Annotated in this window: 56 protein-coding genes (1 of these 56 running past the window's edge); 19 read left to right on the top strand and 37 right to left on the bottom strand. The window is 48.8% G+C overall.

Annotated elements, in window-relative coordinates; genetic code table 11:
• From lpxB to rpsB, 13 genes are all read right to left on the bottom strand, one after another.
• Positions 1–524, bottom strand: partial view of a lipid-A-disaccharide synthase gene (lpxB, locus tag XMD564_RS05845; RefSeq protein WP_217362078.1) — the 5' end (the start) only. Its footprint begins 670 nt before the window's first position; 524 of the gene's 1,194 nt are visible here — the first part of the coding sequence; its start codon is at positions 522–524; its stop codon lies off the left edge, out of view.
• On the bottom strand, positions 484–1,254 hold the full coding sequence (gene lpxA, locus XMD564_RS05840) for an acyl-ACP--UDP-N-acetylglucosamine O-acyltransferase (RefSeq protein WP_173484531.1): 771 nt from the start codon (positions 1,252–1,254) through the stop codon (positions 484–486). Before lpxA ends, lpxB begins: the two co-directional genes overlap by 41 nt.
• Positions 1,255–1,256: 2 nt before the next feature.
• Positions 1,257–1,694 carry a 3-hydroxyacyl-ACP dehydratase FabZ gene (gene fabZ, locus XMD564_RS05835; protein ID WP_173506335.1) on the bottom strand — a complete coding sequence of 146 codons (438 nt, stop codon included), beginning with the start codon at positions 1,692–1,694 and terminating at the stop codon, positions 1,257–1,259.
• 15 nt (positions 1,695–1,709) lie between these two features.
• Positions 1,710–2,741 (bottom strand): UDP-3-O-(3-hydroxymyristoyl)glucosamine N-acyltransferase, encoded by a 1,032-nt coding sequence (gene lpxD, locus XMD564_RS05830; RefSeq protein WP_254443786.1) that lies wholly within the window; start codon positions 2,739–2,741, stop codon positions 1,710–1,712.
• 7 nt (positions 2,742–2,748) lie between these two features.
• Positions 2,749–3,243: an OmpH family outer membrane protein gene (locus XMD564_RS05825; RefSeq protein WP_173506337.1), complete on the bottom strand. Its 495-nt coding sequence runs from the start codon at positions 3,241–3,243 to the stop codon at positions 2,749–2,751.
• Positions 3,243–5,510: an outer membrane protein assembly factor BamA gene (gene bamA / locus XMD564_RS05820; RefSeq protein WP_173507983.1), complete on the bottom strand. Its 2,268-nt coding sequence runs from the start codon at positions 5,508–5,510 to the stop codon at positions 3,243–3,245. Before bamA ends, XMD564_RS05825 begins: the two co-directional genes overlap by 1 nt.
• A gap of 21 nt (positions 5,511–5,531) precedes the next feature.
• Positions 5,532–6,884 (bottom strand): RIP metalloprotease RseP, encoded by a 1,353-nt coding sequence (gene rseP / locus XMD564_RS05815; RefSeq protein ID WP_173507982.1) that lies wholly within the window; start codon positions 6,882–6,884, stop codon positions 5,532–5,534.
• A 9-nt stretch (positions 6,885–6,893) separates the two neighbouring features.
• Positions 6,894–7,700: a phosphatidate cytidylyltransferase gene (locus tag XMD564_RS05810; RefSeq protein ID WP_173481451.1), complete on the bottom strand. Its 807-nt coding sequence runs from the start codon at positions 7,698–7,700 to the stop codon at positions 6,894–6,896.
• Positions 7,693–8,454 (bottom strand): isoprenyl transferase, encoded by a 762-nt coding sequence (locus XMD564_RS05805; RefSeq protein WP_173507981.1) that lies wholly within the window; start codon positions 8,452–8,454, stop codon positions 7,693–7,695. The genes XMD564_RS05810 and XMD564_RS05805 overlap by 8 nt, the downstream gene beginning before the upstream one ends.
• Positions 8,455–8,495: 41 nt before the next feature.
• Positions 8,496–9,053 (bottom strand): ribosome recycling factor, encoded by a 558-nt coding sequence (gene frr / locus XMD564_RS05800; RefSeq protein WP_173481453.1) that lies wholly within the window; start codon positions 9,051–9,053, stop codon positions 8,496–8,498.
• Complete coding sequence (gene pyrH / locus XMD564_RS05795) at positions 9,053–9,802, bottom strand: UMP kinase (protein ID WP_173481454.1); 750 nt, start codon at positions 9,800–9,802, stop codon at positions 9,053–9,055. The genes frr and pyrH overlap by 1 nt, the downstream gene beginning before the upstream one ends.
• A 92-nt stretch (positions 9,803–9,894) precedes the next feature.
• A complete protein-coding gene (gene tsf, locus XMD564_RS05790) occupies positions 9,895–10,755 on the bottom strand; it encodes a translation elongation factor Ts (RefSeq protein WP_173481455.1) in 861 nt (286 codons plus the stop codon).
• A 105-nt stretch (positions 10,756–10,860) separates the two neighbouring features.
• Positions 10,861–11,595, bottom strand: coding sequence for a 30S ribosomal protein S2 (gene rpsB, locus XMD564_RS05785; RefSeq protein WP_173481456.1), 735 nt, complete (start codon positions 11,593–11,595; stop codon positions 10,861–10,863).
• A 387-nt stretch (positions 11,596–11,982) separates the two neighbouring features.
• Between rpsB and map the strand changes: the two genes are divergently transcribed.
• The 3 genes from map to XMD564_RS05770 are packed head-to-tail and all read left to right on the top strand — an operon-like array spanning position 11,983 to position 15,764.
• Entirely contained in the window at positions 11,983–12,753 is a 771-nt protein-coding gene (map, locus tag XMD564_RS05780) for a type I methionyl aminopeptidase (protein ID WP_173481457.1), read from the top strand.
• A 5-nt stretch (positions 12,754–12,758) separates the two neighbouring features.
• On the top strand, positions 12,759–15,458 hold the full coding sequence (locus tag XMD564_RS05775) for a [protein-PII] uridylyltransferase (RefSeq protein WP_173481458.1): 2,700 nt from the start codon (positions 12,759–12,761) through the stop codon (positions 15,456–15,458).
• Positions 15,459–15,467: 9 nt separating this feature from the next.
• Positions 15,468–15,764 (top strand): DUF1244 domain-containing protein, encoded by a 297-nt coding sequence (locus XMD564_RS05770; protein WP_173481459.1) that lies wholly within the window; start codon positions 15,468–15,470, stop codon positions 15,762–15,764.
• 42 nt (positions 15,765–15,806) lie between these two features.
• Here the strand turns inward: XMD564_RS05770 and XMD564_RS05765 are convergent, their stop codons facing one another.
• Positions 15,807–16,460, bottom strand: a complete 654-nt coding sequence (locus tag XMD564_RS05765) for an OmpA family protein (protein WP_173506340.1) — start codon at positions 16,458–16,460, stop codon at positions 15,807–15,809.
• A 178-nt stretch (positions 16,461–16,638) separates the two neighbouring features.
• Here XMD564_RS05765 and XMD564_RS05760 point away from each other — a divergent pair, with 178 nt between their 5' ends.
• The gene (locus XMD564_RS05760) at positions 16,639–18,486 is read left to right on the top strand and encodes a beta-ketoacyl synthase (protein WP_173507980.1); all 1,848 of its coding nucleotides are present in this window, start codon (positions 16,639–16,641) and stop codon (positions 18,484–18,486) included.
• Here XMD564_RS05760 and XMD564_RS05755 read toward each other — a convergent pair.
• The 15 genes from XMD564_RS05755 to XMD564_RS05685 all read right to left on the bottom strand — a co-directional run bounded on the left by XMD564_RS05755 (position 18,483) and on the right by XMD564_RS05685 (position 32,230).
• Positions 18,483–19,256: a TatD family hydrolase gene (locus XMD564_RS05755; RefSeq protein ID WP_173494805.1), complete on the bottom strand. Its 774-nt coding sequence runs from the start codon at positions 19,254–19,256 to the stop codon at positions 18,483–18,485. The genes XMD564_RS05760 and XMD564_RS05755 overlap by 4 nt on opposite strands.
• A 1-nt stretch (position 19,257) precedes the next feature.
• Positions 19,258–20,841, bottom strand: a complete 1,584-nt coding sequence (locus XMD564_RS05750) for a peptide chain release factor 3 (protein WP_173483428.1) — start codon at positions 20,839–20,841, stop codon at positions 19,258–19,260.
• Between the two features lie 108 nt (positions 20,842–20,949).
• Positions 20,950–21,900 (bottom strand): dTDP-4-dehydrorhamnose reductase, encoded by a 951-nt coding sequence (rfbD, locus tag XMD564_RS05745; RefSeq protein ID WP_173483429.1) that lies wholly within the window; start codon positions 21,898–21,900, stop codon positions 20,950–20,952.
• Between the two features lie 78 nt (positions 21,901–21,978).
• Complete coding sequence (locus tag XMD564_RS05740) at positions 21,979–22,368, bottom strand: hypothetical protein (RefSeq protein WP_173489269.1); 390 nt, start codon at positions 22,366–22,368, stop codon at positions 21,979–21,981.
• Between the two features lie 6 nt (positions 22,369–22,374).
• Complete coding sequence (locus XMD564_RS05735; protein ID WP_173483431.1) at positions 22,375–23,100, bottom strand: lysophospholipid acyltransferase family protein; 726 nt, start codon at positions 23,098–23,100, stop codon at positions 22,375–22,377.
• Between the two features lie 4 nt (positions 23,101–23,104).
• A complete protein-coding gene (moaD, locus tag XMD564_RS05730; RefSeq protein ID WP_173483432.1) occupies positions 23,105–23,359 on the bottom strand; it encodes a molybdopterin converting factor subunit 1 in 255 nt (84 codons plus the stop codon).
• 20 nt (positions 23,360–23,379) lie between these two features.
• Positions 23,380–23,856 carry a cyclic pyranopterin monophosphate synthase MoaC gene (gene moaC, locus XMD564_RS05725; RefSeq protein ID WP_173507979.1) on the bottom strand — a complete coding sequence of 159 codons (477 nt, stop codon included), beginning with the start codon at positions 23,854–23,856 and terminating at the stop codon, positions 23,380–23,382.
• A complete protein-coding gene (locus tag XMD564_RS05720) occupies positions 23,856–24,977 on the bottom strand; it encodes a 1-acyl-sn-glycerol-3-phosphate acyltransferase (protein WP_173482230.1) in 1,122 nt (373 codons plus the stop codon). Before XMD564_RS05720 ends, moaC begins: the two co-directional genes overlap by 1 nt.
• A 133-nt stretch (positions 24,978–25,110) precedes the next feature.
• Positions 25,111–26,730, bottom strand: coding sequence for a TRAP transporter large permease (locus tag XMD564_RS05715; protein ID WP_173489270.1), 1,620 nt, complete (start codon positions 26,728–26,730; stop codon positions 25,111–25,113).
• A 12-nt stretch (positions 26,731–26,742) separates the two neighbouring features.
• A complete protein-coding gene (locus XMD564_RS05710) occupies positions 26,743–27,417 on the bottom strand; it encodes a TRAP transporter small permease (protein ID WP_371731479.1) in 675 nt (224 codons plus the stop codon).
• Positions 27,418–27,506: 89 nt separating this feature from the next.
• Positions 27,507–28,496, bottom strand: a complete 990-nt coding sequence (locus XMD564_RS05705; RefSeq protein WP_217362123.1) for a DctP family TRAP transporter solute-binding subunit — start codon at positions 28,494–28,496, stop codon at positions 27,507–27,509.
• A gap of 219 nt (positions 28,497–28,715) precedes the next feature.
• Complete coding sequence (locus tag XMD564_RS05700; RefSeq protein WP_173482228.1) at positions 28,716–29,384, bottom strand: energy-coupling factor ABC transporter permease; 669 nt, start codon at positions 29,382–29,384, stop codon at positions 28,716–28,718.
• A gap of 9 nt (positions 29,385–29,393) precedes the next feature.
• Positions 29,394–29,831 carry a ribosomal protein S18-alanine N-acetyltransferase gene (gene rimI / locus XMD564_RS05695; RefSeq protein ID WP_173489271.1) on the bottom strand — a complete coding sequence of 146 codons (438 nt, stop codon included), beginning with the start codon at positions 29,829–29,831 and terminating at the stop codon, positions 29,394–29,396.
• Between the two features lie 15 nt (positions 29,832–29,846).
• On the bottom strand, positions 29,847–30,689 hold the full coding sequence (locus tag XMD564_RS05690) for a hypothetical protein (RefSeq protein ID WP_173482226.1): 843 nt from the start codon (positions 30,687–30,689) through the stop codon (positions 29,847–29,849).
• Between the two features lie 2 nt (positions 30,690–30,691).
• Positions 30,692–32,230 (bottom strand): 2-isopropylmalate synthase, encoded by a 1,539-nt coding sequence (locus tag XMD564_RS05685; protein ID WP_173482225.1) that lies wholly within the window; start codon positions 32,228–32,230, stop codon positions 30,692–30,694.
• Between the two features lie 108 nt (positions 32,231–32,338).
• On the opposite strand from XMD564_RS05685, the gene XMD564_RS05680 reads away from it, so the two are divergent.
• Positions 32,339–33,484: a MalY/PatB family protein gene (locus XMD564_RS05680; protein ID WP_371731480.1), complete on the top strand. Its 1,146-nt coding sequence runs from the start codon at positions 32,339–32,341 to the stop codon at positions 33,482–33,484.
• On the opposite strand, the gene epmA is transcribed toward XMD564_RS05680, so the two are convergent.
• Positions 33,481–34,449 carry an EF-P lysine aminoacylase EpmA gene (gene epmA / locus XMD564_RS05675; protein ID WP_173482224.1) on the bottom strand — a complete coding sequence of 323 codons (969 nt, stop codon included), beginning with the start codon at positions 34,447–34,449 and terminating at the stop codon, positions 33,481–33,483. The genes XMD564_RS05680 and epmA overlap by 4 nt on opposite strands.
• Positions 34,450–34,512: 63 nt before the next feature.
• Positions 34,513–35,076 (bottom strand): elongation factor P, encoded by a 564-nt coding sequence (efp, locus tag XMD564_RS05670; RefSeq protein ID WP_173482223.1) that lies wholly within the window; start codon positions 35,074–35,076, stop codon positions 34,513–34,515.
• A 103-nt stretch (positions 35,077–35,179) separates the two neighbouring features.
• Here efp and epmB point away from each other — a divergent pair, with 103 nt between their 5' ends.
• Together epmB and XMD564_RS05660 are read left to right on the top strand one after the other, a co-directional pair.
• The gene (epmB, locus tag XMD564_RS05665) at positions 35,180–36,187 is read left to right on the top strand and encodes an EF-P beta-lysylation protein EpmB (RefSeq protein ID WP_254443665.1); all 1,008 of its coding nucleotides are present in this window, start codon (positions 35,180–35,182) and stop codon (positions 36,185–36,187) included.
• A gap of 40 nt (positions 36,188–36,227) precedes the next feature.
• Entirely contained in the window at positions 36,228–36,749 is a 522-nt protein-coding gene (locus XMD564_RS05660; protein WP_173507978.1) for a hypothetical protein, read from the top strand.
• Between the two features lie 17 nt (positions 36,750–36,766).
• Here the strand turns inward: XMD564_RS05660 and XMD564_RS05655 are convergent, their stop codons facing one another.
• Positions 36,767–37,087, bottom strand: coding sequence for a DUF1820 family protein (locus XMD564_RS05655; RefSeq protein ID WP_173482221.1), 321 nt, complete (start codon positions 37,085–37,087; stop codon positions 36,767–36,769).
• Positions 37,088–37,242: 155 nt separating this feature from the next.
• On the opposite strand from XMD564_RS05655, the gene miaB reads away from it, so the two are divergent.
• The 5 genes from miaB to lnt are packed head-to-tail and all read left to right on the top strand — an operon-like array spanning position 37,243 to position 42,353.
• Entirely contained in the window at positions 37,243–38,586 is a 1,344-nt protein-coding gene (miaB, locus tag XMD564_RS05650; RefSeq protein ID WP_173483436.1) for a tRNA (N6-isopentenyl adenosine(37)-C2)-methylthiotransferase MiaB, read from the top strand.
• Complete coding sequence (locus XMD564_RS05645; RefSeq protein WP_173482219.1) at positions 38,586–39,569, top strand: PhoH family protein; 984 nt, start codon at positions 38,586–38,588, stop codon at positions 39,567–39,569. Before miaB ends, XMD564_RS05645 begins: the two co-directional genes overlap by 1 nt.
• Complete coding sequence (gene ybeY, locus XMD564_RS05640; RefSeq protein WP_371731481.1) at positions 39,569–40,015, top strand: rRNA maturation RNase YbeY; 447 nt, start codon at positions 39,569–39,571, stop codon at positions 40,013–40,015. The genes XMD564_RS05645 and ybeY overlap by 1 nt, the downstream gene beginning before the upstream one ends.
• A 14-nt stretch (positions 40,016–40,029) precedes the next feature.
• Entirely contained in the window at positions 40,030–40,872 is an 843-nt protein-coding gene (locus XMD564_RS05635) for an HlyC/CorC family transporter (RefSeq protein ID WP_173482218.1), read from the top strand.
• A 2-nt stretch (positions 40,873–40,874) separates the two neighbouring features.
• On the top strand, positions 40,875–42,353 hold the full coding sequence (lnt, locus tag XMD564_RS05630; protein ID WP_173498694.1) for an apolipoprotein N-acyltransferase: 1,479 nt from the start codon (positions 40,875–40,877) through the stop codon (positions 42,351–42,353).
• On the opposite strand, the gene XMD564_RS05625 is transcribed toward lnt, so the two are convergent.
• Complete coding sequence (locus tag XMD564_RS05625; protein ID WP_173484514.1) at positions 42,318–42,836, bottom strand: metalloendopeptidase; 519 nt, start codon at positions 42,834–42,836, stop codon at positions 42,318–42,320. The two genes, lnt and XMD564_RS05625, sit on opposite strands and share 36 nt — an antisense overlap.
• 185 nt (positions 42,837–43,021) lie before the next feature.
• Here XMD564_RS05625 and leuS point away from each other — a divergent pair, with 185 nt between their 5' ends.
• Genes leuS through holA form a run of 3 tightly spaced genes read left to right on the top strand, consistent with a single transcriptional unit; the run spans position 43,022 to position 47,155 of the window.
• Positions 43,022–45,607, top strand: coding sequence for a leucine--tRNA ligase (leuS, locus tag XMD564_RS05620; protein WP_173482215.1), 2,586 nt, complete (start codon positions 43,022–43,024; stop codon positions 45,605–45,607).
• Between the two features lie 9 nt (positions 45,608–45,616).
• Positions 45,617–46,105, top strand: coding sequence for an LPS assembly lipoprotein LptE (gene lptE / locus XMD564_RS05615; protein WP_173483440.1), 489 nt, complete (start codon positions 45,617–45,619; stop codon positions 46,103–46,105).
• A 3-nt stretch (positions 46,106–46,108) separates the two neighbouring features.
• On the top strand, positions 46,109–47,155 hold the full coding sequence (gene holA / locus XMD564_RS05610; protein WP_173482213.1) for a DNA polymerase III subunit delta: 1,047 nt from the start codon (positions 46,109–46,111) through the stop codon (positions 47,153–47,155).
• A 26-nt stretch (positions 47,156–47,181) separates the two neighbouring features.
• Here the strand turns inward: holA and trmL are convergent, their stop codons facing one another.
• The 4 genes from trmL to glnA all read right to left on the bottom strand — a co-directional run bounded on the left by trmL (position 47,182) and on the right by glnA (position 51,880).
• On the bottom strand, positions 47,182–47,637 hold the full coding sequence (gene trmL, locus XMD564_RS05605) for a tRNA (uridine(34)/cytosine(34)/5-carboxymethylaminomethyluridine(34)-2'-O)-methyltransferase TrmL (RefSeq protein ID WP_173482245.1): 456 nt from the start codon (positions 47,635–47,637) through the stop codon (positions 47,182–47,184).
• 45 nt (positions 47,638–47,682) lie between these two features.
• Positions 47,683–49,092 carry a nitrogen regulation protein NR(I) gene (gene glnG, locus XMD564_RS05600; protein WP_173482212.1) on the bottom strand — a complete coding sequence of 470 codons (1,410 nt, stop codon included), beginning with the start codon at positions 49,090–49,092 and terminating at the stop codon, positions 47,683–47,685.
• Between the two features lies 1 nt (position 49,093).
• Complete coding sequence (glnL, locus tag XMD564_RS05595) at positions 49,094–50,149, bottom strand: nitrogen regulation protein NR(II) (RefSeq protein WP_173482211.1); 1,056 nt, start codon at positions 50,147–50,149, stop codon at positions 49,094–49,096.
• 324 nt (positions 50,150–50,473) lie between these two features.
• Positions 50,474–51,880: a glutamate--ammonia ligase gene (glnA, locus tag XMD564_RS05590; RefSeq protein WP_173482210.1), complete on the bottom strand. Its 1,407-nt coding sequence runs from the start codon at positions 51,878–51,880 to the stop codon at positions 50,474–50,476.
• A gap of 389 nt (positions 51,881–52,269) precedes the next feature.
• On the opposite strand from glnA, the gene typA reads away from it, so the two are divergent.
• The 4 genes from typA (at position 52,270) to dtd (ending at position 57,199) form a co-directional block, all read left to right on the top strand.
• The gene (typA, locus tag XMD564_RS05585) at positions 52,270–54,078 is read left to right on the top strand and encodes a translational GTPase TypA (RefSeq protein WP_173482209.1); all 1,809 of its coding nucleotides are present in this window, start codon (positions 52,270–52,272) and stop codon (positions 54,076–54,078) included.
• 132 nt (positions 54,079–54,210) lie between these two features.
• Complete coding sequence (locus XMD564_RS05580) at positions 54,211–55,815, top strand: MFS transporter (protein ID WP_173482208.1); 1,605 nt, start codon at positions 54,211–54,213, stop codon at positions 55,813–55,815.
• The gene (gene pip / locus XMD564_RS05575; RefSeq protein WP_173507977.1) at positions 55,812–56,762 is read left to right on the top strand and encodes a prolyl aminopeptidase; all 951 of its coding nucleotides are present in this window, start codon (positions 55,812–55,814) and stop codon (positions 56,760–56,762) included. Before XMD564_RS05580 ends, pip begins: the two co-directional genes overlap by 4 nt.
• Complete coding sequence (gene dtd, locus XMD564_RS05570; RefSeq protein ID WP_173489279.1) at positions 56,762–57,199, top strand: D-aminoacyl-tRNA deacylase; 438 nt, start codon at positions 56,762–56,764, stop codon at positions 57,197–57,199. The genes pip and dtd overlap by 1 nt, the downstream gene beginning before the upstream one ends.
• Positions 57,200–57,671: the final 472 nt, after the last annotated feature.

The following is a 57,671-nucleotide window of genomic DNA, read 5'->3' as shown; positions in this document are numbered from 1 at the left end:
AACTGAGCATTAACCTGAGTATCTTTGTAATACTTCGCTTCAAAAGGGAGAAAGCAGAGCATCAAATCAACCGACTGTTCAATCTTTTTTAGACGTTTCTCTCGCCAGGCCCAAACCGAGGGGCTGACATAGTGAACCGTTGGGATGGCACGCTCTTTTAGGACTCTCTCAAGACCTAAATTAAAGTCGGGAGCATCAATGCCAATAAAAAGATCGGGGGGTGTTTGCAACCACTTTTCTATTAACTTCTTGCGCCGTTTTAAAAGTTCGCGAAGCCGTTTTAAGACCTCCACCAGACCCATAACCGACAGACGCTCCATAGGAAACTCTGAATTAAGGCCCTGAGCAATCATTCGACGGCCTCCTACCCCCTCAAATGTGGCATTGGGATAGCGCTTCTTTAACGAACTGATCAACCCAGCGCCAAGAATGTCACCGGACTCTTCTCCAGCAACAATAGCAATCTTAATGGGTCTAGTTGAATTAACGGATGATTCCACGAGAGGAGTTACGTAGCGACTCAATCAATGGGGTCAATGCTGACTCGCCAGCTTCAAGCGACTCTAGTTGAGCGATCGCATCCGCAAGAGTAAGGTTTTTACGGTAGATCGTTTTATAGGCATTCTTAAGCGCACGGATCGACTCAGATGAGAAGCCTCGACGTTTTAGACCTTCAGCATTAATGCCGTGTGGTGATGCGGGATTACCGGTTGCAAGGGTGTAAGAGGGGATATCCTGGAGCACAACAGTACCGGCACCACACATAACATGTGCACCAATGTGACAGAACTGATGAACAGCTGTAAAACCGCCCAATATCGTATGATCACCAACATGAACATGCCCAGCTAAGGCTGCATTATTGGCCAAAATCGTATGATCACCGACAACACAGTCATGGGCCACATGGACATAGGCCATCAGAAGGTTATGACTGCCAATCTGCGTCAGGCTTTTATCCTGAACTGTTCCGCGGTGAATCGTTACGCCTTCTCGAATAACGTTGTTATCACCGATGATCAATTCAGTGGGTTCACCGGCATACTTTTTATCTTGGCAATCTTCGCCCACAGATGCGAATTGAAATATATGATTTCCGCTACCGATTTTGGTCGGGCCTTTGACGACAACATGTGATTCGATACGAGTATTTGCACCGATCTCGACATCAGGTCCGATGTAACTCCAAGGTCCAACCTCAACACCCTCTGCCAACTTAGCAGAGGGATCGATAATAGCTTGCGGGTGAATCAAAATCAGACCTTCCTATCAGCACACAGAATGGTTGCCGAGCTAACCGTTTCACCTTCAACCGTCGCTTTAACTTGGAACTTCCAGATACCGCGTTTTTCAGACAATACCAACGCTTCAAGCTGAAGGCGGTCGCCAGGCACTACTGGGCGTTTAAAACGCAGATTATCGGCACCCACAAAGTAGTAGATCGAACCATCCTGAGGTGTTTTATCCATGGTTTTAAAACCAAGAATACCGGCCGCTTGAGCCATCGCTTCAACAATCAAGACACCCGGCATGACGGGATTATCAGGGAAGTGGCCGTTAAAGAAAGGTTCGTTAACGGTCACATTCTTGTAAGCGACAATGGATTCACCGGGTGTTAGTTCTACAACGCGGTCAACCAATAGAAAAGGGTAGCGGTGCGGAAGGTATTTACGGATCTCATTTACATCCATCATATTCAGTTTTTAGCCTTATTCAGCAAGCTTTTTTACAAGCTTTTCTAGATTTTTAACGCGTTGGGACAACTCATCAAGTTGCTTAAACCGGACCACATTTCGCTTCCATTGAGCGTGAGGTTCAACCCCAGTACCCGATGAGTAAGCACCCGACTCTTTGATTGATTTACTGACCAAAGTCATCGCCGTGATGTGGGTTCGGTCGGCAATCTCTAAATGCCCCGTGACACCGCTCATACCTGCAATAGTACAATGAGAGCCGATACGAGTGCTACCCGCAATTGCAGTACAACCAGCTATGGCCGTTGACTCTCCGATCTCAACATTGTGTGCAATCTGAATTTGATTATCCAATTTCACACCATTAGCAATCAAAGTATCCGACAGAGCACCGCGATCGATCGTTGTGTTTGCACCGACCTCAACATCATCACCTAAAATCACACCACCGGCTTGGGCGATTTTTACCCAGCCTTGACCGTCATGAGCAAAACCGAACCCATCGGCTCCAATCACAGCACCAGAATGAATAATGCATCGCTTACCGATGGAAACTCCAGGATAGAGGGTTACATTCGCTTCAAGCCGTGTTGACTCACCGAGCAATACACCCTCACCTATGACCACGTTGGGACCCACATAGGCATGGGCAGCCACCTTAACTTGAGCGCCAACAATTGCACCCTCCGCAATCTGAGCAGAGGGGTCGATCTCGGCAGAAGGGTCTACTGTTGCAGTCGGCGCAATTCCAGCGACTAAAGGACCACGCCAATCAAACAGCTGCGATAACTTTGCAAAGGCTAGGTAGGGATTAGCAACGACAATAGCGCTATTGGGGACCAGATCAACGAACTCTGCACTGACTAGAACGACTTCAGCCTGAGTGTCTGGAAGCTGTTTTTGGTATTTGGCGTTGGATAGAAAAGAGAGCTGACCGATACCCGCTTTATCAAGGGTAGACATCCCAGAGATTAGACAATCACTACCAACCAACTCTCCACCAACGCGAAGAGCTAAATCGGACGCTTTTTCGGAAAAATCAGTCAAACCCCAGTCACTCCTGGGCATTCAGGCGTTTAATAATCTCACCTGTAATGTCGATTCTAGGCTCAACATAGATAGCCGACTGACGATTGATAATCAGCGAAATATCGCCTTCATCAATAAGCGCTTTGATGACCTGATCCAACTTGGGACGCATACCCTCTAAAAACTCTTTCTCCATAGCCGCTCGCTGCTGCTGAAGCGCTTGCAGCTGTCGCTGATACTCGCCATACACTTTCTTAAACTGGAGATCTTTTTGCTGAATCTGTTCTTGAGTCAGCAGCCCCTTATTCAACTCAAAATCAGACTGCATCTTTTTAGCCTGATTTTCTAAATCACGAACCTGAGACTCTTGCTGGGAAGTGCTTTTAACTAAATCTGCGCGAAAGGCTTCTGCAGCATTACTCGACTGAAGCGCCGCTTGGACATCCAATACAACAGCCTGACCCGCATTCGCTACGGAGGTAGTAAAGATTGCCAGAGAAACTAAAAGTTTTTTCAACATCAGAACATACGCCCAATCGCAAACTGAACCTGCTCTTCTGTATCATCAGAAGAAGCATTCAGGGCTTTAGCACTTGAGATAGAGAGCGGACCGATCGGCGTGATCCATGATATGCCTATACCTGCTGAGTATCTCATATCATCAAAACTAGGATCATCCTGATATACAGAACCACCATCTAAGAAGAAAAGAGTACGCCAAGAGTCTTTATCTTCAACAAATGGCATTGGGAAGATGAACTCAGCAGAACCCGAAAATAGTCCATTACCGCCAATCACGCTAGTACCCTCTTTAGGCCCAATCGTATTAGCTGCATAACCACGGACACTGGTCAAACCACCGACAAAATAGTTTTCGAAGAAGGGGTAGTTACCGCCATCAATGGAGTCAGCGTAGCCAACGCGAGTGCGCAAAGCACCAACAAAGGTCTCTTGTCGGTCAAATGGGTAGTAGTACTTACCGGTGTAGGTTGCCTTGGCGAAACTCAAATCACCACCTGGCACCGCTATTTCAGTACTCAAAGATTGGTAAGTACCGCGAGTCGCGAACATAGCACTGTTGAGTCGGTTGCTGGTCCATGAACCTGTCAATTTATAGGTTAGATAATCCTTACCCTCAACATCGGTAAAGTCTGTAATAAATGAAGGGGGCGCGGTACCCAGAACAATATCTGTCTTATCGATACCTAGACCAAAACGAAGGCGCTGGTACTCGTCGATTGGGTAGGAGAAGTTAACATCACCGCCAATAGAGTTGACGTCATAGTCCGAGATATCAGCTTCTGCATAATCTTTTTGGCTTACATAGAAGCCAAAACCTCGGCCAACACCATCGAGGGTGTAGTAGGGGTCTTCGTAAGAGAAGGCTACCGATGTAACGACGTCAGACATATTGAATGAGACGTTAAAACTGGTACCTGATCCTAAGAAATTATCCTGTTGGAATGCAGCTTGATAACCCAACCCCTCTGAGCTTGAGTAACCAACACCGGCACTGATTTGACCTAGCAGGCCCTCTTCAACGTCGATTACCACATCGACTTGGTCCTCAACCCCAACAACGGGCTTGGTATTGATCGAAACCTTCGTAAAGTAGCCTGTTTTATCCAACAACTCTTTAGAGCGTTTAATATCTTTGCCGACCGCTACCGTACCCTCCATTTGCGGCATGGTACGACGAATCACTTCATCTGCAGTTGTTGAGTTACCACGAATCTCTATGCGACGAACGTAAGTTAACTTTCCTGGAGCAACGAAGAAGGTTAAATCAACCTTACCCTCACCCTTCTCTTCAGGAACAACGGATACGCGAGCATTCAGGTAACCGTAGCCTGAAATAATCTCATTGAGTTCTGACTGAGTTTCAGTCACCAATTTTCTAGAGAAGGTATCTCCTGTAGAGACAAGCAGTGCTGCATTTAACTCTTCAGCATATTCTGCGATATCACCGGCCACTTTTACATCACTAAGAGTGAATAACTCGCCCTCGTTGATCGCTATCGTGATAAAAATCTGTTTCTGATCTGGGCTGATTGAGACATCGGTAGAGTCAACATTGAATTTCAAATAGCCACGATCCAGATAAAAACTGGTCATACGCTCAATATCAGCACTTAAGCGCTCTTTTGCGTATTTATCGTTATCGGTCCACCAAGAGAGGTAGTTGGTTAAGCCTGAATCAAACAGGTCAAGCAACTCTTCATCGCTGAATACGGTATTTCCTATAATGTTGATCTTCTGAATAACGGCCGTTTGACCCTCTGTAATCTCAACATTAATCGCCACACGATTGGACTCTAACTGTTCAACCTCGGTAGTCACCTCAGCGGTGTAGCGACCGGCCTCATTGTAGACACGAAGAAGTTCTAAGCGGATTTTATCCAATGCAGCCCGTCGAAAAATATCTCCCTCTTGAACGCCAGCTTGTTCTAGAGCACCCATAAGCTGCTCATCTTTAAGCATGTCGTTACCTTCAAGACGAATCAGCGCAACGGACGGGCGCTCTTTAACTCGAACAATCAACACACCTTGATCTTTGAGTAGCTCTACATCATCAAAATAACCGGATTCGAACAGATCTTTTGTCGCATCATTGAGAGCTCGTTGATCGACAAGATCACCACGATTAATCGGAAAATTTCGGAATACAATGGCTGGATCAACCTGCTGCAAACCTTCGATACGAATGTCATCGACGGCAAAATCACTGGCAATAGCATGGACCGAGAAGATAAGTCCTAACAGTGATAAGAGTGTGAAGCGTTTCATCCAGTGATTCCTCTAGTACGCTTAAAGACGCGCTAAATCGTTAAAAAATGCAATGGCCATCAAACTAAACAACAGCGCCATACCCAACCTCATTCCGAAAGCTTGGGTACGCTCGCTGACAGGACGACCTCGAATCAGTTCTACAAAATAGTACACTAAATGACCGCCATCTAGCATCGGAATTGGTAAAAGATTTAGCACACCCAAACTGATGCTGAGATAGGCCAAAAAACTGATAAAGGATTCCAACCCTGATGATGCCGAAGCGCCGGCCACCTTAGCGATCGTAATTGGGCCACTCAGATTTTTCACTGAAATGACACCAACGATCATCTTATTGATCGAGTCCAGCGTCAGTCCAATCATCTGAACGGTCTTTTCGTAGGCACTCACTAGAGCATCCACCGGCCCCTGAGAGAGATCCCTTAACATATCCTCTGGCCACTGAGGGACGACAACGCCGGCACCGATATAGCCAACTAAGGCATCACTGCCGGGTCTTAGGCCGGGTCTTACAATCACCTCTTCGGACTGTTCATCACGAACAATTTCAAATCGAAGATCGGTATCGTAAGAAGCTTGCACTTTGCCAACCAAAGCCATCCAGTTATCGATAGGCGTATCGTCAATGCTGACGACCCTATCGCCCTCTTGCAGACCTGCTTTATAAGCTGGGCCATCAGGAGAGATTTGACCTATAACGGCAGGCACTTCTGGCTGCCAGGGTGACAAGCCAAAGGCTCGAAGTGGCGAAGTGGTCTCTAGATCAACATCCCAAGTTTGCAGATCAGCCGAGTAGTTTCTTAACCAACCAGAATTAGGTTCACCTGCACGAAGAGTTAATACACCTGTCTCACCCACTCGTGCTGCCAACGCTAAATTGATCTCCTCCCATGAGAGCACTTCTCGCCCGTCAATCTCAGCGATCTCATAATTGGGCTGAAGACCAGCTTGCTCTGCAAGCGAGTCAGGTGCAACGGCGCCAACGACAGGTTTTACAACCGTCACCCCCCATATGAATAGGAACCAATACGCAAAGAGGGCAAAGATCAAATTAACAAACGGGCCTGCTGCAACGATCGCGATTCGCTGATAGACGCTTTTGTTGTTGAACGCTTGAGATTTGAGCTCATCTGGAACCGGTCCTTCACGCTCATCGAGCATTCGAACATAGCCACCTAAAGGGATGGAGGCGACAGCATACTCAGTGCCATCTTTGCCCTTACGCATCCAGATAGGTTTACCAAAGCCGACAGAGAAGCGCAGTACCTTAACGCCACAACGACGAGCTACCCAGTAGTGACCCCACTCGTGAATTGTGACCAGTATGCCAAGTGTTATAAGAAGAGAGAGAACCGTTTGGATAAAATCCATCACTTACCCTTAAAGAATCGGAAGCAGTTGAATTCCTAACAAAAACAGCGGTGCAGCAGCCGTAAGACTGTCGACACGATCCAGTACGCCACCATGACCTGGCAGGATCACACCACTGTCTTTGATACCACGTTCACGCTTAAACATGCTCTCAAACAGATCGCCAAATACAGAGACAACCACCACCAAAGCAGAGAGCGCCATCAGCAGAATAATAGAAGTAGAAGAGAGACCTAAGACAATCGAGAATCCAAGAGCGATCATCATGGCCGCTAACAAACCACCATAAACCCCTTCACGCGTTTTGCCAGGACTAACTTTAGGTAAAAGCTTAACTCGACCAAAGCGCTTACCGGCAAAGTAGGCGCCTATATCAGCACCCCAAACCAACAAAAAGAGCAGCAGTAGTAATAGATGCGCGCTCTCATGGGTTTTCAGACCCACCATCGCCACCCAAGCAGGGACTAGCACCAACAGACCGGTAATCAACTTAGTCACAGTCCCATCGATACCTAGGGTCTTTGGGTAGCGAACCACCCGAGTAATCGCAAACACCCAAAATAGCGCTGCGACAACTAATATAGGGAGCGTCAAAGCAGTAACAAATGGGTAGATCGCTGCGATTACCACTCCCACTAACGCCACAAAGAGCGCTCGCATGCGACGTGAATAGAGCGCGAAATTACCCCACTCCCAGGCCCCAATCATCATCACAAGCGCCATAACGATAGCAAACCCAGACAAAGGTAGAAGGAAAACCGAACCTAGCGCCAATGGCGCCAAAATTGAAGCGGTAATGACGCGCTGTTTAAACATGACTTTCGGCCTCCAGTTGCTCACTGGTTCGGCCAAATCGACGCTCACGCGTTTGGAAGTTATCAACCGCTTTGAGAAGCTCTTCGCGGTTAAAGTCTGGCCAGTAGAGATCGCTGTAGTAGAACTCTGTGTAAGCGAATTGCCAGATTAAAAAGTTAGAGATTCGCTGTTCACCGGCCGTTCTGATGCAGAGATCTGGCAGAGGCTGATCGGCCAGTGAGACATGCTTTGAAATAAGATCTGCATTGATATCGGTAGGTTCTAGCTCGCCCTGCTTGACCTGCTCAGCAATCTGCTGAACCGCATGAGCAATATCCCACTGACCACCGTAGTTAGCTGCAATATTCAGATTAAGCGCAGTACAGTGGGCAGTCGCTTGTTCGCCTTTTTCGATGCGCTGCTGTAGTGATTCGGAAAAACCAGACTTATCACCAATGACACGAAGACGAATATTATTTTTGACGAGTTTTTTAACCTCACGATCGAGGGCAAACTTGAAGAGATCCATCAGACCACGGACCTCTTTTTCAGGACGGCGCCAGTTCTCAGAACTGAAGGCAAAAAGAGTCAGAGATTCAACCCCTGACTCCATACAGCCTTGAATGACATCACGGACACTATCGACGCCCGCTTTATGACCGGCGAGAGACGGCAAGCGACGCTCTTTGGCCCAACGGTTATTGCCATCCATAATGACGGCAATATGGCGTGGAGCATGACGTGTATTGACGGTGTTATCGTTATTATCGGCCATTAAAGGTCGTATCCTAATGCGCTGTGCGCGAATTTGATGGATTAAATCTCCATCAAATCCTTCTCTTTTTGAGCCAACAGCTTGTCGATCTCAGCAACGTGCTTATCAGTCTCTTTTTGAACCTGATCTTCGCCACGACGCGCATCGTCCTCTGTTATCTCTTTCTCTTTCAAAAGATCTTTAATATCACCGTTAGCATCACGACGCACATTGCGCACAGCCACTCGAGCATTTTCTGCTTCGCCACGAGCCTGACGAATATAGCCCTTACGAGTCTCTTCGGTCAGCGCTGGCATTGGCACGCGAATAACATCACCAGCTGTCGCTGGGTTAAGGCCAAGATCTGATTTCATGATCGCTTTTTCGATCTCAGGAACCATGTTCTTTTCCCATGGGATGATCGACAGTGTACGCGCATCTTCAACCGTCACGTTAGCAACCTGCTGAATCGGCATATCAGAACCGTAGTAGTGGACCATCACAGAATCAAGAATGGCAGGGGTCGCACGACCTGTTCGAATTTTTTTAAACTGCTCTACAAGAGAATCAACGCTTTTTGACATACGCTGATCAGCGTCTTGAACAATCTCAGTAATCATTATTTATCTCCGTTAGCGCTGCCGCTATCGATCAATGTACCCTCGTCGCCACCTACAACTAGGTTAACAAGAGCACCATGCTTGTTCATATTGAAAACGCGCACGGGCATATCGTGGTCACGGGTCAGACAGATTGCTGTCATATCCATCACACCCAGCTGACGCTCAAGCACCTCATCAAAACTTAGACGGTCGTAGCGCTCAGCCGTTGGATCTTTCATAGGATCCGCAGTGTAGACGCCGTCAACCTTAGTTGCCTTAAGTACCACATCGGCTTCGATCTCAATGCCGCGCAGACAGGCAGCAGAGTCGGTTGTAAAGAAAGGGTTACCGGTACCAGCAGAGAAGATCACCACATCACCTTGTGACAGGTAACGCATCGCATTTCGACGATCATAGTGATCCACAACGCCGCTCATCGGAATTGCCGACATCACTCGCGTCGCAATATTACAGCGTTCGAGTGCATCACGCATTGCAAGTGCGTTCATCACAGTGGCTAGCATACCCATATGGTCGCCAGTCACTCGATCCAATCCTGCTTCACTTAGCGCAGCGCCGCGAAACAGGTTACCACCACCAATCACTAGACCGACCTGAACGCCGATACCCACTAACTGACCGATCTCCAGAGCCATTCGATGAAGAACTTTTGGATCGATACCAAAGTTCTCTTCTCCCATTAAAGCTTCACCGCTTAATTTCAGAAGAATTCGCTTATATTTGGAGTTAGGCTTGTTTACAGGCATGGGCACCCCCGGCAGGCGATTAAAAGAAGTGTGATAAAGGTATATCGAAAACAACTAGCCCCGCAAGTCGGCAGGGCTAGTTTAGTACAGAATTAGCCTTGCAGCTGCTCTGCTACCTCTTGAGCGAAGTCTTTCTTCTCAACTTCAATGCCTTCACCAACTTCTAGGCGGGTGAAACCGTTGATGTCAGTACCAGCATCTTTGATAAGTTTGCCGACAGTTGTCTCTGGGTTCTTAACGAACGCCTGTTCAACAAGGCTGTTTTCAGAAAGGAACTTCTTAACACGGCCGATTGCCATTTTCTCTTTGATCTCTTGTGGCTTACCTTCCATGTCAGGCTGAGCCATGATGATCTCTTTCTCGCGATCAAGCTCTTCCTGTGGCATATCTTCAGGCTTACACACACGAGGGTTAGCTGCAGAAACGTGCATAGCAACGTCACGAGCCACTTCAGTGTCACCACCTGCAAGAGAGACAAGACAAGCGATACGGTTGTTGCTGTGTACGTATCCAGCAACGACTGCACCTTCAACAAGAGCGATACGACGAACAGTAATGTTCTCGCCAATCTTTTGAACTAGCGCTTCACGAGCCGACTCAAGGTCACCAGCCATTAGAGCTGCAACATCTGTCTGCTTATCAGCAAACGCTTTGTCAGCTACCTGGCTAACAAAACCAAGGAAACCTTCGTCACGAGCAACAAAGTCTGTTTCAGAGTTAACTTCAACGATTACACCGTAGCTGTTGTCGTCAGCAACACGAACCACAACAACACCGTCAGCAGCAGTACGGCCAGCTTTTTTAGCAGCTTTTAGACCTGAAGACTTACGTAGATCTTCAATCGCCTTATCAACATCACCACCAGACTCAGCAAGTGCTTTTTTACACTCCATCATGCCTAGGCCAGTACGATCACGCAGCTCTTTTACCATTGCCGCAGAGATATTTGCCATTTTGCAATCCTCATTTAAGAAATTAGTTAGGTAAATCTAAAAAAGGGGAGCCTGGCTCCCCCTTTTGAAAGTATGTAAGTTAAAGGTTACAAACCTAAGACTGAATTACTCAGCCGCTTGCTCTTCAACTTCAACGAATTCGCTTGCAGCGCCACCCGTTGCATCAGAACCTTCTAGGCACGCGTCTGCAACAGACTGAGCGTAGATCTGAATGGCACGTAGTGCGTCATCGTTACCTGGGATAACGTAGTCAACACCGTCTGGGTTGCTGTTAGTATCAACAACACCGATGACAGGGATACCAAGCTTGTTAGCTTCGTTGATTGCGATGCGCTCGTGATCTACGTCGATAACGAATAGAGCATCTGGAAGACCGCCCATATCCTTGATACCGCCGATAGATAGCTCAAGCTTAGCCATTTCACGGCTACGCATTAGCGCTTCTTTCTTAGTCAATTTCTCGAAAGTACCATCTTGTGCTTGAGCTTCAAGATCACGTAGACGACGGATCGACTGACGGATTGTCTTGTAGTTAGTTAGCATGCCACCCAACCAACGGTGGTTTACGTAAGGCATGCCCGCACGTGATGCTTCTTCTTTAACAACCTTAGCTGCTGCACGTTTAGTACCAACAAAAAGAATTTTGTTTTTGTTAGAAGCCATGTTTTTAACAACGTCTAGTGCGTTGTTCATAGCTGGCAGAGTGTGCTCAAGGTTGATGATATGAATTTTGTTACGCGCACCGAAGATGAACTTCGACATTTTTGGGTTCCAGTAACGAGTCTGGTGACCGAAGTGAACACCTGCTTTAAGCAGATCGCGCATATTTACTTGTGCCATTTGGTATTTCCTCTATGGGTTTAAACCTCCACACCCCCCATTTATCAACCCCTTAGGGCACCCAGACAAACGTGACGAAGTGTGTGTGTTTTAGTTTTAGTGCCGAAGCACGATTTTTGGGAGCGCAGTTTATACCATAAAGACTAACGTTTGAGAAGTAATTTTACTCCCTACCTACCTTTTAAAGCGGATGTCAGGCTGAAGGCCAGACACCCAATTAAAAACCACTTAAAGATCTAGGGCGTCTGGCTTTCAGCCTGACATCCGCTTTCAAAATTACATAGCAAACTCCGGTAGACCAAAACACTACCTCCTGTACAATAAGCAGTATCAAAAACGCCTTCAATTTTCCGAAGCGCAAATCACCGATTTAAAAAGGATTCACCGATGACCATCAAGATCAAAACCGCTGACGAAATCGAAAAGATGCGAGTGGCTGGACGCTTAGCCGCCGAGGTTCTTGAGATGATCGAAGAGCATGTAAAGCCTGGCATCACAACCAATGAGATTGACCAAATTTGTCACAACTACATTATTGATGTGCAGCAAGCGATTCCAGCACCTTTGAACTACCACGGTTTTCCTAAATCCATCTGTACATCAGTCAATTCAATCGTTTGTCACGGCATCCCCAATGACAAAGCCTTAAAGAACGGCGATATTGTCAACATCGACATTACCGTGATCAAAGATGGGTACCATGGCGACACCAGCAAAATGTTCTTTGTAGGTGATGTTGCACCACATGCAAAACGCCTCTGCGAGATCACTCAAGAGTGTATGAACATGGGTATTGAGCTGGTCAAACCGGGTGTGAAACTCGGTGATATCGGCGCCGTGATTCAGAAACATGCCGAAGCAAACCACTACTCGGTGGTTCGCGAGTATTGCGGCCACGGCATCGGTGCAGAGTTCCACGAAGAGCCTCAAGTCCTCCACTACGGCAAAGCAGGAACTGGTGAAACCCTTGAAGAGGGTATGTGCCTAACCATCGAACCGATGATTAACGCCGGCAAACGCCAGGTTAAGTTAAACAAGCGTGACGGCTGGACTGTAGAGACAGCAGACCGTCGTCTCTCTGCTCAGTATGAACACACGATTTTAGTGACGGCTGATGGCCATGAAATTCTCACCCTGCGTAGTGAAGAGAAAGGCTAAATTTGATGAGCCAAGCTATCAAGCTGACACCCGTCCCCATCAATGGCATCGAGAAGTTTTTAGATATCAAACGGCTCGAACAAGAGATCAATGATGGCAACTTGACCACTGCCCTGAAAAGCGCAGTTAGACATGCTACGGAAACGATGCATGAGAGCTTCAAAGCGAAAGAGGATATTCGCAAGTTGATCTACGGTCGTGCCTGGGTGATTGACCAAATCTTACGAGTTGCCTGGCAACATTTCGATTGGCCAGACGAATCCAAAGTCTCGCTGATCGCAGTCGGGGGCTATGGCCGAGGGGAGCTACACCCCCACTCCGATGTCGACATTCTGATTTTGATCGATGGTGTTGAGGCTGAAAGTTTCGAGGAGACCATTAGCGGCTTTTTGACACTTCTTTGGGATATCAACCTGGATATTGGCTCTAGTGTGCGCACCATTGAAGAGTGCTATCAAGAGTGCCGTAATGACATTACCATCGCCACCAACTTGATCGAGTCACGCCCGCTGACAGGGGACCCATCCCTGCAACTAAAAATGTTTGAGCGCGTCACTCAGGATGACGCCTGGACAGACTCTGAATTTTTCAAAGCGAAAATGAAGGAGCAGACAGCACGGCATCAAGGCACCAACAACACCGAATACAATCTTGAACCAAACATCAAAAACTCCCCAGGTGGACTGCGCGATCTTCAAACCATCGGCTGGGTTGCCAAGAGACACTTTGGTGCCACCTATATTAGAGACTTAGTCAATCACGGCTTTTTAACGGAGTCAGAGCTTGAAACACTCAACAAAGGTGAACTCTACCTCTGGACAGTTCGTTATGCCCTGCATATGCACTCAAAGCGCCGTGAAGATAGACTGCTGTTTGATCACCAGCGCACTCTGGCTGAGTACTTTGGATACTCGGATGACAAAGGTTCGTTAGCGGTTGAACAGTTCATGAGCCGCTACTACCGTGTTGTTAAAGCGATGTCAGAATTCAACGGCATGCTACTGCAATACTTTGACGAAGTTATTCTTAGAGCCGATGTAGAGCAACAGATACAGAAGCTAAACTCACGCTTTATCGTTCGCGACAATTTTCTGGCCGTCGCACACAACAAGGTATTTGAGCAGAACCCTTTTGCCATCATGGAGTTGTTTGTTCTGATGGCACAGAATCCTGAAATTAAAGGTGTTCGTGCCTCGACGATTCGATTACTTCGAGATCACAAACACCTGATCGATGATGATTTCAGGTCTGACCTACGAAATACCAGCCTCTTTATGGAGCTACTGCGCTCACCTGAACGTGTCTCAACAGAGTTGAAGCGAATGAATCGTTACGGCATTTTAGGCCTCTATCTACCTGAGTTCGGTAATATTGTTGGCCAGATGCAACACGATCTTTTCCATATCTACACGGTTGATGCACACACGCTCAAAGTGATTCAGATGATGCGTCAGTTCCGGCACACAGAGTTTCGTGAAACCTTCCCTGTGGCTCATCGCGTAGTGAACAATCTACCGAAAATTGAGCTACTTTACGCGGCCGGCCTCTACCACGACATCGCCAAAGGTCGCGGAGGTGATCACTCAGAACTCGGCGCAGTCGATGCACTGGAGTTCTGTAAACGACACCACCTAGGAAAATGGGACAGCGCACTGGTCGCCTGGCTAGTGGATAAACACCTGATCATGTCGATGACGGCACAACGACGCGACCTTTCAGACCCTGAAGTCATTCATGAATTTGCTAGCATCGTGGGCGATGTGACACACCTGGACTATCTCTATGTGATGACCGTCGCTGACATCAATGCGACCAATAATGAACTTTGGAACAGCTGGCGGGCAACCCTGCTTCGTCAACTCTATGCCGAAACCAGGCGTGCTCTTCGACGCGGACTAGAGAACCCTCTGGGTAAAGAGGAGTTGATTGAACAGACTCAGTTTGAAGCACTGCAATCCCTTAAGCGATTGGGAGCCAAAGAGGAGCGCGTTAAAAATCTGTGGCAACACTTTGGGGATGACTACTTTTTACGCATCGACAGTCAAGCCGTTGCCCGGCACACACAGGCCATACTTGAACATGGCAACCAGCCATTGCCGGTTGTGACGCTGCACCAACACAGCTATCGCTCTCATGAGGGTGCGACGGAGATTTTCATCTTTACTGAAGATACGACCAACCTCTTCGCCGCAACGGTTGCCTCATTAGACCAGCAAAATCTCAGTGTTCAAGATGCCCGCATCATGGCAACCAATAACGGCTACACGCTCAGCATCTACATGGTGCTGGATGAGAACAATCAGCCATTGAATGACAATCCAGACTACCAAAAAGAGATTCAACAGCAGTTGGTCGATGAACTGGATGATCCCGCAGACTTCCCTGACATCATTCATCGAAGAGTACCGAGGCAGCTTAAACTGTTTCCGATCAAAACCAGTGCTTCAGTACACACCGATCCCAATCTGAAACAGACCGTACTTGAGGTATTCACAGCGGACCGCCCTGGTCTACTCTCTCGAATCGGACGTATCTTTGCGCAGTTTGAGATCAATGTTCACAACGCCAAGATCGCCAACATCGCCGAGCGCGTTGAGGATTTTTTCTATTTAACCAATGCCAACAATCAGCCGATTACTGATCCAGAAATCTGTGAGCAACTCACCAGTGAGATCTGTAAAGAGCTTGATCAGCATATGCAGTAAGGAACCGAGATGGAACAACAGACTAAAACAGAAATCGAAGCGGCGGTATTTCGCCGTCTAGTGGAGCATTTAGACAACCACAAAGAGGTTCAGAACATCGACCTGATGAACCTAGCCTCTTTCTGCCGAAACTGTCTCTCTAAGTGGTATGTTGCAGCGGCTGAAGAGCGCGGCAAGAGCGTTGATTATGAGCAAGCGCGAGAGCTTGTCTACGGCGAACCTTATGCTGATTGGAAAGTGAAGTACCAAAAAGAGGCCAGCGCAGACCAGTTGAGCAAGTTCAACGAAGTCACCGGCGCTAAGTAATCTTTTTATATCCAGGTGCTCAACCGAGCACCATCTTCTTTTTTACATTTCCGTACCACGAATCCAGATCTCTACTCGGCGATTCTGTGCACGCCCCTCTTCTGTCTCATTAGAAGCCAGCGGATAGCGCTCACCAAAACCGCGAGTCGCGATACGAAGAGCATCCACACCTACCTGTCTTAAATAGTTAGAAACAGCAGCCGCACGTCTTTCAGAGAGCATCTGGTTGTATTCAAATGACCCAGTCGAGTCGGTGTAACCATCCACATTAATGCTGGTCTTTTCAAACTTCGCCAACACTTTAGCGACTGAATCCAAAACCGGATAAAAGGCGTTATCAAAACGCTCATTGTCCACAGCAAAGGTGATATTACTTGGCATAACCAGGCGAATCTCATCACCCACTCGCTCGACGCGCACACCCGTCCCTTCAAGCTCTTGACGCAGTAGCATCTCTTGCTGATCCATGTAGTAACCGACTCCAGAACCAACAGCACCACCCAGGGCTGCACCAATCAGTGCACCCTCGGCACGATTACCTTTAGATACAATGGCACCCAGTACAGCACCCGCTGCTGCGCCAATACCTGCACCGCTGGTCGCATTGGCTGTTTTAGTTTGCTGTGTATAGGGATCGATGGTTTGACACCCAACCAGAGCACAACATACCGCTATCGAGAGTATTGAACCTTTCATCAAATTCCTCCTACATCTCTTAAATTCATCCTTTTCTAGGCTCAGTGTAGCCTCAAAAGTCGAACCGAGCATGTGGGTTAACATTTTTTTACATTTGCCGCCTCAGCGTCTAGCCAGAACCTGACCTGCAAGTTACAATTTCCTGATATTTTTTGTGTCATTTATGGGGAGCAAGGCAGTGTCTCATTTACCGGTCATCGTTGGTTTTGGTGGCATCAGCCCCGCCGGTCGCTCCTCATTCAACCAAGGCTACAAACGCCTCATCTTTGACACCTTGTCTGATAAAGATCAGCAGGATGTGTTACAGGATCTCGCCGTTCTCACCAACAGTCATGCAGATGAGCGACAGGCACTGCTTGATGCCACCCTGATCCGTAAAATTCCAACTTCATTCTTTGACGCAAATCGTGTCCTGATGAACAAGGCATCAAAGATCCATCCGGCAGGTGAATCCATTAAATTCACTCTGCGCAAACGTGATCTTCCGACCAACATCCCCGACAACTGGACATTGGCAGATACCGAGGCAGGCCAGGTCGAAGTCACCCTAACCGGTGCGCTCGACCTAATCTTCAACGATACACGCGTACTGCCTGTTCAGAGCGCCGGTATGTTGCCTGAAGGGTTTGAACCGGGTTCTCTATACCAATCACGCAACCATCCGCGCGCACTGCAAATGGCGATCTATGCAGCCTCTGATGCACTGGCCTCCACAGGTCTGGATATCGATAAACTGCTCGATACTCTGGCTCCTGATCAAATTGCGGTATTTGCCTCTAACTCAATTGGCCAACTCGACGACTTAGGCTTTGGCGGTCTCAATAAATACCCTGCGATTGGTAAGCGCACAACCTCTAAGCAGATGCCGTTGGGTTATGCGCAAATGCCGGCTGATTTCGTTAACGCCTACATGCTTGGCAACCTTGGCACGACCGGCGGCGCGCTCGGTGCCTGTGCGACTTTCCTGTACAACCTGCGTAATGCCGTTGAAGCGATTCGCACCAATAAGGCTGAGTTTGTTCTGGTTGGCGGGTCTGACGCCCCGGTCACTCCAGAGGTTATTGAAGGGTTCCGCGCCATGGGCGCATTGGCTGAAGACAAACAGCTTCAGGCACTGGATAAGCTCGCTTCACTTGCTGATGTAGACCACCGTTCAGCCTGCCGTCCATTTGGGGACAACTGCGGTTTCACCATTGGTGAATCGAGTCAATTTATTGTTCTGATGAGTGATCGCCTAGCGATCGAGACCGGCGCTCAGATCTATGCTTCGGTGCCTGATGTCTATGTTCATGCCGACGGTTATAAAAAATCGATCTCAGCACCCGGTGTCGGTAACTACTTAACCCTGGGCAAAGCGGCCTCTTTGGTTGAGAAGCTACTCGGTTCTGAAGCGCTACAGCAGCACTCAATGATTCAAGCGCATGGCACCAGCACACCACAGAACCGAGTGACTGAATCACATGTATTAAACGAGGTCGGCAAAGCGTTCAACATCAATGATTGGACGGTCACTGCGGTTAAGACTTACCTCGGACACTCTCAGGGCACTGCGGGTGGTGACCAACTGGTTTCAACACTGGGTGTTTGGGAACAGGGAGTCATCCCCGGCATAGTTACTACTCAGGCAGTAGCTAGCGACGTTCATCAGAGCCATCTTGAGCTACCTCTTCAGCATAAAGAAGTGGGTAATCAATTCATTTCTAACGCGTTGATCAACTCTAAAGGCTTTGGTGGCAACAACGCGACTGCGGTACTCATCTCGCCGACCGAGACGATTAACCTGCTTCAAAAACGTTATGGCGCTGCAGAGATGCTTGAGTGGCAGAAACGCTCAGAAGCGACAGTCGCTCAGGCTCATGAGTATAACCAAGCCGCACTCAAAGGCACGACTCGGCCGACTTACCGTTATGACTATGCGGTGCTTGCTGGTGAAGATTTAGAGATCACTCATTCTGGAATTAAGGTTCCAGGTCGCTCTTTGCCAGTCAGCTTCGACGTTTCAAACGCTTACGAAGATCTAACCTAAAGCCCCAAAAGAGCAGCCACATTGTGATGAGTTTGCTGAGCAATAGATTCAGTAGACTCACCACGTAACTCGGCGACTGCTTCAGCCACTTCTGCAACCCTAAACGGGTGATTTGGCTTACCCTGATGACCGCTTAACGGCATATCGGGCGCATCCGTCTCAAGCGCCAAGCTTGTCACTGGCAGTGAACAGACGACCCTTCTGAGTCGATTAGCTCGATCATAGGTCACTGCCCCACCAACACCAATCAAAAATCCCAAGGCAACAAGATTATCCGCTTGCTGCTGGCTACCCGAGAATGCATGGGCAACGCCACCTCTACGTAAACGGTGGCGTTTTAAGCGCTGCGTAATCAGATCGACGGAGCGGCGAACATGAAGCACAACCGGCAATTCAAATGCAGCCGCTAACTCTAACTGAGCATCAAAGAGTTTCTGCTGCCTATCTAATTGTGGATCTTCAATAAAAAGGTCTAATCCACACTCACCAATCGCAACAACGTCATCTCTCTGCTTAAGGAGCGTCTCTAGGGTCAAAAGATCTTGATCAATATCGTGCTGTTTTAGAAAACAGGGGTGCAAGCCAAGCGCCAGATGACGCCGAATGGGATGGTTAAGCTGACAGGTATGGATCACTCTAGGCCAATCGCTAGCCGTGACTCCGGGTACCAGAATATCCGTTACACCCTTTGCCTGTGCTTGATCGAGATGAGAGCTGATTCCCACTGCAAACTCGGGAAAGTCGAGATGGCAATGGGAATCAAAAAGCATGTTAGTGCTCGCGAGTAGCGCGGAACTGAATATCCGGCCAACGCTCTTCGGTGAGGTTTAAGTTCACTCGTGTCGGTGCCAAGTAGGTCATTAGACCTGCACCATCTTCGGCCAGGTTGTCATACCCTTTTTTGCGGAAGTCATTGAGCATCTTATCGTCAGCACACTCAACCCAACGAGCCGTCGCAACACTGATCGCCTCATAGACACAGTCCACTTTATACTCATCTTTAAGGCGATACATGACCACGTCAAACTGAAGCTGACCGACCGCGCCGAGAATCAGATCGTTGTTGCGAAGTGGCATAAACAACTGCACCGCACCCTCTTCGGACAGCTGCTGCAACCCTTTCTGAAGCTGCTTCATCTTCAGTGGATCAGTAGGACGCACACGCTTAAACAGTTCAGGAGCAAAGTGTGGAATGCCGGTAAATTTAAGCTCTTCACCTTCTGTAAAGGTGTCGCCGATTTGAATGGTACCGTGGTTGTGCAATCCGATGATGTCACCAGACCAAGCCTCTTCCACCGCCTCTCGATCACCCGCAACAAAGGTAACCGCGTCTGCGATACGAACATCTTTGCCGATGCGCGTATGTTTCATCTTCAAACCTTTGGTGTATTTGCCTGAACAGATACGCATGAAGGCAATGCGGTCACGGTGCTTTGGATCCATATTCGCTTGGATCTTAAAGACAAAGCCTGTGAATTTATCTTCATCCGCCTGAACCTCACGTGTCTCTGTTGCACGATGAGAAGGGGCAGGAGCCCAATCAACAAAATCATGCATCATCTCTCGAACACCAAAGTTACCTAATGCCGTACCAAAGAATACCGGAGTCATGGTACCCGCTAGGTAGGACTCCTTGTCCCACTGGTGGGTAGCCCCTTGTACCAGTTCGATCTCGTCACAGAACTCTTCATAATCGGCACCCAACAGCTCACGAGCTTCGTCGCTATCCAAGCCTTGAATGATATTCTGTTCAGCAAGCAGATGCCCCTGCCCCTTGGTGAACAGGTGAATTTGATCCGTGTAAAGATTGTAGACCCCTTTAAAACGCTGACCGGCACCGATAGGCCAGTTAATCGGTGCGGCTTCAATTTTTAGTACCGATTCAATCTCATCCAAGAGCTCAATAGGGTCACGTATCTCACGGTCTAACTTATTCACAAATGAGAAAATAGGAGTATCGCGAAGACGACAGACATCCATCAGTTTAATGGTACGGTCCTCGACACCCTTTGCGCCGTCAACCACCATCAAAGCAGAATCCACCGCGGTCAATGTGCGATAGGTATCTTCCGAGAAGTCCTCGTGCCCCGGTGTATCCAGTAGGTTAACGATACGGTCACGGAATGGGAATTGCATCACAGACGAGGTGATCGAGATGCCACGCTCCTGCTCCATCGACATCCAGTCAGAGGTCGCGTGACGATCACTGCCTCGGCCTTTTACGGTACCAGCAACCTGAATCAACTGACCTAATAGCAATAGCTTTTCGGTCATAGTGGTTTTACCCGCATCAGGGTGGGAGATGATTGCAAAAGTGCGGCGGTTAGCCACTTGATCGTGAACTGCGTTTGACATGAATCGTTCTTCTAGAAAATTGAAAAGAGCCGTCGCTCAGAATTGGCGCGTATTTTCGCTGATTCTAAGCGATTAGACAAACGACTCGACCGTTTTAGAGCAGATTGACTAGGAACCTAGCTCTTCCGCTTTGGTTTCTACCGTCGGTTGAGGCACTTTACTGCCATCTTCACCGTAGATTTCACGAATCAGTCTTTGCAGGTCGACGCGCCATGGACGTTGACGAATACCGAAGGTATTCAAAATCTTCTTACAGGTCAGCACGGATGAAGTTGGGCGTTCGGCCCCCTCCTCTTCTGCGCCAGCCACCGGGCGAATTTTACGAACCGCCAGCTCCTCATATTGGCCAGCAGCAGCGATGATCGCCTCAGTAAATCGGTAGCGCGTTGTGATCTCTGCACCGGAGTAGTGGTAGGTACCCCAGTGATCAGCACCCTCTTCCAACTGTTGGATAATCGCCAAAATTACTCGAGCCACATCATGCGCAGCGGTTGGGCATCCACGTCGATCATCCACCGCTTCAATGGTTTTATACTCACGCGCTTTATCGAGCATTTTGGTCAGATAGTTGACTCCGGACTCACTGAATACCCAGCTGATTCTAAGAATAATGTGTTTAGGTTGATAAGCTCTAACATGCTCTTCACCGCGCAGTTTTGACTCACCAAAGGCTCCTAAGGGAGCCGGCTCATCCAGTTCAGTATAGCCACTCGCATAGTGACCATCGAACACGTAATCAGACGAGATATGGATAATTGGAATACTAAGGTCACTGCAGGCTTTAGCCAGATTAAGAGGCCCATCCGCATTAATTGCAAAGGCTTTGCCTGGGTGGGCATCGGCCGCATCAACCTGATTGAAACCGGCACCATTAAGAACGTAATGTGGAAGTACATCCGCCAATTTGGCTTCAATGGCAGCCGGATCAGTCACATCAAAACTGCGATGGTTGACGGGGATTATTTCGATATTTTCTAGCTTTTCAGCGACACGACAAAACGCTCGGCCAATCTGCCCTTCCGAACCGGTTACTAAAATTCTAATTTTATCGCCGTACAACTCTGAATCACTCCAACAACCATTAATATGAGTTTAAAAAGGAGAAACCGGCAGTGCAACCAGTAATTGCTGCTTCAGTCACACCCTTGCAGGTTGTGACTGCTGTGCGATCATTTCGATCAGAACTTGAGAGGTTAGATAACGCGCTTTGTCATTACTGCGTAAGCTGATAACCGAATCTAGAACATCGCACGCAGCGATTGAGATCTGTTTTTCCAGCAACACTTGAGCAACCTTAGCAAACTGATCACTCGACAGCCGGGTAAAGTCATAGACTTTACTGAGTAGAAGCAGATCGCCCGACTTCAATTTATCCAAAATCTTTAAGAGCTGAATGGGTTCAGAGGTCTCTTCAAAGGCCACTGAATCAAGCTCGATACCGGCCACTCGAGCACTGTCAGCCAATCGAGCCTGAAGCTGGGCTTTACCTTCATCGCCATGTATTGAGGCGTATCCAAACAGTGACATAGATCCTTAGGCTTTGATGCGTGTAAGACTTTCTTCAAGCCAGTCTACAGAATCCTTATGCACTTCTTCAACAGTTCTCTCTGTCGTTTCGATAGGTTTACTTATAAGAACATCAACCGTACCAGGGTGCTTAATAAAACCCTTTCCTGGCCAGAAACGACCCGCATTATGAGCGATGGCGACTAGAGGAACTTCACTGCTCACAGCCAACATAGCTCCACCTTTATTCCAACGACCTAATTCACCCACCGGAAGTCGGGTACCCTGAGGAAAAATAAGGATGGGCACACCCGCAGACAATTTTGCCTTACCTTGGTCCAGCAGTTGTTTTAGTGCGCCTCGACGTTTACTGCGATCAAGAGCGATCGGTTCTAGCAGAGCAAGCGCCCAACCAAAAAATGGGATTTTCAGTAACTCCTGCTTAAGGACCACCACCTGTGGCTGGATCAACAGCTGAAAATAGATCGTCTCCCACTCACTCTGGTGATTAGATATCGCAACATAAGCACCCGATGCAGGGAGGTTTTCTCGCCCCTGAACATTGACCTTAACGCCACAACAGACTCGTAGCCAAACAATATAGAAGTTATTGATCGCGGTTACAAAATAGAATCTTGGTTTAAACGGCAGTGCACGAGCAACCACCAGACAGAGTGATGCCCAGACGATCGTCACTGGATAGAAGCCTGCGTAATAGCAGAGCGCACGAACAAACCCAATCAGCTTAGTCACTGCATCAACCCCCTGTCACAGGCGGGAAGAAGGCGACTTCATCACCCTCTTTAATGGGAGCACTTCTATCAGACATCTCATGGTTCACCGCAACCAAAACCGTCGACCCATTAATGGTTGAAGACCACTCTTCCCCGTGCATTGTCGAAAGATGATCAATCAAAGAGTCGACTGAACTGATACCTTCAGGAAGGCCGATACTCTCTTCAGAGCGACCGATGCGATCTTTTAAACTGGCGAAATAGACAATTTTTAACATGTAGCTTCCAAATAGTGCTGTTATTCAGCAATCCAGTGGCCCGATTTACCACCCTTTTTCTCTTGCAGAGAGACTTGATCGATCACCATACCTTTATCGACCGCCTTACACATATCATAAAGTGTCAAACCGGCCACAGAGACAGCGGTCAGCGCTTCCATCTCAACACCCGTCTGGCCACTCAATTTGCAGATCGCGCTGATCTCAACACAGCTCTCTACTTCATTCGGCGTCAGCTCAACTTTCACACTCGACAACATCAGAGGGTGGCACATTGGAATGAGGTCGGAAGTACGTTTAGCCGCCATGATCCCAGCAATACGTGCTGTCGCCAGTACATCACCCTTTTTATGACCGCCATTGACGATCATTGAGAGAGTCTCTGGCAACATGGTCACACGACCATAGGCTCTTGCTTCACGGAAGCTAACCTCTTTTTCAGAGACATCGACCATTCGAGCCTGACCCTTCTCATCGATATGAGTAAACTCTGACATCAGTGGCTCTCCGTTTGCGCATTGTTGTAGTTTAAAACCGGTTTAGCGTACATCGCTTTCAAAATATCTTTAGCAGCGCCATCAACCTGACTCAGCCTTGACTCAAGTAACGCCAGCCCCTCATCAGTTGCTTCACCTGCAGCGGCTAGATTGGTGGCATGCAAGCGGTAATTTTGGTGTATCTGACGGTCAATTTCTGCCGCCAGCTCTTCTGCCGATTCAAATTCACCTCGAATAGGCTCACCAAAGCCTACATGAACGCGGCCTTTGTCACCGACAATCCCTTTGACGATACTCTGAATATCTTCGAACTCACTCTTCTCATAAGTTCCGCCCTCAGCTTTGGCAGCCAACTCATTGGCTTTAGCCGAGTCACAAGGGTCTAGTTCGTATGCGATAGATACTGGGACAATATTGAGTCGCTCCACCATCTCAGAGAAGCTACGTTGCTTACGCTGAGACATATAGAACATTTTCAGTAGCGCTGGATCTGTACGATCGTCACCATCTTTCGCACGCCCTTCGCGCTGAGCGATCCAGACGGAATGTCCCGTGGTGACACTGTGATCGATGTAACTAGAGAGCTGAGTTAAGGCCGTCATCATCTCACGTCCTTTAGCAGAACGGTTGACGATAAACGACTTGTTCAAACGCATCAGATCTGACACGTAAGGCTTACGCAGCAGGTTATCACCGATCGCAATTCGGACTGTGTCCATCCCTGCATGGTAGAGCATCCAATTCACGAACGCTGGATCCATAGCAATGTCGCGATGATTAGAGACAAACAGATAAGCATCCTCTTTATCGAGCTTATCCAATCCACTGCAACTTAACTTGGTCGTGGATCGTTTGATCATCTTGTTCATGTAGCTTTCAACAAGCTGTTGAAAATCACGAACGGTATCAACATCACCCATGCGTGCCGCTAGATACTGCTTGACGATGGGCCTTAAAAACCATCCCGCCCAACCTGAGGCTTTAGGAAACTGATACTTTGTAATGGCATCCACAAACTCATTATTGTGGAGGAGATCAAACAGAACCTGACCCACTTCATCATCGCGGTAGGGGCGAATCTCTTTATAGGGGTCGTCGTTGTTAACAGCAGTGTGACTCATAGATATCCAGTGTTATAGCAATAGGCGCTTATTTTAGAGCTTTAAGCGCTAATTAGCACCTGCCATCTACCTAAACAAAAACGGGGAGGGTTCATAGAACCATCCCCGTTTAAAAAATGAGTCGAATTAAGGACTATTTGGTCACTAATTCAGGACCCATGATGCTGTAGGGTAGCCAGGTCGAGATCGCTGGCACATAGGTCACAAGAATCAAGAAGACAAAGAGTACCGCGACAAACGGTGCGGCCGCCTTCACGACACGCGACAAGCTCATACCTGTAATCCCCGAGGTTACAAACAGGTTCAAACCGATCGGTGGTGTGATCATACCGATTTCCATGTTAACTACCATGATAATACCTAGGTGAATTGGGTCGATGCCCAACTCCATGGCAATCGGGAATACAACCGGTGCCACAATAACCAATAGACCTGATGGCTCCATGAACTGGCCACCGATCAACAACAGAATGTTGACTGCAATCAGGAATGACCACCAAGTAAAGCCCACATCGAGCATCCACTCAGTCACGTGCTGAGGAATACGCTCAGCCGATAGAGTGTGAGCGAACAACAGTGCATTGGCGATGATAAACATCAGCATCACTGTGGTTTTGGTACCCTCAAGCATGGTCTTACGGCTCTCTTCACCGAACAGTGATGGGAAGAAGGCTGTAATCAGAGTCACAAAGTTACGTTTCCAGATCGCTAAGCCTGCAACAAAGCAGTGAGCAAAACTCTCATTCATGGCGTGACTGCGCTTAATGGTGTAGAAGATGGTCAAGGCGATACTGACCACAGCACCCCAGATTGCACGCTCGCCAGCGGTTACCGTGCTATCTGGATCCGACGTCGCAAAGAACGACAGGATCATCCAGACTAAGAAGAGTGACACACCATAAACCGAACCACTGAAGCCGACTTTCGCGTGTGGCGCATCCGACTCAAGTACCCATGGCGTGTTTTTCAAAGGCCCCATATCGCGATAGATAAAGAGCGCAACAATAATTGAGTAGACCGCCGCAACAACCGCAGCCTCTGTTGGGGTGAATGCGCCTCCGTAGATACCGCCCATGATGATGACGATCAGGAACAGTCCCCAGAATGCATCCTTACCACCACGAACGATGGTACCGAAACCTTTCCACTCCTCTGCAGGCAGGTTTTTAATACGTGCAACCACGTAGATAGCCAGCATCAGCATACCGCCGGCAATTAGACCTGGAATAACACCAGCCAAGAACATACGACCTACCGACACATCCGTCGATGCCGCGTAAACGACCATAACGATAGAGGGCGGAATCAAGATACCCAAAGTACCCGCGTTTGCGATAACACCCGAAGCGAACTCTTTTGAGTAACCCACTTGGCGCATACCGGCGATAGCAATCGTACCGATCGCGACAACAGTCGCTGGCGATGAACCAGAGAGTGCAGCAAACATCATACAGGCCAATACTGACGCCATCGCAAGACCACCACGGAAGTGCCCCACTGACGCAATCGCAAAGTTAATCAAGCGTTTCGCAACACCACCGGTCGACATGAACGACGACGCGATAATGAAAAACGGGATCGCTAAAAGAGTGTAGTGTGTACCGACACCAAACAGCGAAATCGCTACAGACGACAATGAGTCTGTAGAGAAGAAAGTAATAAATAGAATTGAGGATAGGCCTAGCGCCACACCCACAGGAAGACCGATAAAGAGCAGACCCAATACCAGTGCAAATAGAATTAATGCTTCCATCAGTTCAGGCCCTTAATCTTTCAGTGCATCTTTGTGCTCATCAACAAGGTCTTCCGCCTCGTGACCAGCAATGAGGTGATGACGTGCACCGGTCCAAATACCGACAAACGCCTGCAGTGAGCGATAAGCCAACAGAGCCAAACTGATTGGCAGAATAACCAACACCAACCAACGTTGAACACGCTCTTTAACGCCGAACCACTCCATAATGAAGTCAGGCCAACGCATCTCTTCGACACCGATGTTGATCTTGTACATTTTAGCCCAGTACTCAATGGCACCACCGCGGACATCGACGCCCAAGGCTGCCAACCAAGCACTATCAAGAAGAATCAAGGCGTACATCAGCGTTGCAAAAGCTGCAAACAGCGACAACCACTTACCGACCCTGCTAGGTACCGCATTAAGAACGATATCGACACCCAAGTGGGTACCATTCTTAATACCGAAGCTCATCCCCATCAAAATCAGCCATGAGAACATCACCATGCTGAATTCAAGTGCCGCTGACCAACCGGTTCCGAAGGCGTAGCGAGCAATAACCTGACCAAAGGATACGGCCATGATCGAGAAGATGATTAGAACAAGGAAATTCTCTTCCAGTTTTTCCATAAATCTTGGGAAACGTTTCTCTAAGCCCCAGATCACTAGAATAAGAATTAAGAGGTAAAGATGCGGCCACTCCACGTCAGTACTCCAATATGTTGAGCTACATAAGCTCGGGAAAAGGAAAGGACGGGCTCTAAACGAGCCCGTCGATCATCAACCTAAGTTGATTAAGAGTTTGCAGCAGCTTCGATTAGATCAGCACCGATCTTATCTTCAAACTGTTTCCAAACAGGTTTCATAGCGTCAACCCACTCTTTACGCGCAGCATCGTCAAGTGTGTTGATTTTGCCGCCACCCTTAAGGATGTTTTCACGGTTGCCCTGCTCTTTCGCTTTAACTGCTAGGTTAGCTTCGTTAGTCACGTCTTTAGCGATCGCAATGAACTGCTCACGAGCGTCTTTAGGCATAGAGTCTAGGAACTCTTGAGACGTCATGAATAGGTATGCAAGAAGCTGGTGGCTAGTCTCAGTCGTTGAATCTTGCACTTCGAAGAACTTCTTAGTGTAGATGTTTGACCAAGTGTTTTCCTGACCGTCTACAACGCCAGTCTGTAGTGCACCGTAAACCTCTTTAAATGCCATTGGCTGTGGTGAACCGCCCATTGCTGCGATCATCGCTTTAGCAACGTCAGAGTTCTGTACGCGGAACTTTAGACCTTCAGCATCAGATGGTTTTAGTAGTGGTTTGTTGGCAGAGAAGTACTTCATACCAGACATCCAGTAACCTAGGCCTACAAAACCAACATCTTCCATTGCAAGAAGAAGGTCCTGACCAGCATCAGAGTTAGTGAAGCGCATTGCAGCGTCCATATCTTTGAAGATGAATGGAAGGTCGAATACGCCAAACTTAGAAGTGTAAGAACCGAACTTAGATAGTGAAGGCGCTAGGATCTGTACGTCACCTAGTAGAAGCGCTTCAAGCTCTTTAGAGTCACCGAACAGTGTAGAGTTTGGGTAAACTTCGATACACATAGTGCCGTTCATTTCAGCGTTTACACGCTCAGCAAGTTTGTTAGCCGCAACCACTTTAGGGTGAGTTGTACCACCAGTAACGTGTGAAAGTTTTGCAACGATCTCGCCAGCGTCACAGTTAGCCTGTGCAGTAGCAGCCGATACAGATAGAGCCAAGGCAGAAAGGCCAAGAGTTAGTTTTTTCATTATTTACACTCCAGTTTGTATTAGGTCACAACGACCTTGTAAAAAGCACTTTTGCAAAGCAGAAAACGTGCCAACAACCTAGATATATATTTATTTTCAACAAGTTAGTGAAAATAAATACAGGACATAAGACTTAAAGGAGGCATTAATGGCGGATGCTCGCCGAAGCTAATCAGCAAGAAGTGGCGGAAAACCGCCACTTAGCAATGCGATGGCTTACTACTGATTGTCGATGTACTTAGCCGCGTCAAATGTACGAATCCAATCGGGATGAAACACCATGACAGCGGTCATAAGAATGCCGTTAATGAGCCCCTCTGGGAACATAATCAACGGCAAGAAGGAGATGTACTCGTGATAAATCGTTTGCCAACTGTGGATACCTGACAAGCCAAGCACAAGCGACAGGGTCAACCCCGAGCTAGCGACTGCAAACCCACCACCAATAAAGGCGGCTAAAAAGAGATAGGCAAAGAAGTTAGGCGGGTATCGTCTCTCAATATATTTAAGAAGCGTGATGGTCAGTGTCGCTGGCACCACAACAATCGCAATTAAATTTATGGCCAGCATATCAAAGCGCTCCACTCCAACTAGAGTGATGCCGAGCATCGCAATCGCGCCAGCCAAGATGGCAAGATCCCAGCCAAACATCAGTGTCAACGCGGTCATACCCAAAAAGTGAACACTCAACCCTTCCGATAGGCCCGCTCTAAAGGTCCAAGTCAACATCAGCAAGACCATAGCGCCGAACAACAGATGCTGAAGTCGAGGCTCAGCCCAAAGCGCTTGAAAAGGCACACGTTTAAAGGCACTCCAGATAGAGGTAACCGCTAAAAGTGCCGCTACCAGATGCCAAATAAGATTGATGTCTAAGATAGGATTTTCCATCTGTTTAATTTACACCGGTCGTGACATTAGGATCGCATCCTCCCTACCCTCTTGACCGATCAGCGGGTAGTAATGTTTACGCAGACCGTCCGTGACAAAACCCACCGATTGATAGAGACGAATCGCCGCCTCATTAGAAGCACGCACTTCCAACATGACACGGCTGATTCCATCCCCAGTGAACTGTTCAAGCTGATCAGTCAGCATCTTCGCCGCCCAACCTTCTCCACGCCGATCAGGCACTACGCCAATGCGGAGCAGTTCCGCTTCATCAAATAACCTTTGGTAGAGCGCAAAGCCGATCGGTTCGTTAGCGTCAAACAGTGTGTAGCAGGGAAAACGATCATCTTGAGATAGATACGTCTGCCATTGAGATTTTGACCAGTAATCAGGAAAGCACTGTTGATCCAGAGCAAACAGTTGATCAATCGTCATCACAGCAGGCATTTCAGAAGATAAACACTAAACCAGTGGCTGAAGATCAGACCAGATCTGCTGTTTAGCGCCAGGCATATTAAGAGCCTGCGAGAGTGATTGGGTCGTTAGATAGTTCAGTCCCGATTGTTGCAGTGGCAGCAGTTGCCCATGAGTCTCATCCACACCTTCACCAACCACCCAATTCGCAAGCCCCTCGCCAAACAGAATAACGGTCTCTAGACCAGACTCTTTCTGCATAAAGCTCAACTGTCGCTGCACATGTTTTCTCGCTTCATGCGGCCCCTGATCCAGGGTTTTACCGGCAAGCATAGGCCACTCAAGCGTAATCGGCAGTGTGATTGATTGTGGTGACTCTCCAAGAGCTTGAACAATGCCCGCCAAAAGACGCTTATGCTTATTGGAGAAGCCTTCGCGAGCACGAATGGGAAGATTATCGATTAGTAGGAGTCGGCCCGCTCGAGCCATAACAATTTTATAACGCGGCGCAGGTTCAAAGCTTCGTTTGACCGAAGTAGTGGGCGATGTTTGAGGCTCTTTAGAACTTTCATCAGCCGTCAACTCAGCAACGGCAGCACGTCTGATGTTAGAAGAACCTACCTCTGCCTCATCGGGAGCGGAGACCTCTAAGGCTTCACCAATCTGAGTAATCGCACGACGCTCAGCATGAGGCTCGACAGGCTTGTGTGCTTGTGGAGCCAACGCCTGCATCACCTCTTCATCGTCACCAAGGAGATCCGCAGGATGAGCAAAGCGATAGACCCAATCAGGCGAAGGCTTTGCTGCTGGCAAGATTTGACGAGGCATCCACTGCTGGATACCAAGCTGATCTAAATAGGCGGCTTGGATTCGAGCCTGCTGAACTGACATGATTAAACCTGTGGGTGCGCTTTTTCCGCGTTAGTATCCAGAAGATTGAGCGCATGGATATAGGCCTTAGCCGATGCAATGATGACATCGGTATCGGCACCTAAACCATTTACGATGCGACCACCCTTCTCAAGACGCACGGTGACTTCACCTTGCGAATCGGTTCCTTCAGTCACGGCATTCACCGAATAGATCAACAGTGTAGAGCCAGAGTTCACCTGTGACTCAATCGCTTTAAAGATAGCATCGACTGGACCACTACCCTCAGCACAGCACGAGTGCTCTTGCCCATCAATACTCACAACTAGATCGGCTTGAGGTGTCTCACCCGTTTGCGATGTCACAGATAGGTTGACCAACTGAAAACGTTCGCTTGACGCTTCGGCACGGCTATTGCTGACCAGCGCCATAAGATCCTCATCAAAGATCTCATGTTTCTTATCGGCTAACACTTTGAAGGCTTGGAAAGCGCTGTTTAGATCAGCATCACTCTTGAACGTAGTACCCAGCTCCTCAAGACGTGATTTAAATGCAGCACGGCCTGAATGCTTACCCAATACCATTTTATTGGTCGTCCAACCGACACTCTCTGCGGTCATGATCTCATAGGTTTCACGGTGCTTCAGTACACCATCTTGGTGAATGCCCGATTCATGAGCAAAGGCGTTAGCGCCGACAATCGCCTTGTTAGGCTGAACAGGGAAACCTGTCACGCTAGACACCAGTTTAGAGGCACCGACAATGTGCTGAGTATCAATATTGGTCTCAAGACCCATAACGTCTTGGCGAGTTTTCAGTGCCATAACGATCTCTTCTAGGGCTGCGTTACCAGCACGCTCACCCAAACCGTTGATCGTACACTCCACCTGACGTGCACCCGCTCCCACGGCTGCCAGTGAGTTGGCGACCGCTAGGCCTAGATCGTTATGACAGTGGACAGAGAAGATCGCTTTATCCGAGTTTGGAATACGCTGAATGAGCTCCCCGATCACCTCAGCAAACTGATGAGGCACGGCGTAACCGACCGTATCAGGGATATTGATAGTACGAGCGCCAGCATCGATCACTTTTTCGATAATACGGCACATAAAATCCAACTCAGAGCGGCTAGCATCTTCTAACGAGAACTCGACATCATCGATCAGATTACGCGCTCGCTTAACGGCATGCACAGCCTGCTCGACAACACGATCAGGCTCCATCTGAAGCTTGTACTTCATATGAATCGGCGAAGTCGCGATAAAGGTATGAATACGACCTTGCGCAGCATTCTTCAGCGCTTCACCCGCACGATCAATATCCGCATCCAAAGCACGAGAGAGTGAACAGACTCGGCTATCTTTGATGTTGTCGGCAATATTTTTCACCGCCTCGAAATCACCAGGACTCGCAATGGCGAAACCCGCTTCAATCACATCAACTTTCATACGTTCAAGCTGACGAGCGATTCGCAGTTTCTCTTCACCGGTCATAGACGCACCGGGACTCTGTTCACCATCGCGCAGCGTGGTATCAAAAATAATAACGCGATCGTTGCTCATAAGGGTCTCCACGAATTTAGGCCGTAGAAATAATTTCTCTAACGGCTCGCTATAAAGAGTAATTGGCCTATGATAGCTTGATGATCGACCAGTAGAAAGGGAAGAGTAGTGAGTGAACCAATGAATGATTTCGATTTTGATCACTTAATTGATCGCCAAGGGACCTGGAGTGACAAGTGGTCTAAATACGCCGGTACAGACATACTTCCAATGTGGGTTGCTGATACCGATTTTCGCTCTCCACAAGCTGTGATTGATGCTTTAAAAACGCGTGTCGATCATGGCGTTTTTGGCTACACCCGCACACCAGAAACACTCAATCAGCTGTTTTCTGAACGCATGCAGCGCCTATACAACTGGACGGTCTCTGCTGAAGATCTAGTCTGGTTACCCGGTCTCGTCTGCGGGCTAAATTTAGCGACCCGCGCTTTAAGCACGGCTGAGCAATCCGTCATCACCGCCCAACCTATCTACCCACCCTTTATGTCCGCTCCCGCTCTCTCTTCGAGGGCGTTGATCACCATTCCCATGAAGGGTCGTGTCATTGATTTTGATGCACTAGAAGAGGCCATTACAGCAGAAACCAGACTGCTACTTTTCTGCAACCCACACAATCCTGGGGGTGGCGTCTACCGCCATGAAGAGCTCGAGAGGCTCGCACAGATCATTATCGATCAGGATCTATTGATCTGCAGCGATGAGATTCATTGCGATCTCATTTTACAACCTGAACTACAGCACACACCGATCGCGAGTTTGAGTGAAGAGATCGCCTCACGCACTGTGACGCTGATGGCGCCCAGTAAAACCTGGAACATTGCAGGGCTGGCCTGCTCTGTTGCGATCATTCAAAACCCCGAATTAAGAGCGCGATTTAAAAAGGTACGCAAGGGCATAGTGCCCGACGTCAATCTACTGGGCTACACCGCGGCAGAAGCCGCCTACTCACAGGGAGACGAATGGAATCGCAAGCAGTGCGAATATCTTAAGGGAAATAGAGACTACCTGATCTCTGAAATAGGCAAGATTCCCGGCTTAAGCATGCTACCTAACGAGGCCACCTACCTTGCCTGGATCGATGCCAATCAGCTTGGCGTCGACAGCCCACAACAACTGTTTGAATCTCAGGGTGTGGGACTATCTGATGGGGAGGATTTTGGTGCACCTGGATTTGTTAGACTTAACTTCGGGTGTCCAAGATCGCGTATTGAGGAAGCGGTTCGTAGGATGAAGCTGGCCGTCGATTCGCTCTAACAGCGCTCAAACCCGAAAGGGACAACCTCTTTGATACTGCTCGCGCCAACTTTGATCATCAGCAACCGATCAAAACCAAGTGCCACGCCGGCACAAGCTGGAATGCCGGATTCTAGGGCCGAGACTAAACGAGTCTCCAGCGGTCGTCGTGGAAGCCCTGAGGATTCACGCTGCTGATCGTCAGCTTCCAGCCGTTCAGCCTGCTCAGCGGGATCTCGCAGCTCCTGATAACCATTCGCCAACTCCATACCGCCCGCATACAGCTCGAAGCGGGCAGCCACTTTGACACCCTGATCATCCTCAACAACCTCAGCCAACGCAGCTTGAGAGGCGGGAAAATCAAATACTAGCACCGGTTCAATGAGTTTCGGCTCAATCAGATGCGACATGACCAGCTCGAGCCAAGTATCTTTGCGATCATCCGTAAAAGGGCACTCAAAATGGGGCTCAAGCAGAGCTTTTAACTGGTCAATGGTCGCTTGATGAGGATCCACGCCCACAAAGCGTTTAAACAGTTCACGATAACTGAGACGTTCCCAATGCTGCGGCCCCAGCACCGCAGTAACCAGAGCCTGAACTTCATCCATCAGCTGCTGCGCACTGAAACGAGGGCGATACCACTCAAGCATGGTGAATTCAGGATTGTGAAGCCGCCCTACCTCGCCATTCCTAAATGCTTTAGCCAACTGATAGATGGGGCCTGAGTCAGCTGCCAATAGGCGCTTCATGGCGTACTCTGGCGAACTCTGCAGGTAGTAACGCTGCTCTTCAGCCCCGGGGTAACTTGAGTAGGAGACTTCAAGTGAATCGATAAAAGGATCACTGACTGCCGCTTGTGACAGACATTGAGTATCCACCTCCATGACACCGCGTTCAGCAAAAAAAGCGCGCACATCAGCCAGCATCTTTGCTCGCTCACGAAGTGTTAAGATCTCTGCTGTAGGTTGCCAGTGATTTCGATTCATACAGACTCCAAAATTAGAACCAAAAACGGCAGCCGAAGCTGCCGTTTCTATTACGAACCCGTGTTAGGCACGGCTTACGTATTCACCGGTACGAGTGTCGATCTTAAGAACTTCACCCTGGTTAATAAATAGTGGCACACGAACCACTGCACCCGTGCTGAGAGTCGCAGGCTTAGAACCGCCCTGAGCCGTATCGCCTTTAAGGCCTGGATCAGTTTCAGTCACTTCAAGCTCAACAAAGTTAGGAGGTGTCACAGCAATAGGGTTGTCGTTAAATAGAGTGATCATCACTTTGTCACCCTCTTTCAACCACTGCGAACAGTCGGCAACGGCTTTCTCATCCGCAGCGTACTGTTCAAATGTGCTTGGCTCCATGAAGTGCCACATCTCACCATCACTGTAGAGGTACTCCATGTCACGATCCATCACATCGGCTGTTTCAGCTGATTCGTTCGATTTGAAAGTACGCTCCCAAATACGACCCGTCATAAGGTTACGAAGACGAACTCGAGTGAACGCCTGACCTTTTCCCGGTTTAACAAATTCAACTTCAACCATGTTACATGGATCGCCGTCGATCATCACTTTCATGCCAGTCTTAAACTGACCACTTGAAACGTTTCCCATCTCTTTTTCCAAATCATTGATTGAATGTTTGACGAGCATTCTACTTCAAAGGAGAATCGGCTCCAACAGATCGTTTACATTCTTGGAAATTTTGGTCACTTCAATGATGCAGCTGTTGGACATTACGCCAAACTCTTGGCAAGACTCACTGAAAAGTGCCATCACCGATCCTAAAGCCTTACTGGAGAGACTGTCCCTACCCAACGAGCTACTCGAACAGGCTCAAGCGGCTAGCCAGCTCTTCCCATTGCGCGTCCCTCTTGAGTTCCTAAGCCGCATGGAGCTAGGCAATCCAAACGATCCTTTGCTGAAGCAGGTCCTTCCGATCAGGGACGAGTTTATTCAGGCTCCAGGTTTCACAGAAGACCCGTTAAACGAGAGTGATGCACGCCCGACTCCAGGCGTTGTGCACAAATATAAAGATCGAGCACTGTTGATCTTGAGCGGAGCTTGCGCCATTAACTGTCGTTACTGTTTTCGCAGACACTTCCCTTACTCTGACAACCAGCTTAGTGGGGAGCATTGGCAAAGGGCTCTCGCCTATCTAAAAGAGCATACAGAGTTAAGAGAGGTGATCTTCTCAGGCGGTGATCCACTGGTCACCTCTGATCACCGTTTTTCAAAGATGGTAGCGGATCTTGAAGCCATACCTCATCTCGAACGACTCAGAGTCCACACTCGCCTACCCGTGGTGATTCCATCCAGAGTAACCGATCAACTCAATGACACCTTGCATAATTCAAGGCTCAATTGCGTCGTGGTCCTTCACATCAACCACGCCAATGAGATTGATCAGAGTCTGAGCGACGCCGTCACCAAGCTAAAACAGAGTGGTGCGACCATTCTCAATCAAGCGGTGTTGTTAAAAGGGGTCAATGACAGCGCTGATGAGCAGGTCAGACTCTCACGTGCTCTGTTTAGCGCAGGCATCCTCCCCTACTACCTCTTTCTTTTTGATCCTGTCGCGGGGGCCAGTCACTTTGATATCCCGATTGAACAGGGTAAAGAGATCTTTACGCAAATGCAGAGAGAGCTACCAGGATATCTTGTTCCTAGACTCGCGAAAGAAATTTCAGGCAAAACATCAAAAACCTTGTTAATATCCAGTTAAGGTTTTTGGAGAAAACAACGTGATTGCAAAAAGAATAACAATGCAAAACGCTTTAAAACTGACGCTACCAGCACTGGTATTGTCAGGTTGTATCAGCTTGCCAGACACAACAGCTAAGCTGACAACTCAACAGCCCATGACACCCGCTCCACCACAAAAAACCCTGGTTATTCACCAACTTCAGACGGAAGTCATCACCCAAAAAAATGTTGCTGCAGTCATCGACTTTAGCAATCAGACGGATCGCGACCTGGACTACGTGATGTTTAAGACGATCGCTTTCGACGCAGAGGGTAAGGTTATTCCTGCGATGAAGAGCGGCGATGATCATGCCTACTTGAGAATTGCAGGGCCTTTGTCGCCCGAGCATAGAACCGGCGATCAACAGTGGGATAAGGTCTGGGCTGACAGCTCGGTTAGCTGTTTTAGAATTGAGAGTGCCGAACTGATCTTTTCAGACTCAAGCGTAGAGGACTACTCTACGGATCAGATAGAGCTCCAACTACCCACCTTGCAGCCTGCCATCTGTCAGCACGACCAAGGGTCGCTGGCAAGTAACTGATTATCAGTTTCGCGAGGTTATTTACTCCGTGAGGGCATGACTGGAAAAGCGGTGACGGTGCCCTCGGCATCCGTAATACGAGCTTTTCCTCGCTTCTCAACCTCATCAATCTGAATAATGGCCTGCATCGGAACGAAAGAGCGTTTTACACCTGCGAACTCCTGCTGTAGACGATCTTCGGCAGGATCAATCAGCATCTCAGTGTGACTACCAAACACGAAACCCTCTAGCGCAACAAACCCCCACATATCAGCACTGTAAACCTGTTCAACGTAAAGCTCGTAGACTTTATCTTTGTTGATGTAAGTGACGCGATAGAGGCGTTTGGCATCGGCCATTGAGAATCTCCAATCAATCTAAACTTGAGTTGCCTAATCAGGTTAGTGGGGGCGCTCTAAACAATTGCAAGTTCGTTAGCGCCAAAGAGTGCGCTGAGGTATACTTCATCGCCCCAAATGATGGGGCATAGATTCAACGTAACGACAGGTGAAACATGACTAAAAAGCTCTTTATCAAGACACACGGATGTCAGATGAATGAGTACGACTCCGCACGAATGGCTGACCTTCTGGGCGATAGCCACAAGCTGGAGCTAACCGATAATCCAGAAGAGGCTGACGTCCTGCTTCTAAACACCTGTTCAATTCGTGAAAAGGCGCAAGAGAAGGTGTTCCACCAGTTAGGCCGTTGGCGTCTTTTGAAAGAGCAAAAACCCGGATTAATGATCGGGGTAGGCGGCTGTGTTGCAAGCCAAGAGGGCGAAGCGATTCGTGATCGCGCGCCGTTCGTCGATATGATTTTTGGCCCACAGACCCTACACCGTCTTCCCGAGATGATTGAAGATACCAAGGGGGGCAAGGTCGGTATCGTTGATGTCAGCTTCCCAGAGATCGAAAAGTTCGACCACCTCCCCGCTCCTAAAGTTGAGGGGGCAGAGGCATTTGTTTCAGTCATGGAAGGTTGTAGTAAGTACTGTACTTTCTGTGTCGTGCCCTACACCCGTGGCGAAGAGGTCAGCCGACCGCTGGATGATGTGATAGCCGAGTGTGTTGAGCTGGCTGAACAGGGTGTGCGTGAAGTCAATCTACTGGGCCAAAACGTCAACGCTTACCTCGGTGCGACTCATGACGGTGATACGGCTGATCTGGCTGAGCTGATTCGCACCATCGCCGCGATTGATGGTATCGATCGTATTCGTTTCACAACCTCACACCCTGTAGAGTTTACCGACAGCCTGATCGAGGTTTATGACGAAGTGCCGGAATTGGTGAGCCATCTTCATCTACCGGTCCAGAGTGGCTCTGACCGCATACTAATGGCAATGAAGCGCGGCCACACGGCGATTGAGTACAAGTCGAAATTACGTCGAATCAAGGCGAAGCGTCCAGATATCAGCTTCTCGTCGGACTTTATCATCGGCTTCCCAGGTGAAACGGATGCCGACTTTGAGGCGACCATGAAGCTAATCGAGGATATAGGTTTTGATACGTCGTTCAGCTTCATCTACAGCCGTCGCCCAGGCACCCCTGCGGCAGACCTGCCTGACGACGTATCGGAAGAGACGAAGAAACAACGCCTACACATTTTGCAAAGCCGTATCACTCAGAACGCTTTGCAGATCAGCCGCCGCATGGTCGGAACCACTCAACGCATTCTGGTCAACGGTTACTCGCGTAAAGACCCTGGCCAACTATCGGGTCGCACGGAGAACAATCGTGTTGTGAACTTCCGTTGCGATAATCCAGACCTGATTGGTCACTTCGCCGATGTCCGCATTGCTGAAGCGCTTCCGAACTCGTTGATCGGTGAGTTAGTTAGCTCCGAGCTGGATCAATAATGAGCGAAACACAATCTTTCCACATCAACCTACAGCCTGAAGATGGCGCAGCCTTGGCTAATCTAGTCGGCCAGTTTGATGAGCACTTACGTCTGATTGAAGAGCGCACCGGAGTCCAAATCGGTAACCGTGGATTCCAGTTCAAAGTTGAAGGTGCAATTCAGGCCGTTCGCCCGGTCTGCACACTGATTGAAGCACTGTACAAAGAGTCTCTAAACGGCAAACCACTTGCCCCATCAGACATTCATCTATCGCTACAACACTCAGGCATTTCACAAACTGATGTGAAATCGACTGCGACGGATGATGTCACTATTCGTACTCGAAAAATGACGATTCGACCTCGCGGGGAGAATCAGCAAAAGTACGTTCAGTCGATTCGTTACCATGACATTAACTTTGGTATCGGACCTGCCGGCACCGGTAAAACCTACCTTGCGGTTGCTTGTGCGGTTGAGGCCCTTGAGCGCGAAGAGGTCAGTCGAATACTACTGGTTCGCCCTGCCGTCGAAGCGGGTGAAAAACTCGGTTTTCTACCCGGCGATCTGACTCAGAAAGTCGATCCCTACTTACGCCCTCTCTACGACGCACTCTATGAGATGATGGGCTTTGAGAAGGTAGCACGCCTGATCGAAAAGAATGTCATAGAGATCGCACCCTTAGCTTACATGCGCGGCAGAACGTTGAACGGCTCGTTTGTCATTCTTGATGAGTCACAAAATACGACACGCGAGCAGATGAAGATGTTTCTTACCCGCATAGGGTTTGGTTCAACCGCCGTTATTACAGGGGATAAAACCCAGGTCGACCTACCACGCGGCGCCAGCTCTGGCCTAATTCATGCGATGCAGGTACTGGATGGGGTGAAAGGGATTGGATTTACTCACTTCGAAGCGAAAGATGTGGTTCGTCACCCTATCGTGCAGCACATTGTACGTGCTTATGAAGCGTACGAAGCCAAACATACAGACGAGCGTAAATAGTGATTCATTTAGAGGTTATTCGCGCTGTTGATAGCAACTCACTCCCGAGTGATGAGCAGTTTCAATCCTGGGCCGAATTAGCGGCATCACAGCTATCGGGCGAAGCTGAACTATGCATTCGTATCGTTGATGAAACCGAGAGCCAGACACTGAATCGTGAATATCGCGGTAAAGACAAGTCGACCAACGTACTCTCTTTTCCGTTTGAAGCACCTCCGGGCTTCCCTGGCAATATATTAGGTGATCTAGCGATTTGTGCCGCGGTTGTAGAGCGCGAAGCAACCGAACAAAACAAACAGATTCATCACCATTGGGCTCACATGGTGATCCATGGGGTATTGCATCTACTTGGATTCGATCATATAAAGGATGAAGAAGCCGAGGAGATGGAGTCACTTGAACGAGAACTGCTCGCTCAACTCCAAATCCCAGACCCCTATATTTGAGGCAACCACACACTATGAGTGAAGACCGATCGAGCGGCTCATCCAAAAGCTTTTTTAGCAAACTTGCTTCAGCTTTTTCGGATGAGCCCAAAACCCGCGAAGACCTTTTTGAAGTTCTTTATGAGGCCAACGACACTGGCCTACTAGATCAAGATGCGCTAACGATTGTAGAAGGCGCTATACAAGTGACCGATATGCAAGTGCGTGACGTCATGATCCCAAGATCACAAATGGTCTCGGTACAGATCGATCAATCTGCCCACGAATTTATGCCACTGGTCATCGACAGTGCGCACTCTCGCTTTCCCATTGCAGGTGAAAACCCAGATGAGATCGTCGGCATTCTTCTTGCCAAGGATCTTCTTCCCTATGCACTGGACGGCCGCTTAGAACAGTTCAGTCTCGCTGAGCACCTTCGCAAAGCAACCTTCATTCCTGAAAGTAAGCGACTGAACGTCTTGCTACGTGAATTCCGTGTCACACGCAATCACATGGCCATCGTCGTTGATGAGTACGGCGGAATTGCCGGTCTTATTACCATCGAAGACGTGCTCGAACAGATCGTCGGTGATATCGAAGATGAGCACGACGAAGATGAAGACGAGGGCAACATCAAAGCCTTTGAAGATGATGGCTTCATTGTCAAAGCGTTAACCCCTATCGAAGACTTTAACGAGTACTTTGACGTCGGCCTACCTGATGATGAGTTCGATACCGTGGGTGGACTGGTGACACGTCAATTTGGTCACCTACCCGATAAAGGGGAGACGATTCGACTCGATGACTTCACCTTCACCGTGCTAGCGTCTGAAAACCGCAGAATTAGACTGCTACAGGTTAAGCACCACAAGGAGTAGTGATGCTGCTCCAGCCTCTTGTGAATAGGACTTTGGCGGTTGCTGCAGGGGCAATAGCGACACTCGCTTTTGCCCCTTTTAGTTACCCGCTATTAGCGATTGTCTCTATTGCCACCCTCTACTTGCTGACCCTTAAATCCGATTCAGCGTTCCTGATGGGTTGGCTCTATGGTTTGGGATACTTCACCGCCGGTGTCTCTTGGGTCTATGTGAGTATTCACTTACACGGTGGCATGGGTGTTTTAGCCGCCGCACTGATGACTCTCATGTTCACTGGCGCGTTAGCGATACTCTTTGCCGCACAAATTTGGCTCTACAAACGCCTGTTTACTGACGGCTCAGCACCAGGATTTGTCGCTCTTTGGATCTTGTTTGAATGGGTGAGAAGCTGGCTATTTACCGGCTTCCCTTGGCTGCTCATCGGCTATGCGTTCATCGATACACCACTTATCTCATTAGCCCCGATCGGCGGCGTGTGGCTAGTGTCGGCGATGGTTCTGATCATTGCTGTCTCGGCTTCCCATGTCATCCACCGTAATAAACCGACCCCTCTCCTACTGATCCTTGCGATATTAGGTGCCTCTTACCTTATTCCGTCACACTGGACAGAGAGTTCAGAAAAGACCGTCTCGATCACATTAATACAGCCCAATTTAGCCCAAGAGTCTAAGTGGCAAATTGAGCAAGTTGATCGACACATACAGAACATTATTAATTTAAGCGTCCAAGCGCCCGCTACCGATCTACTCATTTGGCCTGAGACCGCCGTACCCAAATTAATAGGCCGCGCCATCAACCAGATCAGTCCGCTAGTGGAGATCCTCAACCAACAAGGCACCACGTTAATTTCAGGTTTCCCAAGAAAAGAGTGGAGTGAGAGCCAACAGCGAAACCTGTACCACAACTCGGTGGGCACGTTGACGGGTAAAATCAGCCTGTACGACAAACAGAGACTGGTCCCTTTTGGGGAGTACATTCCCTTTGAAAATCAGTTGCGAGGGCTGATCGCCTTTTTTGATCTCCCCATGTCTAGCTTTAGCTTGCCAGAACAACCAACTTTTCAGGTAGAGACACCTCAGGGGTCGCTGGCGGGCGCAATCTGTTATGAGATCGCCTACCCAGAGTTGGTCAGAGAGAATGCCAATCAGAGTGACATGATTCTGACGCTCTCTAATGACACCTGGTTCGGCGGATCTCATGGCCCAGATCAGCACTTTGAGATCGCCAGAATGCGTGCTATCGAAAATGGTAGGCCCGTGATAAGAGCCACCAACAACGGTATTTCAGGCTTCATTGATGCCAAGGGTCAAGTCTTAGCGACCGCACCCAGATTCGAGACGGCGATCCTAACCCATGAGATCGCCCCAAGCATGGGCCAAACCCCCTATCAACAGTTGGGGTTGTGGCCAGCGCTTATCCTTGCTGCAGCACTGTTATTAGCCGCGCTATTTAGACATCGCTCGTTCAAACAGAACCGCTGAACAGTCACGACAAGGCTGTAATTTTTGACTCTCGCTCAGCATCTGCTTAGCTCCACACTGTGTACAGACAAACTGCCCAGGTAGTGCGATTTCACCGGCGGCGTAGTGTGCTTCACCGTGACTCAACTGTTCACGGAGCAACTCCTGCTCAATACGAGTTTTATCGGCCACTCTCATCAAGCGATCAACAATCCCCTTCTCCAATACGGCAAGATCCAGCTCTAACCAATCAGCCAGCGCTCCGCCGACCTTTTGAACACCGATTGAGAACTGCTTCAGATCACGCATTAGGTAGGCTTTTAGCAGGGCCGCTTCATCTGCAGACATATCAAGCGCTGTCTGCTCCAACTCAACCGTTTCATTGACCGCTGAAGTAAGCTTCTCAAGCGTCACTTCACTGGCACCATCGAGAGAATCCATCACTTGATCGACCAATTGATCATAACGGCCAGAATCGAGCTTATCTTGGTTTGTATCACTCATAAGTAAACTCCTTTTAAGAGCGGATTATTCAGCAGCCAAACCTGTCGGCGCGACCGCATCTGATGTATCCTATGCAGTATTGAACAGTATTAATGAAATAACCATTGAGCGGTGTCATTTCTTAGCAAAGTAATTTGCTCCAAGAACAATGATGCCGTTTTTATGTTTGCAGAATATAGAGACCGATGAACGAACAGTACCAACCCCAGGATATTGAACCAAAAGTCCAGCAGCAGTGGGAAGAATCCGGCGCATTCAACGTTGAAGAGGATTCCAGCAAAGAGAAGTTTTACTGCCTCTCGATGTTCCCTTACCCAAGTGGTCGCCTGCACATGGGCCACGTACGTAACTACACCATCGGTGATGTCGTCTCTCGATACCAGCGCATGCAGGGAAAAAACGTTCTTCAGCCTATGGGTTGGGACGCCTTTGGCCTACCAGCTGAAAACGCTGCACTTAAAAACAATGTGCCTCCTGCTAACTGGACCTACAGCAATATCGATTACATGCGTAATCAGCTTAAACAGATGGGCTTTGGTTACGACTGGGATCGCGAGCTAGCGACCTGCCACCCGGAGTACTACCGTTGGGAGCAGTGGTTCTTTACTCGTCTTCTTGAGAAAGGCCTGGTCTACAAAAAAGAGGCCGAGGTGAACTGGGACCCAGTTGACCAAACCGTTCTGGCTAACGAGCAAGTGATCGATGGTCGCGGTTGGCGCTCTGGTGCGATTGTTGAGCGTAAGAAAATCCCTCAATGGTTCCTGAAAATTACTGACTACGCAGACCAACTACTGGAAGATCTAGAGAAGCTGGATCATTGGCCAGAGCAGGTCCGCACCATGCAGCGCAACTGGATCGGCCGCTCTAAAGGGGTTGAGCTGAAATTTGCGGTGCCTAACAAAGGTGATCTAGAGGTCTTCACAACCCGCCCTGATACGCTGATGGGTGTTACCTATGTTGCCGTTGCACCACAACACCCTCTAGCACTTGAAGCAGCCGAAAATAACCCAGAACTTGCTAGCTTTATTGATGAGTGTCGTCACCAAAAAGTCGCCGAAGCTGACATGGCGATGATGGAAAAACGCGGCATGCCATTGGGCATCGAAGCCACTCACCCTCTCACTGGTGAAATGGTGCCTGTTTGGACAGCAAACTTTGTTCTGATGGATTACGGCTCAGGCGCTGTCATGGCGGTTCCTGGACACGACCAACGTGACTGGGAGTTTGCAACCAAATACGGACTGAACATCAAACAGGTCATCAAGCCTCTGTCCGACGATCAGACTGTCGACTTGACGCAAGAAGCGTTCACAGAGAAAGGCGTTCTGTGCAACTCGGGTGACTTTGACGATCTAGAGTTCGAAATGGCGTTTAAAGCCATTGCGACTGAACTGAACAACAAAGGTCGCGGTCATACAACCATCAACTTCCGCCTTCGCGATTGGGGTGTTTCACGCCAACGCTACTGGGGCGCACCGATCCCGGTTGTTAATTGTAATAGCTGTGGATCAGTACCCGTACCTGAAGATCAGCTGCCTGTGCTTCTGCCAGAAGAGGTAACCTTCGACGGCGTCGGTTCACCGATTAAAAAGATGGAGAGCTTCATCAAAACAAGCTGTCCAAAGTGTGGCGCAGATGCAGAACGCGAAACGGATACCTTCGACACCTTCATGGAGTCAAGTTGGTACTTTGCTCGCTATGCAAGCCGTTACTCAGACAGTGCGATGCTGGATCCTCAAGCAGCCAACTACTGGCTCCCTGTTGATCAGTACATCGGTGGTATCGAGCACGCTATTTTGCACCTACTCTACTCACGCTTCTATCACAAACTACTGCGTGACGAGGGTCTAGTAAACTCTGATGAACCTTTCACTCGCCTACTCTGTCAGGGCATGGTTCTAGCCGATGGCTACTACTACGAAGATGAACAGGGCGGTAAGGTTTGGATCTCACCGGTTGATGTAGAGACTGAGACAGACGAGAAAGGTCGTGTGACCAAAGCCACTCATAAAGAGACGGGTAAAACGCTGATTCACGACGGCATGTCCAAGATGTCTAAGTCGAAAAACAACGGCATCGACCCTCAGGTTATGATCGATCGATACGGCGCCGATACGGTTCGTCTATTCATGATGTTTGCGGCACCACCAGAACAGTCACTAGAGTGGTCTGACTCAGGTGTGGAAGGTGCACACCGTTTCATCAAACGTCTCTGGAAACAGGCACACGACCATATCGCAGCCGGCCCAGCATCAACTTTAGACACGTCCAAGCTGAATGATGGGCAGAAAGAGCTGCGCCGTAAGACTCATGAAACCATCCAAAAAGTGACGGATGATATTGAGCGCCGCCAGACATTCAATACAGCCATTGCCGCTGTCATGGAGCTTTCAAACAGTATCGGTCGATTCAACGATGACTCCGAGCAAGGACGTGCTTGTAAACAAGAAGCGCTTAGCGCTGCTGTCCAGCTGTTGTCCCCGATCATTCCACACGCAGCCGATCAGCTGCTGACTGAACTGACGGGTGCAAGCCAAAATGATAGCTGGCCAAGCGTTGATGAATCCGCTTTGGTACGTGATAACATCGAGATGATTGTGCAGGTTAATGGCAAACTTCGTGCTCGTATCAATGTTGCCGCCGATGCCGATAAGGACACAATTTTGCAACTGGCCCTGGCTGAAGCTAATGTTCAGAAATACATGGAAGGCCTAACGCTGCGCAAAGAGATTGTTGTACCAGGCAAACTGGTCAACATCGTCGTCAGCTAGGAGTAAAAGATGAAGTTGTCACGTACGTTCGTTGCAGGTTTCGCCATGCTGTTTCTAACAGCTTGTGGCTTCCACCTAAAAGGGCTTTATGAGGTACCACCAGCGTTACAGCAATTAACTCTGGTCGAAAACACCACACAGCCCACTTCGTTAGGCAGAGAGCTGACAACTCAACTGCAACGCAACGGCGTGACCCTAACATCCCGAGCTAAGCTTAAACTGATCGTTGAATCGGCACGCTACAATCGCCGCGCGGTGATTCTTGATGCCAATGCAGATGCACAAGAGTACGAATTGAGCGGTGAAGCTCAATTTGCCATCTATCAAGGTGATAGCACAGCGCCCGCCATTGAGCGCCGAGTCAATGTTCAACGCAGTGTTACCGAAACTTCAGACACCTTGGCGCAAGAGACTCTGGAAGCGCGCTACCGCTCAGAGATCAATCGTGCACTGGCTGAACAGATTATTCGCCAATACCTAAGTTTCGTTCCGCGCTAACCTATGAAAGTTAGAGTTGATCAGCTACCTCAGCAGCTCAACAAGCTAAATACTGCGCTACCGGTCTACCTTGTAACCGGGGACGAAACACTTCAACACGACGAAAGCTGTGACGCCATTCGAGCCCATCTTCGCGGTCTAGAATTCACTGAACGAGAGCTCTATCACATCGATTCCAGCTTTAACTGGGACAGCCTGATGGAGGCCGCCAATAGCCTCTCTCTATTTGCAGAGCGCAAAATTATTGAGTTACGACTCGGTTCACAAAAGATCAAAAAAGCCGAATCAGATCTGCTACAACGCTATCTAGAGAACCCTGCGCCCGATACGGTGATATTCATTTTGGCTGATCGACTCGATGCCGGTGCGAAAAAGAGCGCCTGGTTCAAGCTGGTCGAAAAGCTCGGGCTAGTGGTTGAAATCTGGCCCATTGAAGTTGACCAACTCCCGCGCTGGCTAGCGACACGCCTTCAATCTTTTCCAATCTCTATGGATCAAGAGGCGATCGGCGTCTTAGCCGATCGTGTAGAGGGCAACCTACTCGCGGCACAACAAGAGTTAGAGAAGCTCTCTCTGCTCTACCCCAACCAAACCCTTGATGCCAACCAGGTTGCCGAGGCGGTTGGCGACATGTCACGATTTGATGCCTTTGCACTTGCAGATGCGGCGATACAAAGACAACCTGCAAGAGTACAACACATTCTGCAGGCGCTAAGACAAGAGGGTGTCGAACCGACCTTCATACTCTGGGCCATTTCACGTGAGTTGCGCACGCTAAGCAGCGTGATTACAGAGATATCAGAAGGGAAGAATTACGATACGATTGCGAACAGACTGAGACTGTTTAGCAAACGTAAAACCGCTATTCGCAATGCCAGTCGTCAGATTAAAGTCTCGGAGATTGAGCAGTTACTGCGACTTTGTGGACAAGGTGATCAGGCCGTTAAAGGACAACTACCGACCGACCCCTGGTTAATAATTGGACAGATCTGCTTACGCCTAGCGGGTGTCGAGATGGCTTCACTCCATACCCAACACTCAGCCCCTTAAGCAAGCCTAACCACCTCAGACCTTAGCTACTTGGCTCCCGCAAAAGAGAGCTGCCGCCACGCCTCATAAACAACAATGGCACAGGCATTAGACAGATTCAAACTGCGTGAATCAGGGCACATCGGCAAGGTAATTGCATCGGTCGAATCGATGACACTCTGAGGCAGACCCCGTGTCTCCGGGCCCAATAGAATCATATCACCCGATGCAAAATCAGCATCGGTATAGGCGCGATCCGTTTTGGTCGTCATCGACCATACTTTTCTTGGGGAGACTGATTGAATACAGGCTTCTAATGACTCATGAACTTTCATAGAGGCAAACTCGGCATAATCCAATCCCGCTCTGCGCAGGCGCTTATCATCCAGCTCAAAGCCGAGGGGTTTAATCAAATGAAGGGAGAAACCCGTGTTAGCACACAGGCGAATAATATTTCCGGTATTGGGTGGTATCTCGGGTTCGTAAAGAGCAACGTGAAGCATATCGGCACCTAAACTGTTAGATGCCGATTGTAGCATTAAGCGACTCTAATCCGCCTCAATACCCAGCTCTTTTAGCTTGCGGGTTAGGGTATTTCGCCCCCAGCCTAAAAGTTCAGACGCATCACGTTTACGGCCACCCGTATGTTTAAGCGCAGTCTCTATCAACACCTGCTCAAACTGACGTTCAGCCTCTTTGAGGATGCCCCTCTCCCCTTCAAAGAGACGCTGATCAGCCCAGCCACGCAGTGCTTGTTCCCAATTACCATGAACAACAGGGCGTTCATTTGAGGACTCTAGAAGCTCTGGTGGTAAATCAGAGACAAGAACCTCTCGACCAGACGCCATCACGGTAATCCAGCGACAGGTGTTTTCCAGCTGTCGCACATTACCTGGCCAAGTCAGATCGCGCAGAAAACGCTCTGTTTCCGGCTTAAGAATCTTAGTCTCAACGCCCAGCTCTTTCGCCGAACGTGACAAAAAGTGGCGAGCGAGACGAGGAATATCTTCACGACGCTCATTTAACGAGGGGATGTGAACTCGAATCACGTTTAGACGGTGGAACAGATCCTCACGAAACTTGCCCTCTTTAACGAGGTTTTCGAGATTTTGGTGGGTAGCTGCAATGATTCGAACATCAACTTTAACCGGTGTATGACCACCGACACGGTAGAACTCACCGTCAGCAAGAACACGCAAGAGTCGAGTTTGAGTATCCGCAGGCATATCGCCGATCTCATCAAGGAACAGTGTGCCACCATCGGCCTGTTCAAAACGGCCACGGCGCGAAGCTTGAGCTCCGGTAAAGGCACCCTTTTCATGCCCGAACAGTTCAGACTCAATCAAGTCATGTGGAATAGCCGCCATGTTCAATGGAATAAACTCATTACCCGCACGCGGACTGTGGCGATGCAGAGCATGGGCCACCAGCTCTTTACCTGTACCAGACTCACCATTGATCAATACAGTAATCGGGGAATGAGACAGACGACCAATGGCACGGAACACCTCCTGCATAGCCGGCGCCTCACCAATGATCTCAGGTGTATCATCTTCAACAATCACTTCGGTTTGTTGACGCTGCTCTTCAACGTGCTGCACCGCTCGCTGAACCAGCGCTACCGCCTCATCAATATCAAATGGCTTAGGCAAGTACTCAAAGGCACCACCTTGATAAGAGGCAACCGCGGAATCTAAATCTGAGTGAGCGGTCATGATGATAGTCGGAATGTCTGCATAATCAGCTTGAAGCTGCTCTAGCATCTCAAGACCATCAATGCCCGGCATACGAATATCGCTGATAATCACATCAGGCTGTTCACGCTTAATTTTACGCAGCAACGCATCGCCCGACTCAAACACTTCTGTCGCCAAGCCACTGCCAGAGATCGCTTTCTCTAAAACCCAACGTATTGAGCGATCATCATCTACTATCCAAACGGTTGCTGGCTTAGCCATCTCAACTCTCCAAAGGAATTAAAATTTTAAAATTTGTTGTACTGGGTTTCGAGGCGACCTCGATTAAACCCTGGTGCTGACCAATAACAGATTGGGCAATCGATAGTCCCAACCCAGACCCTTCCGCACGACCGGTCACCATCGGATAGAACACGGAATCTAAAAGATCCTTTGGTATGCCCGGACCGTTATCGATAATCTCTACGCAGCAGACCAGTCGATGCTGCTCTGCGCCCAGCGTAATTCGTCTGAGCGCTCGTGTTTTCATACGGATTTGCGGAGCGGCTGTTTCAGACTCTTTCAGGGCCTGCATCGCATTTCTGCAGATGTTTAAAACCGCTTGGATCAACTGTTCACTGTCGCCGTTAAACTCCGGCAGACTTGGGTCGTAGTCACGAACCAACTGAATCTCTTGCTCGCTTTCAACTTCAATCAGAGCACGCACACGCTCGAGCACCTCGTGAATGTTCACCGGGTGTATGTTGGGCTTCTTGTAAGGCCCCATCAGACGATCCACCAGATTTCTTAACCGATCCGCTTCATCGATGATAATTCCGGTGAACTCTTTAAGCCCCTCATCATCCAGCTCGCGCTCTAGCAACTGTGCAGAGCCGCGAATCCCGCCCAACGGGTTCTTGATCTCATGTGCCAAGCCACGCACAAGCACTTTGGCGGTGGCATGTCGATTCAACATCTCCTCTTCACGCTCAATTCGAACCAGGCGATCACGTGGGTGCAACTCCATCAGTAGAAACCCATTCGGTAACCTTGAGATGGTGTAATCCGTCATCAACTCGTTACCACCAAAGGTAATCAGAGCGGCTTCGCGTTTACTGACATGCTGTCCCGTCGCAGAGACACTCTCTAATAGCTTGAGCTCCTCTTCGGAACCAATAAAGAGATACTCGATGTGTGAATTTTTTAAGCGTTTAAAGCTACCCTCTAACAGAACCTCAGCGGCCGGATTCATATACTTCAACTCGAACTTCTGCCCCAGTACCAATACAGCCGTATTGAGGTTTTCAAGAATCAATTTGTACTGTTGCGATCCGAACATTAGGTATTCCCAAGGGTTTTGATGACTTAACAGCTCTACTCTAGCGTTAAGCCTTAATAGCTCTACTTAATAAGCAAAAAGGTTGCCAACTCAGCGAAACCCAGTAACCACGGGCTTTTGAGTTTTAGCATGCACAACAGAATGGCATATATGAAGATATTATGCACCATTTTGGTGCGAGGTGTTTTGTGCGCATCCATGCGCCTGCAGGATACTGTTCGTCCTGGCATACCCTGCTCCTGCGCATCCATGCGCCTGCAGGATACCGTCCATCCTGGACATAAAAAACCCGGCAGGTGCCGGGTTTTTTGAATCGATAAGATCTTAAACTGAGTAGTAAAGATCGTATTCGATTGGGTGAGTTGTCTGGCTCACTTGAGCACACTCTTCACGCTTAAGTTCGATGTAAGCGTTTAGCATGTCTTCAGTGAATACGCCGCCGCGAGTTAGGAACTCGTGATCAGCTTCTAGAGCGTCCAGAGCTTCTTCTAGTGAAGAACAAACCTGTGGGATCTGAGCAGCTTCTTCAGCTGGTAGATCGTAAAGGTCTTTGTCTGCTGCATCGCCAGGGTGGATCTTGTTCTGGATACCGTCAAGACCCGCCATCATTAGCGCAGAGAACGCTAGGTATGGGTTAGCGATTGGATCAGGGAAGCGTGTCTCGATACGACGGCCTTTAGGGCTAGTTACGTATGGGATACGGATAGAAGCTGAACGGTTACGAGCTGAGTAAGCTAGCATAACTGGTGCTTCGAAGCCTGGAACAAGACGCTTGTACGAGTTAGTACCTGGGTTACATAGAGCGTTAAGCGCTTTAGCGTGCTTGATGATACCGCCGATGTAGTAAAGAGCTTCTTCAGATAGGCCCGCGTATGCGTCGCCAGCGAAGATGTTAACACCGCCTTTAGATAGAGACTGGTGAACGTGCATACCAGAGCCGTTGTCACCAACGATTGGCTTAGGCATGAACGTAGCTGTTTTACCGTAAGCGTGAGCAACGTTGTGAACTGCGTACTTAAGAATCTGAACTTCGTCAGCTTTCTTAACAAGGGTGTTACCTGCCACACCGATTTCACACTGACCAGCAGTTGCTACTTCGTGGTGGTGTACTTCTACGTGCAGACCCATCGCTGTCATCGCGTCACACATTGCAGCACGAAGATCGTGTAGAGAGTCTACTGGTGGTACTGGGAAGTAACCGCCTTTAACGCGTGGACGGTGACCTGTGTTACCGCCTTCGAATTTGCTGTTAGAAGACCATGCAGCTTCTTCAGAAGATACAGTGTAGCCACAACCAGACATGTCAGAGTGGAAGTGAACTTCGTCAAATACGAAGAACTCTGGCTCTGGACCGAACATAGCGCTGTCAGCGATACCTGTTGATTTCAGGTACTCTTCTGCACGCTTAGCAACAGAACGTGGATCACGCTCGTAACCAAGACCTGTAGCAGGCTCAACGATGTCACAACGGATGATGACTGTTGCATCTTCAGAGAATGGATCAACGATAGATGAAGAGTCATCTGGACGAAGGATCATGTCAGAGTCGTTAATACCCTTCCAACCTTGGATAGATGAGCCATCAAACATTTTGCCGTCTTCGAAGAAGTCGTCACCCATTTCGTGAACTGGGATAGTTACGTGCTGCTCTTTACCTTTAGAGTCTGTAAAGCGAAGGTCGATCCACTTCGCGTCAGTTTCTTTGATCAGATTTAGTGTCTGTTCAGACATTATGGCTCTCTCCATTATCAGATATTGCCAGACTAGTAGCCTTGGGTTTAAGCCTGCACCATGCAAGCTCAGTCTTCCTAACGAGCTAGCAAACAGTATGCCAACTCGAAAAAAGTCTTTATTTACGGTGATTTACCGCATCAGCAACGAATCACCAATGACAATAAACGCACCAATTTGATGCACACCTAAAACATACGCACCACAATGGTGCTTTAAACTATTACTAGTCTGTCGATGTGTGCCAATATGATACTCCAGCCAAAAAATTTTGCACTAGATTCGCTTCTAACAATTGTTCATATGGTCCAAATTTATTGGCTATTAATTCGCCTTGATCACGCTCGACGCGTATAATCCGCGCATCTTTAATTAATGAGACTCACCTCGTGATCGAAAATCTTCGCAATATCGCCATCATCGCACACGTCGACCATGGCAAAACCACCCTAGTTGATAAACTTCTAGAGCAGTCAGGTACCCTTGGCCGTCGTGATGAAGGCGCTGAGCGCGTCATGGACTCAAACGACCAAGAGAAAGAGCGTGGCATTACCATCCTTGCCAAAAACACCGCCATCACTTGGAACGACTACCGCATCAACATCGTCGATACTCCTGGGCACGCCGATTTCGGTGGTGAGGTAGAGCGTGTTATGTCGATGGTTGACTCGGTCCTTCTGCTTGTTGATGCAGTTGATGGTCCAATGCCACAAACACGCTTCGTTACTCAGAAAGCCTTTGCACGCGGCCTTAAGCCAATCGTTGTTATCAACAAAATCGACCGTCCTGGTGCACGTCCAGATTGGGTTATGGATCAGGTTTTCGAACTGTTCGACAACCTAGGCGCTACCGATGAGCAGTTGGACTTCCCGATTGTCTACGCCTCAGCGATCAACGGTATTGCGGGTGATGATCACGAAGCTATGGCTGACGATATGACGCCTCTATTTGAAGCGATCATCAAGCACGTTGATGCGCCTCACGTCGATACAGAAGGTCCATTCCAGATGCAGGTCTCTGCGTTGGACTACAACAGCTTTGTCGGTGTTATCGGTGTGGGTCGTATCTCACGCGGTAAGATCTCTACCAACACGCCTGTTAAAGTCATCGATTCACACGCAAAAATGCGTTCAGGTCGTATCCTTAAGATCATGGGCTACCACGGTCTTGATCGTGTCGATGTCGACAGTGCACAAGCAGGTGACATTGTCTGTATTACCGGTCTAGACGAACTCAACATCTCAGATACGCTGTGTCACCCAGATGTTGTTGAAGCACTACCAGCACTCTCTGTCGATGAGCCAACCGTCTCTATGACATTCCAGGTCAACGACTCTCCGTTTGCCGGTAAAGAGGGCAAATTCGTTACCAGCCGTAACATCAAAGAGCGTCTAGAGCGCGAATTGATTCACAACGTAGCACTGCGTGTAGAGCCGGGTGATAGCCCTGAGAAATTCCGTGTATCAGGTCGTGGTGAACTTCACCTATCGGTACTGATTGAGACCATGCGCCGTGAAGGCTTCGAACTTGGCATCAGCCGTCCTGAAGTAATTCAGAAAGAGGTAGATGGCGAAATCCACGAACCTTACGAGATCGTTATGATCGACGTTGAAGAGCAGCACCAGGGCTCGATCATCGAAGAGCTAGGCATGCGTCGCGGTGACATGACGAATATGGAAGTTGACGGCAAAGGCCGCTGTCGCCTGACCTTTATGATCCCTTCTCGCGGTTTGATCGGCTTCCGTAGCCAATTCCTAACCATGACGTCTGGTACTGGTATCATGAACTCAATCTTTGACCACTACGGTGTGGTGAAAGAGGGTGAGACGGTGACTCGTAACAACGGCGTACTGGTTTCGATGGTTAACGGTAAAGTACTGGGCTACGCACTCTTCTCTCTTCAGGAGCGCGGTCGCCTCATGATCGGTCCAAACATTGAAGTGTACGAAGGCATGGTCATTGGTATCCATAGCCGCTCGAATGACCTAACGGTTAACCCAACCAAAGGTAAGCAGCTAACCAACGTCCGAGCCTCAGGTACTGATGAGAACATCGTGCTAACGCCACCTATCCGCTTTACTCTAGAGCAGGCTCTAGACTTCATTGAAGATGATGAGTTGGTTGAAGTAACACCTGAGAACATCCGTATTCGTAAGAAGTTCTTGAAAGAGCATGAGCGTAAACGCGCTAAGCGTTAATTAATTTGCAATAAATGCAAAACATAAAACGGTGCCAATGCAAATTGAGCACCGTTTTTTTATATTCAAACGAAATAAACGGAGTAAACTAAAGTCCAAGAAATCTTGAAGTGACAAACTAGGAACCACCTAATGACCAACAGCATTTTTTACCGGGTCAGCCCTATTCTTTTTTCAATTATTGGTATGGCGCTTAGCCACAACCTATTCTTTATCATCCTCCCTTTAAGAATGCAGTCGGCGGGCATTGAGTCTTCACAAGTCGGTATTGCTATGGGTATGTTTGCCGCCGGCTCTATCCTGGCAGGGATGTTTGGCGCCAAAGTCGTCAACCGCGTCGGTCATATCCGCGCCTTTGCAACAATGGCTGCAACACTGTCGATCGTCTCAATACTGCACACACTTCTTGAATCGTTCATCATCACTTCCCTGTTAAGGGTCGTTGCAGGCTTCTGCTTCATCACCAGTTTTATTACTCTGGAGAGCTGGCTTAATGTCACCAGTGATAGCAGCAACCGCGGTAAACTGTTCAGTGTCTACCAGATATTCTTTGCTGTCGGATTCGGTTCAGCACCTTTTGTGATGAACATTTTCGAAGAGAGTGATTTTAGACTGTTCGGTATTATCAGCGCCGTATTAGCGATCGCTCTGATTATTATGTCGATGTCACGCATGCCAGCACCCGAGCTACCTGGCCGAAGCCGCCCAATGTCATTTGGGCAACTATGGAAGGTCTCTCCATCAGGTACTCTATCTTGCCTGGTGGCCGGTTCTATTGGCTCCGCAAGCGTATCACTGATCGCTCTATACGCTTACGATCGAGGCTTTAGCGGCACACTACTATCAATCATTTTAGGCTCCTATTTGCTTGGGGGCCTCATGACACAATACCCAACTGGCTGGTTTGCGGATCGTTTCGATAAACGTACGGTGGGCGCTGTATTAATGATGATTGGTGTCGGTGCAAATGCCGTCATCATTATCGATTTTTACAGCGCTCTACCCACCTGGTTCGTCACCTTCTTCTTCCTACTGTCAGGGGGCGCTGGGGCCGCTATTTTCCCGCTAGCTGTGACACAGGTGTTCGACCACATCGACAGTAAAGAGGCGATGCCTGCAACCAGTATGATGCAAATTCTATTAGGCGTCGGTGGTGTCGTCGGCCCTATCGTGGCGGGCGCTATGATGGAGTGGTTTAGCTCTGTTTGGCTCTACTTCTACGTCATTTCACTGCATCTACTGCTGATGCTCTTCTTATTAGTGCGTAAGCTCTTCTTGCGAACCGAACGTCTAGAACCCGCTCAGCCCTACCAGTTCACAACCAACCCTGCATCCGTGCCTCCTCTTGAGGAGTACGTGGCTGCAGAGATTGCAGAGCCGGCGCTTAAACTGTTGATTGAGGCACTCAAACAGAACCCGAAAGATCCTCAGCACCTAATAAAAACTGCACTGGAATCTGCTCACCTAAAAGCAGAAGAGGTAGCATTACAGATGGTATTAAAGCTGCCCAAACGAGCGGGTGAGTTAACCGAACACTTAGTCACAATCTATCCAGAGAATCGACTAAAGGTAGCTAAGTCATTGACCGACTTCTTTGATCTGCATAAAACCCGTATCAATTACGCCATTGTGGGAGGGCTTAAAACGGATGCGAGCCCACAGGAGATATTTGAGATCGATCGATTAATTGAGCTGCGTAAGAAACGCCTAGAAGATGCGGGGTTACCAGTAGAATGAGAACACTCTACCCAGAAATAAGTGCCTACCACAGCGAGCAACTGGATGTAGGCAAAGGGCACAGCCTCTTTTTAGAGCTTTCAGGCAACCCCAATGGCGAGCCTATTCTGTTCGTCCACGGCGGGCCAGGCGGTGGTTGTTCGCCCGAGCATCGACGCTTTTTTAACCCAGAACATTACAAAATCATTCTATTTGATCAACGCGGCTGTGGGCGCTCGACGCCGCATGGCAGTTTAGAAAACAACACAACGGAACACTTAATCGCTGATATTGAAAAGATTCGTACCCATCTCGGCCTAGATAAGTGGGCACTATTTGGCGGTAGTTGGGGTTCTACGTTAAGCCTTGCCTACGCACAATCTCACCCAGAGCGAGTCAATGCACTGTTTCTAAGAGGTATATTCCTCTGTCGACCTAGAGATATTCAGTGGTTTTACCAAGAGGGAGCAAGCTATGTATTCCCTGACCATTGGGAATCATTTATAGCACCGATACAGGCCGATCAGAGAAACGACATGGTCAGCAGCTACTATAAAGTTCTGACCAGTGATAATGAACTAGAGCGTATGGCAGCAGCAAAAGCCTGGTCTATTTGGGAGGGACGGTGCTCTACACTCGACCCTAATCCGAGTTTGGTTGACCACTTTGGTGATCCTCATGTCGCATTAGCCATGGCGCGTATCGAAGCACACTATTTTGCCAACAACTCTTTTATGTCTGAAAACCAACTGCTCAATCACTGTGATCGCATCAAAAAGATACCGACCTGGATTGTTCATGGCCGATATGACATGGTTTGCCCTATTGAGCAGGCACACCTATTGGCTAAAGAACTGCCTCAAGCAAACTTTGATATCGTTCGTGATGCCGGACACTCAGCCTTTGAGCCGGGCATTACAGACCGTTTAATCCATGCCACCGATCATTATCTGGAGTTAACCAGCTAATGAAAGGACTTATTCAACGAGTCAGCAGTGCTAGCGTTGTAGTAGACGGCAACTGCGTCGGTGAAATAGATCAGGGGATACTTCTTTTACTCGGTGTAGAGAAAGAGGATGACCGATCAAAAGCCGATAAACTACTCGACAAGGTGATCAACTACCGCATCTTTAGCGATGAATCGGACAAGATGAACCTTAGCCTTAAAAATATTGAAGGCGAGTTACTGGTGGTCTCTCAATTTACGCTGGTAGCCGAAACCTCCAAGGGCAAACGACCGGGTTTTTCAAAAGGGGCATCTCCAGCACTGGGTGAAGAGCTCTACAACTACTTTGTAGAAGCGGCTAACAAAACGGGGCTTAAAGTTGCGACCGGGAAGTTTGGTGCCGATATGAAAGTATCACTAACCAATGATGGGCCGGTTACGTTTTGGTTGGAGAGTTAGGAGCCGTTGGAGCGGTCTTGCGAAGGCCGCGATGGATTGGAGCGTAATTGGACAGCAGATGACAGGCTAAAGCCAGTCACTGATGTTCTTAACTCGCTACGGAGCTACGGTGACTGGCCTTCAGCCTGTCATCCGCTATTGACGTTGGCAGAGACTTTTTAAAACCGTTGGAGCGGTCTTGCAAAGGCCGCGATGGGTTTGGCAGAGATCCTGTACGAAGTTCGCAATGACCTACAATAGGTTACGAACGGTGTTCGAGTGAATGACCTACAATAGGTGCCGAGCGTTGCTCGTCATCGCTTCGCGACGCTTGCAGCGCCTCCCCGCCGCACTTTCAGTGCATGCGTGGTCACATGGGCATTCGCTCAGAAGTCTCCTTGCTACCAAAAAACAAAAAACCCCAGGACCTTTCGGTACTGGGGTTCTTTGTTTATTAGGTGCCTGGCAATGACCTACTCTCACATGGGGAAAC

Source organism: Marinobacterium sp. xm-d-564, from assembly GCF_013283345.1.
Classification (GTDB): domain Bacteria; phylum Pseudomonadota; class Gammaproteobacteria; order Pseudomonadales; family Balneatricaceae; genus Marinobacterium_E.
Note: the sequence above shows the minus strand (reverse complement) of the source record. Positions and strands in the feature narration are given on the sequence as shown.

What these genes read in the sequence shown, in the direction of transcription:
- fabZ (WP_173506335.1), bottom strand. Translation starts at nt 1,694, where the DNA reads ATGATGGATGTAAATGAGATCCGTAAATACCTTCCGCACCGCTACCCT.
- XMD564_RS05825 (WP_173506337.1), bottom strand. Translation starts at nt 3,243, where the DNA reads ATGTTGAAAAAACTTTTAGTTTCTCTGGCAATCTTTACTACCTCCGTA.
- bamA (WP_173507983.1), bottom strand. Translation starts at nt 5,510, where the DNA reads ATGAAACGCTTCACACTCTTATCACTGTTAGGACTTATCTTCTCGGTC.
- rseP (WP_173507982.1), bottom strand. Translation starts at nt 6,884, where the DNA reads ATGGATTTTATCCAAACGGTTCTCTCTCTTCTTATAACACTTGGCATA.
- XMD564_RS05810 (WP_173481451.1), bottom strand. Translation starts at nt 7,700, where the DNA reads ATGTTTAAACAGCGCGTCATTACCGCTTCAATTTTGGCGCCATTGGCG.
- XMD564_RS05805 (WP_173507981.1), bottom strand. Translation starts at nt 8,454, where the DNA reads ATGGCCGATAATAACGATAACACCGTCAATACACGTCATGCTCCACGC.
- frr (WP_173481453.1), bottom strand. Translation starts at nt 9,053, where the DNA reads ATGATTACTGAGATTGTTCAAGACGCTGATCAGCGTATGTCAAAAAGC.
- pyrH (WP_173481454.1), bottom strand. Translation starts at nt 9,802, where the DNA reads ATGCCTGTAAACAAGCCTAACTCCAAATATAAGCGAATTCTTCTGAAA.
- tsf (WP_173481455.1), bottom strand. Translation starts at nt 10,755, where the DNA reads ATGGCAAATATCTCTGCGGCAATGGTAAAAGAGCTGCGTGATCGTACT.
- rpsB (WP_173481456.1), bottom strand. Translation starts at nt 11,595, where the DNA reads ATGGCACAAGTAAATATGCGCGATCTGCTTAAAGCAGGTGTTCACTTC.
- map (WP_173481457.1), top strand. Translation starts at nt 11,983, where the DNA reads ATGACCATCAAGATCAAAACCGCTGACGAAATCGAAAAGATGCGAGTG.
- XMD564_RS05775 (WP_173481458.1), top strand. Translation starts at nt 12,759, where the DNA reads ATGAGCCAAGCTATCAAGCTGACACCCGTCCCCATCAATGGCATCGAG.
- XMD564_RS05770 (WP_173481459.1), top strand. Translation starts at nt 15,468, where the DNA reads ATGGAACAACAGACTAAAACAGAAATCGAAGCGGCGGTATTTCGCCGT.
- XMD564_RS05765 (WP_173506340.1), bottom strand. Translation starts at nt 16,460, where the DNA reads ATGAAAGGTTCAATACTCTCGATAGCGGTATGTTGTGCTCTGGTTGGG.
- XMD564_RS05755 (WP_173494805.1), bottom strand. Translation starts at nt 19,256, where the DNA reads ATGCTTTTTGATTCCCATTGCCATCTCGACTTTCCCGAGTTTGCAGTG.
- XMD564_RS05750 (WP_173483428.1), bottom strand. Translation starts at nt 20,841, where the DNA reads ATGTCAAACGCAGTTCACGATCAAGTGGCTAACCGCCGCACTTTTGCA.
- XMD564_RS05740 (WP_173489269.1), bottom strand. Translation starts at nt 22,368, where the DNA reads ATGTCACTGTTTGGATACGCCTCAATACATGGCGATGAAGGTAAAGCC.
- moaD (WP_173483432.1), bottom strand. Translation starts at nt 23,359, where the DNA reads ATGTTAAAAATTGTCTATTTCGCCAGTTTAAAAGATCGCATCGGTCGC.
- moaC (WP_173507979.1), bottom strand. Translation starts at nt 23,856, where the DNA reads ATGTCAGAGTTTACTCATATCGATGAGAAGGGTCAGGCTCGAATGGTC.
- XMD564_RS05720 (WP_173482230.1), bottom strand. Translation starts at nt 24,977, where the DNA reads ATGAGTCACACTGCTGTTAACAACGACGACCCCTATAAAGAGATTCGC.
- XMD564_RS05715 (WP_173489270.1), bottom strand. Translation starts at nt 26,730, where the DNA reads ATGGAAGCATTAATTCTATTTGCACTGGTATTGGGTCTGCTCTTTATC.
- XMD564_RS05705 (WP_217362123.1), bottom strand. Translation starts at nt 28,496, where the DNA reads ATGAAAAAACTAACTCTTGGCCTTTCTGCCTTGGCTCTATCTGTATCG.
- XMD564_RS05700 (WP_173482228.1), bottom strand. Translation starts at nt 29,384, where the DNA reads ATGGAAAATCCTATCTTAGACATCAATCTTATTTGGCATCTGGTAGCG.
- rimI (WP_173489271.1), bottom strand. Translation starts at nt 29,831, where the DNA reads ATGCCTGCTGTGATGACGATTGATCAACTGTTTGCTCTGGATCAACAG.
- XMD564_RS05690 (WP_173482226.1), bottom strand. Translation starts at nt 30,689, where the DNA reads ATGTCAGTTCAGCAGGCTCGAATCCAAGCCGCCTATTTAGATCAGCTT.
- XMD564_RS05685 (WP_173482225.1), bottom strand. Translation starts at nt 32,230, where the DNA reads ATGAGCAACGATCGCGTTATTATTTTTGATACCACGCTGCGCGATGGT.
- epmA (WP_173482224.1), bottom strand. Translation starts at nt 34,449, where the DNA reads ATGAATCGAAATCACTGGCAACCTACAGCAGAGATCTTAACACTTCGT.
- efp (WP_173482223.1), bottom strand. Translation starts at nt 35,076, where the DNA reads ATGGGAAACGTTTCAAGTGGTCAGTTTAAGACTGGCATGAAAGTGATG.
- epmB (WP_254443665.1), top strand. Translation starts at nt 35,180, where the DNA reads ATGATGCAGCTGTTGGACATTACGCCAAACTCTTGGCAAGACTCACTG.
- XMD564_RS05660 (WP_173507978.1), top strand. Translation starts at nt 36,228, where the DNA reads ATGCAAAACGCTTTAAAACTGACGCTACCAGCACTGGTATTGTCAGGT.
- XMD564_RS05655 (WP_173482221.1), bottom strand. Translation starts at nt 37,087, where the DNA reads ATGGCCGATGCCAAACGCCTCTATCGCGTCACTTACATCAACAAAGAT.
- miaB (WP_173483436.1), top strand. Translation starts at nt 37,243, where the DNA reads ATGACTAAAAAGCTCTTTATCAAGACACACGGATGTCAGATGAATGAG.
- XMD564_RS05645 (WP_173482219.1), top strand. Translation starts at nt 38,586, where the DNA reads ATGAGCGAAACACAATCTTTCCACATCAACCTACAGCCTGAAGATGGC.
- XMD564_RS05635 (WP_173482218.1), top strand. Translation starts at nt 40,030, where the DNA reads ATGAGTGAAGACCGATCGAGCGGCTCATCCAAAAGCTTTTTTAGCAAA.
- lnt (WP_173498694.1), top strand. Translation starts at nt 40,875, where the DNA reads ATGCTGCTCCAGCCTCTTGTGAATAGGACTTTGGCGGTTGCTGCAGGG.
- XMD564_RS05625 (WP_173484514.1), bottom strand. Translation starts at nt 42,836, where the DNA reads ATGAGTGATACAAACCAAGATAAGCTCGATTCTGGCCGTTATGATCAA.
- leuS (WP_173482215.1), top strand. Translation starts at nt 43,022, where the DNA reads ATGAACGAACAGTACCAACCCCAGGATATTGAACCAAAAGTCCAGCAG.
- lptE (WP_173483440.1), top strand. Translation starts at nt 45,617, where the DNA reads ATGAAGTTGTCACGTACGTTCGTTGCAGGTTTCGCCATGCTGTTTCTA.
- holA (WP_173482213.1), top strand. Translation starts at nt 46,109, where the DNA reads ATGAAAGTTAGAGTTGATCAGCTACCTCAGCAGCTCAACAAGCTAAAT.
- trmL (WP_173482245.1), bottom strand. Translation starts at nt 47,637, where the DNA reads ATGCTTCACGTTGCTCTTTACGAACCCGAGATACCACCCAATACCGGA.
- glnG (WP_173482212.1), bottom strand. Translation starts at nt 49,092, where the DNA reads ATGGCTAAGCCAGCAACCGTTTGGATAGTAGATGATGATCGCTCAATA.
- glnL (WP_173482211.1), bottom strand. Translation starts at nt 50,149, where the DNA reads ATGTTCGGATCGCAACAGTACAAATTGATTCTTGAAAACCTCAATACG.
- glnA (WP_173482210.1), bottom strand. Translation starts at nt 51,880, where the DNA reads ATGTCTGAACAGACACTAAATCTGATCAAAGAAACTGACGCGAAGTGG.
- XMD564_RS05580 (WP_173482208.1), top strand. Translation starts at nt 54,211, where the DNA reads ATGACCAACAGCATTTTTTACCGGGTCAGCCCTATTCTTTTTTCAATT.
- pip (WP_173507977.1), top strand. Translation starts at nt 55,812, where the DNA reads ATGAGAACACTCTACCCAGAAATAAGTGCCTACCACAGCGAGCAACTG.
- dtd (WP_173489279.1), top strand. Translation starts at nt 56,762, where the DNA reads ATGAAAGGACTTATTCAACGAGTCAGCAGTGCTAGCGTTGTAGTAGAC.